The sequence below is a fragment of the Rhodococcus sp. T2V genome (assembly GCF_029269925.1).
Lineage (GTDB): Bacteria > Actinomycetota > Actinomycetes > Mycobacteriales > Mycobacteriaceae > Rhodococcus_F > Rhodococcus_F koreensis.
Window position 1 is genome coordinate 56649 of the sequence record NZ_JARJBD010000027.1, and the last position, 56454, is coordinate 113102.

Sequence of the window (56454 nt, forward strand, 5' to 3'; positions counted from 1 at the left end):
GTGAGGGTCCGGTACAAGCTCGCACCTCCCCGAGGGCGGGCTATTCGTGCTGGCCTGACGCGATGCGGGGATGCGGTTCGTGGGAAATTTCCGGGGTGGGGTTCAAGCTTCTGCCGCCGCCAGGCGTCCGTTTGGAAATCTGTAGACCTTCACATCACACAACAGGAGATGGCATGTTCGTCGGCACCACCGTTCACAACCTGATCGAGGTCACTACCAGCATGATCGAGGACGTGCCGCTGGTCACCGTGTCGTTCGGGGCAGGTGTAGCCGAGCTGTTCGACCTGACGCCCGACGCGGCGCGGAGCCTGGCGTCGGCATTGCTGGAGGCATCGGCACCGGGTTAGAGACGCAGCAGACAGGGAGAAGCCCCCTCCGCCCAGTATCGGACGGAGGGGGCTTTGCGTGTCACTACTTCGAGCGCACGACACGAACGGTGCGCGTAACACGCACGGTCCGGGTAACGCGAACAGGAACCGAAACCGTCTTGCGCGTAACGCGAACGACTCGAGTTGCCATGTTGCACCCCTCCCTGTGACAGGAGAACGTGGCCGATCTGCTCGCGGGAGGTTCACTTACCCGGCTGAGCGTGTTACCTTTCCCGTGCATCGCCCAATGCATAGGAATGGCCCCGGTGACCGACCCCCGGTCCTTCCGGGGCTTTTCCGTTTCTCGATGTTGATCTTGTCATGCCGAACCGACAGAAATCACTTGGCGTTGTAGCCGGAATTCGGGGAACCCAGCCCAAATTCGGACATATCGGGCGAAATTGGGGGCATTCGACGGTTAGGCTCCACCGGAGCGAGCGTAGGTGGAGCCTAACGGCAAGCAAGCAGAAAAGCCCGCAACGACACGTGATGATACTCACATTTTTCGTTCGGGGTTTCGGCGGAAATGTCGGTGCCTAGCGGGATTTCGCCTTGTCGCTCCAGTCGATCCGTCCAAAGTCGGCGTGATCCTCCCAATGCTTTGCGATGAGGTGCAGCACGCGACCGCGATCGGCCCCGCCTTCGTCGTTGTTCGCGATGTGGCGGTACGAACCGAACTGGCTGTGTCGACCAAACGCATCGCTTCGAGCCGCTACCAACTCGTCATCGAGGCGCGCGTTGATGAAGACCTCAGGCGTGATTGTCATGCGGGTCACACTATTCGAGGTCACGGCCAGTAAGGCATCCGGCCGGGGATCATGCGTCGAGCCTCGAACGGTGACAATCCCACATCATCCGCCCAGCGGACTATTGCGCGCGCCCAGTTTTGACGCGCCGACAGCATCACGTCCCCCATCAGCTCCGCGCGGCCGGGGTGGGTACTGCCCATTCCATCGATGCGAATCAGCAGCTCGGGGTCCGCCCAGACGCGGATGTTTGGACCCTGCGCCAGCTCATCGGGCACGTCATCGCTGGCAGTCGGGGCTTTTGTCGCTTGCTTGGGGGATTTCGGGATCACTGGGCATCACGCACCACAGCGAGAGCGGCCGGATTTGTGGCGTAGGTGCCGCGAGCACCACCCCGACGCTGCGGGCGACTCACCGGCTGTTCCGGTGCCACATCAGGAATACGCAGGGAGGCGATCAGTTTGGTGAGTAGCTGGGCCTGGAGCCGAAACTCGACCATCAGCGGGTTGGCGACCGGCTGCACCTTGCCCTGGACCACGAGAGCCTGCCCGTTCATCTCTGCCTGAATCTCGTCCAAGCGGTCAGCGGCTCGACAAGCTTGCTTCAAAACGAGCTTTTCGGGCACATTCAGGGAGAATTTTGAGTCGATTTCCCCCCACAACTCGCGCCCCGATGAGCCGAATCGTTCAGGATACTTGCTGGTAGAAGCCATATCGACCTTCTTTCGGGTTGGCTCTATGGGGACATTCAGGGTCACGCACCGCGATCCAGTGAGTGCTGCGCAACGGACGTGACAAGGGGAGGGAGGTCCCCGCCCCACCCCCTCGGCAATGCGCTGACCAGCATCGTTGCGTCCGGTTGGCCGCAAATCGCTCGTGTTGATGGACGTTCGCGGGGGTTCGCGACCTGGGACGATGCGCCATCAGAATGCTACCCACAGGAAACTTATGAGATATGTTGCGGCTCAGTGGTTCACGGCTCTACGTTGTGGTTGTCGGTCGAGGGCACCGGCATTCACGCTCGGACCACGGAGGCTGCAATGGGGTTCTTTGAGGACATGTCGGCTGGTGCTCGTCGTCGGGAGAACGCGCGCCAGGAGAAGCGGATGCGCAGGTCCGGTGAGCGGGTCATCGCGGAGAACAGGGCGAAGGCGGAGGAATGCTTGGCAATCGCCGAGGACGCGCTCAGCAACAACGACAGCCGGACAGCCCAAAAGTTCGCCCAGGAGGGCAGTACGGCGGCGTACGTGGCCGCGCACTTCCAGATGGACATGCTGATGGGCAAATGGTGATCTGATGGGATTCCTGGGAGACCTGGCGCGGGGGCATGACAGACGCGAGGACAAGCGGTTCAGAAAGATGCGGGAGCGGTCGGCTCACGAGGAGATCGACCGCGCGGAACGGAAAGCCGCCGAGTACAAGGAGCTGATGGAGGACGCCAAGCGGAACGGCGCGCAGGAGCTGTACGAGAAGTTCAAGCGGGAGATGGAGGACGCGCAGATCCTGGCCGACGACATCTGGATCATGCAGCTGGAAGGCCGCTTCTAGTCGCTGCACCGATGACGATGCCCCGAGCCGGGGAGAGGTAAGTACCCGGCTCGGGGCATCGTCTTGCCGTGGTCCATCCAACCACTAACACAGAACCACCATCCGATGTGGTGTGCGAAGTTGCCAGGGCGCTGCTCTTCACGCATCCCGCCCTGGCATCGGACAGCGGTCCAAGTTTCTATTTCGTTGTACGCGCCCGCCGTCGCGGCTTCTCGCTGGTCGCGTCAGGCTGCGTCACCGCGTCAGGCTGCGTCACCGCGTCAGGCTGCGTCACCCAACCGTTGCGCATCCACCTGTCGACACTCCCGGGATGAATCCTCACGACCTCACCACCACCGACCTGGCGCTGACGTTCCTGGTCGAAGATCAGAAATCCCGCTGAGACGGTCACAGCTACAGCCTCATCGGCTGGCACTGCCCTTGCCCTGCTGATCACGGTGTGACCTGGATCTTGACGACAGCTTCCGCGTGGGGGAATCCGATCCCGACCCGCATCACGCTGCGGATTGCGGTGGAATCCTTCGAGAAGTAGGCGGACGCGTCCGAGACGACTTCCACGTTCTTCCGGAGTCCGATCACAGTGCGCTGGAACGGAATTGCCCAGATTGTGTTTGCAGCGACAGCCGAGCTGACGAGCAGGGGCACGCCCGCGATGACCCACTTCAGCGGAGAATGCGGATCAGGCTGCAACAGGTTCTCGTTTGAATAGTCGGTCGGCGTAGAACTGCGCTTGACGAGTGCCAACTCGAGCGCGGTCGCCGGATTGGTCACGAACGCGGCGACAGTTGCGCCGACATCTTGAGCCTTCGAAATGGCAGTGTGGAAGGCGTCCAAATCGAGCAGCACGTCGCCCGCGTCCACCGACTGCACACCGGAGAGCGCACCGAGACCGCTCGGACCGTTAGTGACCGTGGTCCCAAAGAACGCTGCGTCTAGCTTCTTCGCCGCGTCCCGTGCGAGACCTTCGCCGACGAGCTGCGACGCTTCGGGGCTGGAATCGGCGATGAGTTCGTTCGATACGACCGTGAGACCCTTCAGCGCGTAGAACGGCACCGCGACCTCATCAAGGTCCTGGTCGCTGACCGCAATCTCCGCACCTTCGGCGGTCCAGGCGGCAGACGGGTCTGCGGCGACGATGGGAAGCCGGAGGGACGACGCCGAGGTGTGAATCACCTTCGCTACCTGGGCGGCGACGGACTGGGCCAGCGTCGGAATTACGAGCAGTTCATCGACGGCTTCGGGCTTGAGAATGGCACCTGAATTGGTGGTGGAAAGAGCCATGGGAATACTCCGAATTTGCTGTTGCGTGATTGACGACGCAACGGCTCCTGGCTCTTTGCGTTTCCCACCTGGGGATTGTGTCGGTGAAGGTTGGGGCCACCCGGGCGCGCGCAATACCTTCTAAGAACATTCTCCCGCACTCTGCGGAAAGTTCCAGATGATTAACCCATCCCGGGGTGGCTCCCGCAAATGTTGTGTTAAATCCAGCGTCCCAAGTGCTCTGGATCACCTTTTAGTGTGGTAATTATCGAGCACAGCCAAGCCCATATTCTTCTATCAGCCGATAGGTTTCCGCTGGTTGCGGCCAAGAACATTGAAACCTGCCGCTCACCTGGAGGTTACCAAGCCTGTGATGGCGTCAGTTGAATGATCTTGCACTCCTTGAAAAAGCGCCCATGCTTGAAGCAAGACAGATCGGACACCGCACGGGAGATGCATTGAACCTCGCACGAATGGCCACCATTCAAGACCTGGCCGAGAGACAGAACGTCACGGAGCGCACCTGCTACTACTGGGTGACTCACGGAAAAGTCACGGCTTACAAAATTGGTGGTCGAATCTACGTCGACCTCGATTCCGTCGACAAGTTCCTTGAGCCGAAGCTGATTACTGGCGGCGACCGTGACTGACGGCCACTATGGGCCGACCGATAATTATGGATCGGCACGCGTCATTGCTGAGCACACCGGAATTCGACGCACGGAGCTGATTCGCCTCTTCATTGCGGGGAAAATCAAGGGCTACCAGGGCGGCTGTGACTACTGGCTCGACGTGCTCAGCCTGCGCGAATACCAGCTCTCGCAGCGGGAGACCACGAACCGATCGTGACGACGCCGAAAAAACAAGACTTCTCAGAGGCAATCGCGCGAGAGTTGGCTAAGGCACCACCACTCAGCGATGAGCAACGGAACCACATCACGGCACTGCTGAGGGCCGGGAAGCGAAGCGTTCCGGAGCTTGCTGCCGCGTGACCCTGCACGACCAGATCATCCAGCTTGCTATGCGAAGACCCCGCGTCCTCGAGAACTACGTCGCAACCCAGTTCGGGGTGGGACACCACTTGGCCCGCCGCACACTTCGGGAGCTGGAGCAGACGGGCCACCTCATCGGGACACGGCGGCGCGGATACAGCTTTGGCTACTTATCCGCCATTCTCGACCGAATCGAGCAGGTCGGGTCCGCCTCGGGGCGTGACCTGGCTGAGCACTTCGGAATCCTTCCCCACGTCATCGCCCCGGCCCTGACTGCGCTGGTCGATGCTGGTCAGATCAGCGAAGGCCCGGACGGGTATCGGATCAGCCCGAAACTGTGAGGCTGCACAAACCGCGGCTTTGGCCGGCGGTCTAGCGACCTGCGGAAACGCGGATGATTCGACATCTTCGTTGTGCGGTCCCACAAACGGCTGTAGCTCCACCTCATACTACTGACGCACCTGACTAGGACACCAAAGAAATGACTTCCACTCCACGCCAACGTGATTCGAGGGATATCGCCGACAGGCCTCTGGGCTTGGGTTCCATCCCGAAATGCCCGGTTTGTGGCGGGCGCGCCCCGGTGCTGAGCAACTTCACCCTGGGCCAGCACAGCCCACTCCCCGACGATGGGTCGGCATACGCGGATGAGGCCGTGGACATCGGAGGACGACTGGGGGCGTATTGCCCCGGCGTGAATCCCGAGTTCGTGTTCACGCGCGTTCTTGGCGGGTCGGGGCTTGATGTGAGGCGGACCGACCGACTGGGCCGATACCGGGACTCCTGGAACACCGACCCCGCCAACGTCCGCCGTCGCCGCCACTACGCGCTACTTCAGCAGCGGGCCGGAGTCTTCACATGCCCTAACCTGCCGAAGCCAGCGAAACGGAACATCAGAGGCCAGGAGATCTGGTTGATGCGAGTCCTCGGCACCGGAGTCTTCTTGACCGCTCGTGAGCTGGGCGAACTGTCCGGGCTTACGGCTTCCACGATGCGCCTGCGGCTCCGGACGCTGCGAACTCGCGGCTTCATCGAATCTGACTGGCGCGGACATGCCGCGCTCGTCATTAGCTGACCACAAAGAAATGCCCGCCGAGTCGCAATCTCAGCGGGCATCCAACTACGAAAGTGTTCCCTACGAACATGTCTCATACTACCGGAGATACCGGCACCCGAAAAGATGGTGCAGAATACAAGTTCTCGATGATCCCGCACAGTGTTACCGATCACGGCCTGTCTCCGACCGCCCTGGCGCTGTACGTCGTTCTGATGCGCTACGCCGACAACGACACGAAAAAGTCATTCCCGTCCCGCCAGACTCTCGCCGCGAAGCTCGGGATGAAGAAGGCGGACAGCATCGACAGGTACGTAGTCGAACTGTGCAAAAACGGACTGCTGTCCGTCCAGGCCAGATGGCGTAACGCCGAATCGAGCCGGTTCTCATTCGAGAAGAACGCACTGTGCAAGTTTCAGACGAGCAGCGAGTACACGATCAGGACCGAGCCGAAAAGCCCCGGTCGTCCCGCTACCCGTTCTGGCGGGGGCCACGGGCCTTCAGAAACGGGCACTAACTATAACCACATTAACGAGACTAGAGATCAAACATGCGGTGCATCGGCTTCGCCGAAGACCACGACCGCGACCTCCGAATCGACTCCTTCCCGTCAAACCTCCGCCTACCTGCCCGGTGACTGGTGCCCGAAGCCGAGACATCATCGAAGGGCAGAAGAGCTGGGTGTCGACATTGACATCGCCGAACAGAAGTTCCGGGATCAGATGCACGAGGACAAGCGGAGCAACTGGGATAGCACGTTCATGCGATACCTCGAGGTAGGAGCCGATGGCCGGGAGAACGAAGAGTTCCCGTCAGGAATCTGCGAAGACGACAGCTATCCGAACGGAATCCACCCGACCGCGATCACGGACTACTTCGACTGCGACGAATACGACTTTCCCGACGAGTCTGACGACGACCACCAGCACGACGCCGAACCGCTAGACGCCGAGACTGTCGAACCGGTATCCGACGACCTGTTCGCTGGTGTCGCTCCGATCCCCTGCCTCTCTCCCGCCTCCGTAGCCCTTCCTTTTCCCGTCTGACGAGAGGGAAGAGCACCGGGCTGCGCCCGGCAAAGAACCCCAAACCCCCTCATTCCGCGCGTCCCCCTTTCCCCATTGCGGGATTCCGGGGGTCCGTGCGGGGGCTAACACGACCGAACACGCAATCCATGTCCTGACTGTCCCGGCGCGGGATTCCAGGCCTCAGAATCTAGTTACAGGAGTTTTCCAGAATGACTGAACCCATCGAACCGAGCGAATCCCTGGCGGCACGCGCCGAAGAGCTGGCCCGGGAGTCCACCCTGACCGCCCGACTCGAGGTGCTCGCGTTGCTCGAGGCGCATGTCGAGGGCCGCAACAGCGACTTCGACTCCCTCATCCTCGCGCCGAACGTCTCCGATGCCGAGCTGTTCTGTGAAGCGCTGGCTTTGCTCGCTGCCGTTCTTCTGAATACGGGCACGTACGGGGCTGTTCTCGACAACACGCGTTCACAGACGCTCGCCGAACTTGGGAGGGCGTGACATGGCCGACACGACCACGATCCCCGGCGTGAGTGGATGGGCTGGACCGCTCGACCAACGCGGCTGGCTCACCTTCAAACGGTTACCAAAGGGGCTTCAAGACGCTTGGGACAGCCGAATCTACGCAGACTTCGTAGCCAGAGACCAGGTGCGGGATGCAACGGAAACCGAGATTGCCCTTCTGCGGCATCTCCGCGTCATTGTCCCGATGGACTATCCGGAATCCGATCCGCGCTACAGCCCGACGCTGCTGACGAAAGTCACTTACGTCACTGCGACTCTCCGCAACCTGAGCTGGCCCGCACTCGCAGGCCAGACTCCGACCGATCCCAAAGCATAGAAACTGCGAGCAGACATGACTACATCGACCACGACCGCCGATTCCAACCCCGCCAGCACGGGCCAGGACGGCTCAGAACCGAACGCCGACACTCCGGCAACCCCCAACGCCTCCGAAGCCTCAGAATCCCCCGCCGAGCGCTCTGACGATTTGGCCGGCAAGAACGGCAACGCCGAAGCTGCCCGCTACCGTCGCCAGCTCCGCGACACCGAAGCCGAACGGGATGCACTCACGGCCAAGGTCGAGGCGTACCAGCGCGCGGAAGTGGAGCGGCTGGCTGGGGAGCTGGCGATGCCGGGAGATCTGTTCACCCTGGGAGGCCTCACGGTTTCCGATCTGCTGGACGAGAACGGTGAAGTCGACCCGGAAACAGTAGCGGCCGAGGTTGCCGAACTCCTCGAGTCTCGGCCTGGCCTGTCGGCTAATGCGCGCATCCCAGCAGGACCCATGTACCGGAACTTCGGACAGGGTGCCACCACGAACAACGGCAGAGGCGGCGGTGCGAGCCATTCATGGCACGACGCGCTACGCAGATAGCCTGCAGAACAGGACAACCCCCGACGTGCGATTCGTCGGGGGTTGTGTCGCATTTGGGGCGCGTCACATCTTCCAGTCGATCTGAACGAACTCAGGATCGAAGTAGGCCCCTCCAGGCCTTCGGCCACGTGGCGCAGGGAGAAGCGTCACGGTCATTAGGGCGTCAACAATCTTCGCGCGCACATCGATCGATGACTCCTCCCACACGGTTCGCAGGTCGTCACCCGCCAGCACCATATTCGCCAGCACGGAGGACTTGCGAGCTTCAATCAGCTCGCGCTCCACCTCTTCCAGTTGCCCGCGCAGGGACGCGTTACCACGATCAAACTGCGAGCGGATGATCGTTCCGTCTGCAAACATCCCCGCCAACTCGGCGAGCCGAGCATCTAGGCCGTTGCGCTTCACCTGCAATTCGGTGGCATCGATGACATCGCCACCGGCCAAGATTGCGGCATCGGGTTGGCTGAGCCGAGCGAGTACAAGCTCAGAAATATAGCCGTCGAGCGGTTCGGCGACACGGCCCATATGTGCCCCTCCTGAACACCTGTAGGTCTTCCGTCGCGCGCCCTTGCCCCCGGTCTGTGTCGCGGTCTGCATTCTCTGCCCGCACCTTCCGCACACGTAGATGTTAGTGCCGAGAAATCGCCGCTCATTCGTGATCCACAGGCTACGAGCCGAGTCAGAAACATAAGCGACCAGTGCGTTGAAGTCGTCTGGATCAACGATCGGCTCCCAGTTCCCTGATCCGATCACCTTGCCTTCATGCAGAACCAACGCAGCGTTCCGATGCCGCGTCAGTACCCGCCGAACGGATCGGGAATCCCAACGCTTGCCCTCGGTCGGCGTTTCATCGGCCGCACGCTTCTTCACTGTCGCTGTGCGCAGCCCCGCTTCATTCCATTCCCGCGCGATCTGACGAATAGACACCCCCGCCAGGACGCGACGGGTTGCGTCCCGAATCGCCGCAGCTTCGGCAGGCCGATGCGTGACGCCGTCAGGCTCGAAGCCGAAAGAGCGCCGACCGCCGCGATACTTGCCGTCAAGAGCAGCCTGATACTTTGCCCGCTTCTGTCGCTCGATCGAGTGCTCGACCTCATGTCGTGCGGCAGCCCCAAGCATGCGCGCAACCATCTTTCCCGATGCGGTCGACAGGTTCATATCGCCAGCGGTAACCGTGCGAATCTCGATGCTGTGCTTGTCGCACACATCGATGAATGACTCCAGCTCAACGGGTGAACGGTGCAGTCTGTCCGCGTGCCAGGCCACGAGCCCTTGCGCCTTTCCCGACTTCAGCGCGTTCATCATCGCCTCATAGCCTGGTCGATTTCGGCCCGAGTACGCCGAGATATCGTTGTCGCTGAAAACTTCGATTATCTGCCAACCGAGTCGATCCGCTAGCGCGCGGCAATCGTCAAGTTGGCGATCTACGCCAAGGCCAGCGCCCTCCCTATCGCGAGAGATTCGGCAGTAGATCACGCAGTAGATCACGGCTTCCAGCATGTTTAGAAGTGTATCGCTTGACAGATCGCCAGATCGTAGACCGACCCGACCTTCGGCAGGGTCGCCGGCGACAACGCGAGAATCACCTTCGAATCCGGCCACTCCTCACCCGAATTCGCGACCGCGGCCCTGATCCGGTCGCGCGCCTCCGACAGCGCGGTGTCGGGCAGCCCGACCAGATGCACTGCGGGAAGCCCACGGCCGATGTCGGCCTCGATCTCGACGAGCTGACCGTCCACCCCGGTCACCGCCACCGAATGCGCGCGCCCCAGTGCCATCAGAATGCGTCCCGGACGTGCTCGATCCGGGGTTGCGGACCGTGCCCGATCATTATCGCGACGACGTCGAACCGCACCCGCGACCAGTGCCGGTTCGACTCCCGCAACCATTCCACCGCCAGCAGACGGATGCGTGTCTGCTTGGAGAACGTCACCGCCTCGGCGGGAGTGCCGTATCCCAGACCGCGCCGTGTCTTCACCTCGACGAAGACGAGCCAGTCCCCCTCCGCCGCAATGAGATCGACCTCACCGTACCGGGATCGCCAATTGCGCTCGACGATCTCCATGCCCGCCTCGGTGAGGTACCGGGCGGCCAGATCCTCCCCATGTGCACCCAGCGCGAGATTGTGCGCCACAGCAGCCTCCACCCCGTCCCGCGGCGGCCCACCGATGCGAACCGCGCCTCTCGCACCACCGTGGCCGACCCGGATTCCGGAAGAAGTGCTCGAACTGGGCGAATACTTTGGGCTGTGGATGGATCACACGTTGTGGACAACTCGGCATCCGCGACGGCCGTGCGCGAGGAAACACCAGGCCAGGGCTGTCAAGGCGGCAACCGAACGGTCAGCCGACGGCCGGCATCCAGCGGCGTGCGAGACCGGCCACCCACTCGGCGGCCTCACCCGGATCCTCGGGTGGTGATTCGACCAGGACGAGTTCGTCGACTCCCGCACCGGCCAGGGCGCCGACGTCGGACGGGTCCACTTCGCGCAGGGCAACGGCCAGGCGCACGCCGGCGGGATCGCGCCCCGCGCCGCGGCACAGTGCGTGGATCGTGCGGATCCGTTCGGCGACGGCGTCGACGCCGTCCAGGTTGAAGCCGTACCAGCCGTCGCCCCACGCCGCGACCCGACGGAGAGCGGCATCGGTGTTGCCGCCGAGCACGACCGGAATCCGGCGCTCCCGGACGGGTTTCGGGTTGACCCGAATCGAGTCGAACTGGACGAACTCGCCGTCGAACGTCGCGACGTCGTCACTCCACAGGGTGCGCATCGCCGCGACGTATTCGGCGGCGCGCTCGCCGCGGCGTTCGAACGGAACGCCGAGTGCAGCGAATTCTTCCCTGGACCAGCCAATGCCGACGCCGAGCGTCAGCCTGCCACCGCTCATCAGATCCAGCGTCGCCGCCTGCTTGGCCATGAGCACGGGATTGTGTTCGGGCAGCAGCACTATCCCGGTGGCGACGCCGATCGTCCGGGTGGCTGCCGCGGCGAAGCTCAGCCCGATCATCGGGTCGAGCCAGTCCGCGACAGCGGGGACGGCGATCTTTCCGTCGTCCGCGTACGGGTACCGCGACGCCGACCGGTCCACCATCACGACGTGTTCGCCGGCCCACAGCGTGGCGAATCCGCTGTTCTCGGCGGCTACCGCGACCGCGTCGATCACGGCGCGGCGAGCGCCGGTGCCGATTCCGAGGGCGTGCAACCCGAGGCGCATCGGCCGATCGTCTCACAGTTGCCCGGCCGACGTGCCCGGTTCCGGGACGCACCTATCCGCGCACGTCGAGACTCCTGGCGTAGTGCTCCTTGAACACCTCGAGGTGCGTCCAGGTCTCCAGCGCCACCACCCCGTCGATCGTCCGGATGTGCTCGGCGAGGGAGTAGAGATCGCCCGACGAATCGGCGGCGACGGTGCCGATCAGGTCGAATCTGCCGAGCGATCGCGCCAGGAATTCGATCCCCGGCAGGGCCTCGATCTGCGCGCACGCTTCCCGGTCCCGCGATCCGAGGTTCACACCGATGCCCATGGCGAGGGTCCGCCCGCCGCCGCGGCGCTTCACGACGGCACCGACGCGCAGTGCGGTGCTGTCGATCAGATGGTTGACCCGATTCCGCGCCGCGCTGGGTGAGAGACCGGTCCGCTCGGCCAGTTCCAGAAACGGCATCCGGCCGTTCCGCTCCAGCAACTCGATGAGCGCGACGTCCTTCGAGTCCAGTCGCACGTCGGCCCGTAATGCGCTCTTGGGCATGAAAATTCCCTTGATGACATCGGCGTAGAACAGCGTGTTGACGGTGCGGACACCGGGCACCGCACGGATCGCGGCGATGGCGTCGTAGAGGTCCTGCCGACCGGCGACTCGCAATTCGGTGATGATGTTGTGCTGCCCGCTGACAGCGGAAATGTAGACGGCGGCCTCCGCCGCGCAGAGCGTCTCCGCCACCGGACCCACCGGACCCGAGACGGCAACGGACACGTGTGCCATCGCCCGCAGGCCCAGCAACTCGGGATGGGCGACGGCGACGACGCTGACCGTGCCCGAGTCGAGCAACGCCTGGACGCGCGTGGACACGGCGGCACGCGGCGCGCCGACGGTCGCGGCGAGTTCCCGGTAGGTCGCTCGACCGTTCGCCTGTAACGCCGCGATCAGCTTGGAATCCAGTTCGACACTCATGATGCCCCGAAGTTTCTCGATTTCTTTCTGCACCGATGACAGATGAGAAGAATCGCATGGATCGTCGAATTCCGCGAATCGGTGCGAATCTGCTCAGATTCTCGAACACATTCGCCGTAGACCGCACGCTCTGAAACTTTCATGCATTGCGCGTCCTCTGGTCAGGGCGTAATTTCCCTCGCAATCGGAACGTGACCCGCACCACCATCTCGAAGGATCCCCATGCGCAAGCTGTTTCACCACGAGGCATCTCCCCTCGACGCCACCGCCACCGTCTTCACCGGTGGCACGCTCCGCACCGTGGACGCAGACACCGAGGGCGCCGAGGCCTTCCTCGTCTTCGGCAATCGGTTCGCCGCCGTCGGAACCGTGGCGGAATGTCGTGAGGAGGCGCGGCGGATCGGTACCCGGACGACGGATGTCATCGACCTCGCCGGGGCGACCGTCGTGCCCGGGTTCGTCGACCCGCATGCGCACCCCCTGATGTACGGCCAGATGCTCAGCTGGGTGGACTGCGGCCCCGAGAAGGCGCGCAGCATTCCGGAGATCATCGCGCTGCTGCAGGAGGCCGCCCGGAACCAGCCTGCCGGGATCCCCGTGCGCGGGTACGGCTACGAGCATCGCAACCTCGTCGAGGGCCGGCACCCCACGAAGGAGGAACTCGACCTGGTCGGCACCGACCGCGAGGTGTACCTGATGAACGCCAGCGGCCACGGCGGCGTCGTCAACACGTTCACCCTGAAACTCCACGACGTCACGCGCGAGACCCCCAATCCGCCCGGCGGCGAGTTCTTCCGCGACGCGGACGGCGAACTGACCGGCGAACTGTCCGACGCCGCGTGCAACATCCTCACCGGCGTGAACGGGGTCAAGGTCGGTCACCACGGCCCGAACTTCCACCTCGAGGACGAACCCGAGGAACATCTGCGGCAACTCTCCGTGGCGCAGGAGAAATTCCTCGAGGGCGGCGTCACCACGATCGGCGACTGCCAGGTGACCCGGCGCGAATTCGACATGTACCTGCGCCTGGCGGAGCAGGGACGGCTCGAGACCCGCGTGAGCATGTACCTGCTCAGCCACCTGCTCGATCACGCGCTCGACACCGGATTGCACGGCGCGTTCGGCAACTCGCGACTCGCGTTCGGCGGGATCAAGTTCTACGCCGACGGCACTCTCGGCGGCTGGACCGCGTACTTCCCCGACGGGTACGTGGGCGACCCGTGCCGGACCGGACAGCTCTATCACGAGCCCGCCGACTATGCGGCCCTGATCGCCAAGGCGCACGCGGCCGGCCTGCAGACCGCGACGCACGCGCAGTCGCCGACCGCGATCGACATGGTCCTCGACGCCATCGAGTCCGCGCAGAACGCGCGTCCCGACGCCGACGCCCGCCATCGCATCGAGCACTGCGGGTTGCCGACCCCCGAGCAGATCACGCGAATGCACGCGCTCGGCGTGTACCCCGTCAACCAGCCGCAGCACTACTACAACTGGGGCGAGGGGGTGACCGCCGCCATCGGAACCCCGGGTGAGCGGTTCAATCCGCTGGGCGAATTCGTCGAAGCCGATGTGCCGGTCACGATCAGTTCCGATGCGCCGGTGGCAGAGCCCCGGCCGCTCGAGGCAATCCAGGCCGCCGTCACCCGCGTCACCCGGCAGGCACATCGACTCGGCTCAAACGCATTGCGGCTGACGGCCGCCCAGGCTCTCACCGCGCACACGCTGAACGGTGCCCGCGCACTCGGACGGGAATCCGAACTGGGCAGCATCTCCCCCGGCAAACGCGCCGATTTCGCGGTCCTCGGCGCCGACCCCCTCACCGTCGATCCGCACACCATCGCCGACATCGAGGTCCGGGAAACCTGGATCGACGGCGAATTGGCGCATTCCACCCGCAGCGACCTATTCTCGACCACTGCAACCATCGAGGATCAGTCATGAGTCACGACACCCAGATCGCCAAGGCCCGCAAGGCGGGGTTCGCGGCCTTCGTCGGCACCACCATCGAGTGGTACGACTTCTACGTGTATGCCACGGCGGCGGCACTGGTGTTCGGTGAGATCTTCTTCCCCTCCGACACCGACCGGCTGACCGGCATCGCCGCCGCGTTCGCCACCTACGCGGTGGGCTTCTTCGCCCGCCCACTCGGAGGCATCGTCTTCGGCCACGTCGGCGACCGGCTCGGCCGGCGGACCGCACTGGTCGTGACCCTCACCCTGATGGGCGCGGGCACATTCCTGATCGGCGCGCTGCCGACGTACGCGCAGATCGGTTTCTGGGCACCCCTGCTGCTGGTGGTCCTGCGATTCGTGCAGGGCTTCGCGGTGGGCGGCGAATGGGGTGGCGCCGTCCTGATGGCCGTCGAACACGCACCCGAGGACAAGAAGACGTTCTACGGGGGATTCGCGCAGCTCGGAAACCCCGCGGGCGCGCTGCTCGCCACCGGCTTCTTCAGCGTCCTCTCGACCTTCGGGGACGACGCACTGCGCGACTGGGCGTGGCGGCTGCCGTTCCTGTGCTCGGCGCTGCTGATCGCAGTCGGACTGCTGGTGCGACTGAAGGTGGAGGAATCCCCCGTCTTCGAATCCGAGGTGCAGACGGCCACCGAATCCGGCGCGCTCCCACTGAAGTACGCCATCGTCACCAACTGGCGCCCGATCCTGCTCGGCATGGGCATCCTGCCCGTCGCGGTCGGTGGCTACTACCTGGTGACTACGTTCATCACGGCCTACGCCACCGACCCGGACGTCGGATTGTCCGAGACACTGATCCTCAACGCGCTCAGCGTCGCGGCGGTGGTGGAACTGATCGCCACACTCGGCGTCGCGTGGCTCGGTGACAAGGTCGGCCGGATCCGCGTGGTGATCTACGGACTGCTCGCCGTCGCGGTGCTCGCGGCACCGCAGTTCCTGGTGCTGAAGTCCGGCTCGATTGCCCTGATCTTCCTGACCTTCGCCGTCATGCGCCTCGTCCTGGCCGCTACCTACGGCCCGATCGCGGCGGTGTTGTCGCAGATGTTCCGGCCGCAGGCCCGGTACACCAGCATCTCCCTCGCCTACCAGGGTGCCGGCGCGCTCTTCGGTGGACTGTCGCCATTGGTCTCGACGCTCATGTACCAGGCCACCGGCAGCGTGTGGCCGGTGATCGGACTCCTGATCGGCATGTGCGCCGTCAGCATCCTCTGCCTGCTCGTGGCTCCGCAGCACGTCGATCACGTCGACGGCGAGTCCGTGGGTGACCTCGGCGCCGCGCGAGCGCGGGCCACCAGCTGACACCCTCGTGACGGGAAGGGTCGGTGCTGCGAAGCACCGGCCCTGTCGCCGTCAGCCGGGCTCGCCGTCCGAATCGGCCGGAGACGCGGCGACCGTCGTCGAGGTGAGTCCGGCGTCGTCGAGCGCGCGCCCGGTGAGCACCCGGCCCAGTTCGATCATCTCGGCGGCCCGATGGAAGTCGAGGCTGCGGCACGCGTTCCGGGGAACCCGGACCTGCACGTCCGGTGGGTACGCGGCGAGCTGGTACCGGGCCAACGTCGCCTGCATCACGTCGAGCGAGCGGTTCATCACCGCGAACCGGCTGAACTTCGGGACGGCCACCGCGTCGCCCTCGACCACGGGCTGATCACCGATCAGGGGGCCGTCCGGCTCCTCCGACGGATCCGGGTCTGTGTGCGCGGCGCCGAACCGTCCGACCACCGACCGCACGATGTCCAGGTCACGCAGCTGCGCGGCGCTGCGACGGAAGCGGGCCATCCACTCGTCCACCGGCCGCGAGTCCGCGCTGACGTTCTCCGGGGCCAGCGAACGACCGTCCCGATCCTCCGCGCCCAGGCTGATCCCGACGGTCAGGTCGGCGCTCACCGAGACCAGCGGCGCCATCGGCAGCGGGTCGAGCACCCCGCCGTCCGCGAGGACCCTGCCGTTGAGCACATACGGCGTGATGACGCCGGGGATGGCGATCGACGCGCGGATCGCCGCGTCGACGGGGCCGCGCTGGAACCACACCGACCGGCCCGCAGCGAGATCGGTGGCCACGGCGGTATACGGAATGGGAAGGTCTTCGATACGGATCTCGCCGAGGATCTCCCGAACCCGGTGCAGGATCTTCTCCGCGTGGATGGCGCCCGGTGCCGACACCGACAGGTCGAGAAGCCGCACGACGTCCAGCTGGGTCAGACCGATCGCCCACCGGGTGAAGTCGTCGAGCTTCCCCGCGGCGTGGAGGCCACCCACGAGGGCGCCCATCGACGATCCTGCGACTCCGACGATCTCGAATCCGCGCTCCTCGAGTACCTGAATCGCGCCGATGTGGGCGTATCCCCTGGCGCCGCCACTCCCCAGAGCCAGCGCGACGCGCCTCGGTCCGGTCATCGGATGATCGTACGCGGCCAGGAACTTCGGATCGTCAGGACAGACCGTTGTCCGGGAGCCGCAGGTCCGGCTTGTCGAGTTCCTCGATGTTCACGTCCTTGAACGTGATGACGCGGACGTACTTCACGAACCGCGCGGGACGGTACATGTCCCACACCCAGGCATCGGACATGCGCAGCTCGAAGTAGATCTCGCCGTCTGCGTTGTGCGGCAGCAACTCCACCGAGTTGGCCAGATAGAACCGGCGCTCGGTCTCCACGACATAGGAGAACTGACCGACGATGTCCCGATACTCGCGGTAGAGCGACAGCTCCATCTCGGTTTCGTACTTCTCGAGATCCTCGGCACTCATCGGTCTCGGAGTCCTCCTGCTCTGGTGTGAATTGTCATCATCTCGCACTTCCGGAACTGTTATCCACTCGGTGTAGCAGCGCCGCGACATTCGACCACGAGCGGCGGTGCTCCGGGCACGGGCCCAGCTCCTCGAGTGCCGCCAGATGGGCGGGCGTGTTGTACCCCTTGTGGATCGCGAAACCGTAGCCCGGGTGCGTCTCGTCCATCGCGACCATCACCCGGTCCCGCGACACCTTGGCCAGGACGCTCGCCGCCGCGATGCATGCCGCCGCGGCGTCGCCGCCGATCACCGGCAGCGACGGGGCCGGGAGCCCCGGAACGCGGAAACCGTCGGTGAGAACGTAACCGGGGGTCGTCGAGAGCCCGGCGACGGCACGCCGCATGCCCTCGATGTTGGCGACGTGGACCCCCATGCGGTCGACTTCCTCCGCCGGGAAGGACACGACGCTCCACGCCACTGCCAGGCGGGTGATGGCCGGGAACAGCTCCTCGCGCGTGCGTTCGGTGAGCTTCTTCGAATCGTCGAGCCGCGCCAGCGCCGGATACGGCTTCGGTGCGAGCACACACGCCGCTACGACGAGCGGGCCCGCGCACGCACCCCGCCCGGCCTCGTCGACGCCGGCCACCGGCCCGAGTCCGCTGCGGACCAGAGCCGACTCCATCGTTCGCAGACCGGACGACCTGCGAATGACGATGCGTGGAGGCCAGGAAGTCACTTGCCCTGGATATCGGGTGAACTGATCGTGCCCATCCGCGACGGCGGCAACGCGATGAAGACCGCTTTTCCGATCACGTTGTCGAGCGGGATGGTGCCTTGCATGTCGTCGCCCACGTGGTACCGCGAGTCCGCGGAGTTGCTGCGGTTGTCGCCCATCATCCACAGGTGCCCCTCGGGGACGGTGACGGGACCGAAGCAGCGCGCCGACTTCAGCGCGGTGTCGCAGGTCTGGGAGCCGGGGACGAACGGGAAGTCCATGACGACGTAGGGCTCGTCGAGTGGTTGACCGTCCACCAGGATGCGGCCCTGGTCGTCGCAGCATTCGACGGTCTGACCGCCGGTGGCGATCACACGCTTGACGAGGTCGTTCTCGTCCGGCGGGACGAGTCCGACGAGGGAACCGACTTCCTGCACACCGCGGATCACCACGTTGGAGGAGCGGGTGGAGACGAAATCCTGTGACCACGAATCGGGGCCGCGGAACACGATCACGTCACCCGGTTTCGGATCACCGAAGCGGTAACCGATCTTCTCGACCACGATGCGGTCGCCGGTGCAGCCTGCGCACCCGTGCAGCGTCGGTTCCATCGATTCCGACGGAATGAGATACACCCGCGCGACGAACGTCTGCAGCAGGAAACTCAGGACGAGCGCGACCAGGATCAGGATCGGCAGCTCGCGGAGGAAGGAACGGGGCTTCTTCTCGGGCTCCGCCGCACCGCCGTTCGCTGCGGAGGTGGCGGCCGAATCGCCGGTGGTCTCGGATTCCGACGACAATGCCCGCTCCTTCGAAGAATCTGTCACGAAATCAGATTAGCCCGGCACCGCGCGTACGCAGTGCCGGGCTCATCGGAAAGGTCAGCGCTTTTCCTTGATCTTGGCGGCCTTGCCACGCAGATCGCGGAGGTAGTACAGCTTGGCGCGACGGACGTCACCGCGGGTGGCGACCTCGATCTGCGCCAGGTTCGGGCTGTGAACCGGGAAGGTGCGCTCGACGCCGACACCGAAGGAGACCTTGCGGACGGTGAAGGTCTCGCGAACGCCGCCGCCCTGACGGCGGATCACGACGCCCTTGAAGACCTGCACGCGCTCCTTGGAGCCTTCGATGACCTTGACGTGCACGTTGAGGGTGTCGCCGGGACGGAACTCGGGAATGTCGTCGCGGAGGGACTTCTTGTCCAGGAAATCGAGAGTGTTCATCGGTGTTCCATCCTTGCGTTTTCGCAGGAGCAGAGGAACCGAGCGGCACCCGGACGTTCGGAGAACACCGGTGCTCGTCTGGTTCGTGCCCAGATCAAGTACTGCTGCCTGGTCCAGGCAACCCGTCCATTGTGCCAGACGCCACGGGGTGAAGCGAAATCGGCGGTGGCGCCGCATGCACCACGTGGTCGAGTTCCACCTCGGCCGCCACCTTGGCATGCTCCGCGGCTTCCTTCACGTGCACCGCGCTGGGAGTGCCGGCGATGAAGTCCTGCACGAAGATCTTGGCCCTGATGACCGGACGCCGCCATTTGCGCTCCCGTTCGAGCGCCCGCAGCATCCGCTTCGGCTTGGACGTGTAGCGCCACCGTGCCCACGGCGCGCTCGGCCTGCTCAGCCGGAGCGCCCCGATCAGCAGGATCGGGAAGACGAACAATCCGAGCAGTCCGGTCCAGATCTTCCCCTTGAGCAGCACCACCGCCGCGATGAGCAGGTTGATCACCGAAGACAGCGCGATCGCGACCCGCACCCAGGGATCCGGGGAGTCCCGGAAGTCGGTGACGTTGATCAGTTCGAGCGGACGGAGCCCGAGGAGCAGCAGACCGGTGACCGCGATCGCGACGAACACGGCATCTACGGACGTCCGGCCCTCGTCCGCCCAGTACACGTCCTGCAGGTAGAAGATCAGCGCGAACTCGTCCAGCACCAGAGCGGCGCCGATCCCGAAGAACGTGGCGAGGACTGCGCCGGTGGTCTGGGTGCCGTCCTCGTACACGGCGATGAGGGCGACACCGGACATGAGCATCGTCACGACGCCGAACACCACGTGGTGGACGTGGTGCCCGCCGGGTTTCACGTTGCCCGGCCACCAGGAGACCTCGGCGCGGATCATCCGCACGCTCAGCCGGATGAAGAGGAATGCCGCGAGAAACCCGAGCAGGAAAAAGAGCAGAGGCAGGCGCCCGTGCCCGACGATTTCCCTATCCAGCCATTCGTACATCGGCATCCACTATCCCAGTAAAGAACTGGTCACTCCACGGGAAAGTGGTCGCTCGTGTCGGGATGGTGACCTCACTACTTGCCGAACCCCGCCTTTCGCAGCGCGTCGGCCATCGACCCGCCGGGCGCCGGGCGATTGTCCCGCCCGCGGTCGCGTCCACCCTGCTGCTGCGGCTTGCCTCCGCCGCGGCGGTCCTGCGGCTGCCCGCCTCCCCGCCGGTCTTGCCGCTGCCCGCCGCCGCGCGGCCCGTCGTTCTTGCGGCCGCCCGCCCCGACCTCGTCGTCGAGTCGCAGCGTCAACCCGATGCGCTGACGCGCCTCGTCGACCTCGAGGACCTTCACCGTCACCACGTCACCGGACTTCACGACGTCCCGCGGGTCCTTGACGAAGTTGTGGGACATCGCCGACACGTGGACGAGGCCGTCCTGGTGGACACCGATGTCGACGAACGCGCCGAACGCCGCCACGTTGGTGACGACACCTTCGAGGGTCATTCCGGGCTTCAGGTGCGACACCTTCTCGATGCCTGCCGCGAACGTGGCCGTCTTGAATTCCGGGCGGGGGTCACGGCCGGGCTTCTCGAGCTCACCGATGATGTCGGTGACGGTCGGAAGTCCGAACCGGTCGTCGACGAAGTCGGCAGGGTTCAGGCTGCGCAGCGCGGACGTGTTGCCGATGATCTCGCGCACGCCGGTGCCGCTGGATTCGACGATCTTGCGCACCACCGGGTAGGCCTCGGGGTGGACGCTGGACGCGTCGAGTGGGTCGTCGCCGTTGGGGATGCGCAGGAAGCCGGCACACTGCTCGAACGCCTTCGGCCCGAGTCGCGCGACGTCCTTGAGACCCTTGCGGCTGCGGAACGGGCCGTTCTGGTCGCGGTGCGCGACGATGCTCTCGGCCAGGGACCCGGCGATACCGGACACACGGGACAGCAGCGGCACGGACGCGGTGTTGACGTCGACGCCGACGGCGTTCACCGCGTCCTCGACGACGGCGCCGAGCGAACGTGCGAGCAGTGTCTCCGACACGTCGTGCTGGTACTGGCCGACGCCGATCGACTTCGGGTCGATCTTCACCAGTTCGGCGAGGGGATCCTGCAGACGCCGGGCGATGGAGACGGCGCCGCGGATCGACACGTCGAGGTCCGGCAGTTCCGCCGAGGCGTACGCGGACGCCGAATACACGGATGCGCCGGCCTCGGACACGACGATCTTCGTCAGGTTGGTGGCGCCGGACTTGGCGATCAGCTCGCTCGCGAGCGCGTCCGTCTCACGGGAGGCGGTGCCGTTCCCGATGGCGATCAGCTCCACGCCGTGCTCGGCGACGAGGCCGGCGAGTGTGGCCAGGGAGGCGTCCCACTTGTTCTGCGGCTGGTGCGGGTAGATCGTCTGGTGGGCCACCACCTTGCCGGTGGCGTCCACGACCGCGACCTTGGTGCCGGTTCGGAAACCGGGGTCCAGGCCCATCGTGGCGCGGGTGCCTGCCGGCGCCGCCAGAAGCAGGTCGCGCAGGTTGGTGGCGAACACGTCGACGGCGTCCTTCTCCGCCGACTGCCGCAGCCGCATCCGGGTGTCGATGCCCAGGGTGACGATCATCTTGGTGCGCCACGCCCACCGCACGGTGTCCAGGAGCCACCGGTCCGCCGGTCGGCCGCGGTCGGCGATGCCGAACCGTCCGGCGATCCGGCCCTCGTAGACCGTGGGCTCGCCCGGGACGGCTTCTTCCGTGTCGGGTGCCAGGGTGAGCGAGAGCACCTCTTCCTTCTCGCCGCGCAGAACCGCCAGGATCCGGTGTGAGGGGAGTTTGCCGAACGGTTCGGAGAACTCGAAGTGGTCGGCGAACTTCGCGCCCTCGGTTTCCTTGCCCTTACGGACTGCGGACACCAGTTGCCCGCGGTTCCACATCAGCTCACGGAGCTCGCCCACCAGGTCGGCGTCCTCGGCGAAGCGTTCGACGAGGATCGCGCGCGCACCCTCGAGCTGTTCCGCCGTGTAGGACGCCGGATCGGCCCTGGGATCGGTGATCAGCGCGTCGGCGACGGGCTCGTGACCGGCTTCGCGTGCAATCTGCGCCTTGGTGCGCCGCTTCGGCTTGAACGGCAGGTAGATGTCCTCGAGGCGCGCCTTCGTGTCGGCGGTCATGATCTGCCCGCGGAGCTGATCGTCGAGCTTGCCCTGCGAGTCGATCGACTCGAGCACGGCGTCCCGGCGCTCGTCCAGTTCCCGCAGGTACCGCAGTCGTTCCTCGAGCTGGCGGAGCTGGGCGTCGTCGAGCGTTCCGGTGACTTCCTTGCGGTACCGGGCGATGAAGGGCACGGTCGCTCCGCCGTCGAGGAGGTCCACGGCGGCCGCGACCTGTCCCTCCCGGACGTCGAGCTCCTCGGCAATGCGCTGGTTCACGGTCTTGAGAGTCACGGAAATGGACCCTACCGCTACTCTGGGACAATATCGTCGGCGGTGAGGCCGTCACGGAAATCTCGGGAGAATTTCATGTCCAGGCTGATCCGCTGCCTGACGGTCATGGTCCTCCTGCTGGGTGCGACGCAGGCCTGCACCATCCCGACCGAGACGAACTCCGTGGTCGACATCCCGGTGACCTCACCGGCGGTCGCCACCCCCGACGTTCTCCCCGCCGAGGAACCCGCTGAGGAACCTGCCGGGGACGGCGTGACCGTGAGCCCCGAGCCGTTCCCCTCCGCGCGGGTTCCCGTCTCCGCACCCCTCGCCGAACGCATCTCGGCGGCAGTCGCGACGGCGGCCGCCGAGCGCGGCGCCGACGTGTCGATCGCCGTCCTGGACCGTGCCACCGGCAGCTATCTGGAGGACGCCGCCACCGAACCGGTCGAAACGGCGTCGCTGGCCAAGCTCTTCGTCGCCGCCCAGATGTACCACCTCGACGCGCTCGGTGAGCGGCCGTTGTCCGACTTCGACCGTCTCCTCCTGAAGCGGATGCTCGAATCCTCCGACGACGACGCGGCCAATACTCTCTGGGACGATCTCGGCGGCTCGGACCTGGTGGTCGACATCGCGCGGCGATACGGACTCGCCGCCACCGCACCGCCCTGGGACGGGTTGTGGTGGAACACCGAGACGACGGCCGCCGACGTCGTGACGTTCTACACCGGGCTCCTCGACGACCGTGACGGCCTCGGCCCCGGGCGCATCGCCGAGTTCGTGGGCTACCTGCGCGCGTCGACACCCGAGGGCATCGACGGCTACGACCAGCGGTTCGGCATCCCCGACGGGCTGCCGGGCGAGAACGTCGTCGGGGTGAAGCAGGGCTGGATGTGCTGTGTGGGCGACCGGTGGATCCACGTGTCGACCGGGGTGATCGGTGAGGACAACCGCTACATCGTGGTGGTCGCGTCGCGGGAGGACATCCGGTACGAGGACGACGAGGAGTCGTATCCCGACACCGCGATCACGGATGTCACCGAGGATTCGAGTGCGCAGCACGCACGGGACACCATGACCGGGATCGTGAAGTCCCTGTTCCCTACCGGGGTCGTCGACGACTGGGCGCAGCCCCAGGGTTAGCGCCCGGGCCCGGAAATCGTTTCAGGGCAACAGGTCCGGACGACGTTCGGTGGTGCGGTGCAGCGACTGCTCGCGCCGCCACGCCGCCACTTTCGCATGATCGCCCGACAGGAGGACGGGCGGGACGTCGAGTCCGCGCCACGTGGCGGGCCGGGTGTAGCTGGGACCTTCGAGGAGGCCGTCGGAGAACGAATCCTCTTGGTGCGATTGCTGATTGCCGAGGACTCCGGGAATCAGGCGCACGAACGCCTCCGTCATCACCAGAACAGCCGCCTCCCCGCCGATGAGGACGTAGTCGCCGATGCTCACTTCTTCGACGCGCACCCGGCGGGCGGCGTCGTCGAACACCCGCTGATCGATGCCTTCGTAACGCCCGCAGGCGAAGACGATGTGCTTCTCCCCCGCCCAGCGCTCGGCGGTGGCCTGCGTGAAGGGGACACCGGCGGGTGTGGGGACGACGAGCAGCGTGTCGGTGTTCTCGCCACCGGCGGTGAGGACATCGTCCAGCGCGGGCCCCCACACGGTGGGTTTCATGACCATCCCCGGCCCGCCGCCGTACGGCGAATCGTCGACCGCCTTGTGGACGTCGTGCGTCCAATCCCGCAGATCGTGCACCTCGACGGAGATGAGACCCTTGTCGATGGCCTTGCCGAGCAACGCCGCGCGAAGCGGTTCGAGGTATTCGGGAAAGATGGTGACCACGTCGAGGCGCACGGCTACCGACTCACTTCCCGTCGGCGGATTCACCGAAGTCGGGATCGAGCAGCCCTTCCGGCGGATCGATCAGGACGACGCCGTCGGCCACGGACACCGACGTGACGATCGCGGCCACGAACGGGACCAGAAGTTCGCCGGACTTTTCACCGGCTCGACGGATCGAGAGCAATTCGCCTGCCGCGGAATGCAATACCTCGATGACGGTACCCACCTCGGTGCCGTCCGCGAGGCGCACCGACAGTCCCTCGAGTTCGTGATCGTAGAACTCGTCGGGGTCGTCGGAGGGCACGAGTTCGGCGCTGTCGATGACGAACAACGTTCCCCGCAGGGCATCCGCGGCGGTGCGATCCGGGACGCCCTCGAGGCGCAGCAGAAGCCGCCCGGAATGCTCCCGGGCGGCTTCCACCGTGTACGTGTTCACAGTCTGCTCGCGCGGCTTGTGTCCCCGCAGCACGGCACCCACGGCGAATCGATCCTCGGGTTCGTCGGTGCGAACCTCGACCACGATCTCACCCTTGATGCCGTGCGACTTGGCGACACGGCCGATCACGAGCTCCACTGTTGTAAGGCCTCTACTGGTCGGTGTCGACGACGTCGACACGGATCCCGCGGCCACCGATACCGGAGACCAGCGTGCGCAGAGCGGTCGCGGTGCGACCACCGCGGCCGATGACCTTGCCGAGATCGTCAGGGTTGACGTGCACCTCGACAGTGCGCCCCCGACGCCCGGTGATCAGCTCGACACGAACGTCGTCGGGGTTGGCGACGATGCCACGAACGAGGTGCTCCACGGCATCGGCGACGACGGCACTCACTTGTCAGCAGCCTCGGACTCTGCAGCTGCCTCGGCGGGAGCGTCGGCGTCCTCGGCCTTCGCCTTCTTCTTCTTGGGCGTGATGGCCTCGCCGACGGGCTCGTTCTCGGCCTGCGCGAGCGCAGCCTGGAACAGCTCCAGCTTGGTGGGCTTCGGCTCCGCCTTCTTCAGGGTGCCCTCGGCGCCCGGCAGGCCCTTGAACTTCTGCCAGTCACCGGTGATCTTGAGGATGGCCTCGACGGGCTCGGTGGGCTGGGCGCCGACGCCGAGCCAGTACTGCGCGCGCTCGGAATCGACCTCGATCAGCGAGGGCTCTTCCTTGGGGTGGTACTTGCCGATGGTCTCGATCGCACGGCCGTTGCGGCGGGTGCGGGAGTCGGCGACGACGATGCGGTACTGCGGGTTCCGGATCTTGCCGAGCCGGGTGAGCTTGATCTTGACAGCCACTGCTGTACTTCTCCTTCAGTGCGCACACGAATGTGCCCACGTGTCACGTGCAATTCGGCGACGCGCAGGAATAGCGCGCCCGGTTTTGCCTCTAATCTGTGACCGCCGCGCGGTGCGTAACCGGATGCGACGAACAGCGGTTCATTCTGCCAGACGAACCCCGTCGGGGGGAAACCAGGTCACCGGGTCTTGACGACGACGCCCCGCAACACCACGACGTCGGGCGCGGCGAGGGTGTCGCTGCTCGCGCGCGGATCGTTCCGGAAAACCAGCAGATCCGCGGGCGCACCCGCTTCGACGCCCGGATGTCCCAGCCACGCGCGCGCATCCCAGCACGCGGCGCCGAGCGCTTCGGACGGGGTCAGCCCGACCGCCTTCAGTTCCTCGACCTCGTCGGCGATGCGTCCGTGGACGATGGATCCGCCGGCGTCGGTGCCTGCGTAGATCGGGATCCCCGCGTCGTGCGCGGCGCCGATCGTGTCCTTCACCCGTGAGTGCAGGTCGCGCATGTGCGCGGCGTAGACCGGGAACCGCGAGGCGGACTCGGCGATCTCCGGGAACGTCGCGATGTTGATCAGCGTCGGGACGAGCGCGGTCCCGTGCGAGACCATCAGCTCGATCGTCTCGTCGGTGAGCCCGGTGCCGTGCTCGATGCAGTCGATCCCGGCGTTGATCAGGCCCGGGAGGGCATCCTCCGCGAAGACGTGCGCGGTGACACGAGCCCCTTCGCGGTGCGCCGCCGCAATCGCCTCGACCAGGATGTCGTCGCTCCACAACGGCGCCAGGTCGCCCGCGGAGCGGTCGATCCAGTCGCCGACGAGCTTGACCCACCCGTCGCCGGCCCGGGCCTGGCGCACCACCTCGTCCGGTAACTGCGACTCGTCCTCGAGATCGACCGGCAGTCCGCGGATGTATCGCTTGGGGGCCGCGATGTGCTGCCCGGCGCGGACGATCCTCGGCAGGTCGGGGCGGTCGTCGACGAAGCGGGTGTCGACCGGCGAACCGGCGTCGCGAATCAGCAGGACCCCGCAGTCGCGCTCGGTCTCCGCCTGCGCGATCAACCCCTCGACGCTCTCACCACCACCGCCGCCGAACCGGATGCCGACGTGGCAGTGGGCGTCGACGAGACCGGGAACGATCCACCCCGACTCGCAGACGGTCTCGGCGCCGGGAATCGGCTCCGTCGAGATCACACCGCCGTCGACCCAGAACTCGACCGGCTGTTCGTCGGGCAGACCGGTGCCCCGGAAATGCAGTGCAGCCATCGGCTACTTCTTCGGCAGCTTCAGCTGGGACAGGTCGATGCCCTCGAGTCCGGGCGGCAACTCGTCGAGGCCCTTCGGCATGTTCGACAGGTCGGGCATCCCCGCGGGGAGACCTCCGGGCGGCATACCCGGGAACCCGCCGGGCAGGCCACCGGGGAATCCTCCGCGCACCTTCGGTGGCGTCGGCCCCCTGCCTCCCTTCTTGCCCTTCTTGCCCTTCTTGCTGCGCTGCGGCTTGCGGGCACCCGGCATGCCCATGCGCCCGGCCATCGCGGCCATCATCTTGCGGGCCTCGAAGAAGCGGTCCACGAGCTGATTGACGTCGGAGACCTTCACGCCGGAACCGTTGGCGATCCGCAGGCGGCGGGACGCGTTGATGATCTTCGGGTCGTCGCGCTCGGCGGGGGTCATACCGCGGATGATCGCCTGCACCCGGTCGAGCTGCTTCTCGTCGACGTTCGCGAGAGCGTCCTTCATCTGCCCCGCACCCGGGAGCATGCCCAGGAGGTTGCCGATGGGACCCATCTTGCGGACGGCCATCATCTGCTCGAGGAAGTCTTCGAGGGTCAGCTGGCCGGAGCCGATCTTCTGCGCGGTGGCCTCGGCCTGCTTCTGGTCGAAGACCTGCTCCGCCTGCTCGATGAGGCTGAGCACGTCACCCATGCCGAGGATGCGGCTGGCCATGCGGTCGGGGTGGAAGACGTCGAAGTCTTCGAGCTTCTCACCCGTGGACGCGAACAGGATGGGCTGCCCGGTGACCTCGCGGACGCTGAGCGCGGCGCCACCGCGGGCGTCGCCGTCGAGCTTCGTGAGCACGACACCGGTGAATCCGACACCTTCGCGGAACGCCTCGGCGGTGCTGACCGCGTCCTGACCGATCATTGCGTCAAGAACGAAGATCGTCTCGTCGGGGTTCACGGCGTCGCGGATCCCCGCGGCCTGCGCCATCAGGTCGGCGTCGATACCCAGGCGACCCGCGGTGTCGACGATGACCACGTCGAACTGCTTGGTGCGGGCTTCCTCGACACCGGCGCGGGCCACCTCGACCGGGTCGGCCGCAGTGATGCCCAGCTCGTTGTCGCCGCCGCCGATGGACGTGCCGGGGTGCGGCGCGAACACCGTGGCGCCCGCGCGCTCACCGACGATCTGGAGCTGGGTGACGGCGCCGGGACGCTGCAGGTCGCAGGCGACGAGCAGCGGGGTGTGCCCCTGGTCGCGCAGCCACTTCGCGAGCTTGCCCGCAAGGGTGGTCTTACCGGAACCCTGCAGACCGGCGAGCATGATGACCGTCGGCGGCGTCTTGGCGAACGCCAGCCGGCGGGTCTCGCCACCGAGGATCCCGACGAGTTCCTCGTTGACGATCTTGACGACCTGCTGCGCCGGGTTCAGCGCCGCCGAGACCTCGACGCCCTTGGCGCGTTCCTTGATCTTGGCGATGAACGAGCGGACGACGGGCAGCGCGACGTCTGCCTCGAGCAGGGCCAACCGGATCTCACGGCAGGTGGCATCGATGTCGGCTCCGGAAAGGCGACCCTTGCCACGCAGATCCTTGAGGGCTCCGGTCAACCTGTCGGAAAGGGATTCGAACACCGAGTGCGCTCCTGAAGTCATACGAGTGTGCGGTGGATATTCTCGGGCACCAGCCTAGCCGCTCACGTCCGGTCGTTCATTCTCCCCCGCTGCCCGCCTGTTTCTTCGGCTTGGTGAGCGGGACGACGCCGAGGATCGCGCTCTCGACCTGTTCCCGGCTCGCCCGGGTGTCCCCGCCGCCGACATCGAGGCAGAACGAGTCGATCACCGACGAACCCAGAGTGGTCACCCGCGCCCACCGGACGTCCGCGCCGCACGTGTCGAACGCGTCGGCCAGCCTGCACAGCAGTCCCAGCCGGTCCTCGGCCCTGAGCTCGAGGATGACCTCGCCGGGCGACGCCGTGTCGAACCAGATGACCCGCGGCGGCGCCTGCGCGTACTGCACCGGAACCGCGGCCTCGCCCCGTTCCTCGACGGCGGCCACGCGCTGGCTCTCGCGAGCCTCTTCCTCCTTGGCGGTCAGCATCTCCAGGAGGTTCAGCTCCCCCGCCAGTGCGCGGATCAGCTCCTGCCGCAGCAGTCCCGCCTGCGGCGGCGCCCCGAAGCGCGGGGACACGACGAACGAGTTGACCGCCGAACCCTCGGCACCGCCCAGCGAGGCGGAATAGACCCGCAGGGAATGCAGCGCGAGCACGCCCGCCGCCTTCGACAGCAGACCGCGCTGGTCGGGCGCGATGACCGTGACCACAAACGTGTGCGGACTGTCGGCGGGGACCAGTGCGACGTGCACGCCCCCCGTCGCCGCCAGAGCGACGTGCTCCGGGTCGAGCGGATCGGGTGCGGGAAGCACCTCCCCCGCCATGACCAGACGGCAGCGGCGCACGAGCTCCCCGATGAGCGAGGACTTCCAGTCGCCCCACACCCCGGGACCGGTCGCCAGTGAATCCGCCTCCGCCAGCGCGTGCAGCAATTCCAGCAGAACGCCGTCACCGCCGAGCGCCTCCACCACCCTCTCGACCGTCTCGGGATCGTCGAGGTCCCGCCGCGTCGCGGTGTGCGGCAGAAGAAGATGGTGGCGCACGATCGCCGTCAGCAGCGCGACGTCGGACGGCCACAAACCGAGCCGCTTGCCGATCTGGGTGGCCAGTTCCGCGCCGACCACACTGTGGTCGCCGCCGCGGCCCTTGCCGATGTCGTGCAGCAGCGCGCCGAGCATCAGCAGATCCGGGCGGGCGACGCGGGTGGTGAACCCACTGGCGTAGGCCGCGGTCTCGACGAGGTGGCGATCCACCGTCCACGTGTGCACCGCGTCCCGCGGCGGCAGGTCCCGGACGGCACCCCACTCGGGAAGCAGCCTGCCCCACAGACCCGTGCGATCGAGGGCCTCGATCGCGGCGACGGCACGGCTACCGGAACCGAGCATCACCAGCAGGTCGTTCAGGGCCTCCTTCGGCCACGGCTCACGCAGCTCGGGGGCGTTGTCGGCCAGGCGATTCAGAGTGGACGCCGACATCGGCATCCCCGTCGTCGCCGACGCGGACGCGACCCGCAGCACGAGGCCGGGATCCTTCGCGGGCCGGGCGTCTCGGGCCAGCACCACTTCGCCGGCGTGCTCGACGACTCCCTCGTCGAGGGGCCGCCGCACCGGTGGGCGGCGCAACCGCGCCAGTCCGCGCCGCGGCAGTGCATGGCCTGCCGTCCGCACCCCGACGTCGACGGAGTAGCTGATGGTGCGCGCGGCGTCGCTGAGCATGCGCGCGAGGTCGAACCGATCGCCGATCCGGAGTGCGGCGCCGATCTCGTCGGCGTCCTGCGCCCGCAGCTGATCGCGCGAACGTCCCGCCACCCGGTGCAGTTCGGTGCGGACGTCGAGGAGCCGCCGATGCGCGAGCGCCAGTCCCCCGCCGGGCGACTCCGGACCGAGTCCGGGCATGCCGTCGGTGAGCTGCGCGATGGACAGCGCGTTGAGCAGCTGCACGTCCCGCAGTCCACCGCGACCGCTCTTGAGGTCGGGCTCGGCGCGGTGGGCGATCTGGCCGCTGCGTTCCCAGCGGGCCTGCGTCTGTTCGATGAGGCCGTCGAAGCGGTTGCGGATGTCGGTGCGCCACTGCCTGCGCACCCCGCTGATGAGCAGATTGGTCAGCTCGACGTCGCCGACGATGTGGCGCGCCTCGAGCATTCCCAGGGCCGCGGTGATGTCCGTGTCCGCCACCTGCAGTGCCTGAGGGATGGTGCGGACGCTGTGGTCGAGCTTGATGTGCGCGTCCCACAACGGATACCAGAGCTGGTCGGCCACCTGCGAGACCACCGCAGGATCCATGTCGTCGTGGAGCAGGAGGAGGTCGAGGTCCGAGTACGGCAGCATCTCCCGCCTGCCGAGCCCTCCGACCGCGACGAGCGCGAACCCGCTGTCCGGTTTGATGCCGAGTTCGGCACCCTTTGTGGTCAACCAGAACTCGTGCAGGTCGACGAGCGCGTGACGCAGCGCCGCCGCGTCGAGCCGACGTCCGTGGCCTGCCGGATTCCTTGTCCCGGGGCCGGTCTCGGGGCCGCCGGTGAGCAGTTGCCTGCGTGCGCGGGCCAGGTCCGCCGCTTCGTCCGATCCGCCTGACGCAACCGGCCCTGGTTCCGTCGCCTTGGCGACGGGACCAGGGCCGGTCTTACCGGACCCGTTGGGGTCAGAGCGCATCCGCGCCGCGTTCCCCGGTGCGTACCCGGATGACCGAATCGACCGGGGAGACCCACACCTTGCCGTCACCGATCTTGCCGGTGCGTGCCGCCTCGACGATCACCTCGACGACCTTGTCCACAGCAGCGTCGTCCACGACGACCTCGACCCGGACCTTCGGTACGAAATCGACCGAGTACTCGGCGCCTCGGTAGACCTCGGTGTGGCCCTTCTGCCGGCCGTACCCCTGAACCTCACTGACAGTCATGCCCAGGACGCCCGCCTGCTCGAGTCCCGTCTTGACGTCCTCCAGAGTGAACGGCTTGACAATTGCTGTGATCAGCTTCATTTCCTCATCCCTCCTTGCCGGATACACGAGCGGCTGCCGAGTTTCCGCCGAGAGCGGCGAAATCGTAGGCGGTTTCTGCGTGTTCCGACTCGTCCACTCCAAGTGATTCACCCTCGTCGCTGAGCCGCAGCCCGATCGTGAACTTCACGATCAACGCGACGACGGCCGTACCGACGAGCGAGTAAAGCAGTACTGCTCCGGCGCCCACTGCCTGACGCCAGAGTTGGTCGAGGCCTCCACCATAGAACAGTCCGACAACACCCGCGGGCGCCTCAGACGTTGCGACCAGGCCGACCATCAGCGTTCCGACGATGCCACCGACCAGGTGAACACCGACGACATCGAGCGAGTCGTCGAACCCGAAGCGGAACTTGAGTCCCACGGCGAGCGCGCAGAGTGCGCCGGCCACGACGCCGATCGCGAGTGCACCGAGAACGTTCACCGAGGAGCAGGAAGGCGTGATGGCGACCAGGCCGGCCACGATTCCGGAAGCCGCGCCGAGCGTGGTGGCGTGGCCGTCCCGAATCCGCTCGACCAGGAGCCAGGCGAGCATGGCCGCGCACGTTGCGATGACCGTCGTGATGAAGGTTGCGCCGGCGATTCCGTTGGAACCGACGGCCGAACCGGCGTTGAAGCCGAACCAGCCGAACCAGAGCAGGCCTGCGCCGAGCATCACGAACGGCAGGTTGTGCGGACGGAACGGGGTCACCGGCCATCCCTTGCGCTTGCCGAGGATGATCGCGAGGACGAGGCCGGCGGCACCGGCGTTGATGTGGACCGCGGTACCACCCGCGAAGTCGACCGCGGCAAGTTTGTTGGCGATCCAGCCGCCGGTCTCGGCGGTGACGCCGTCGAAGGCGAACACCCAGTGCGCCACGGGGAAGTACACGACCGTCGCCCAGAGCCCGGCGAACAGCAGCCAGGAACCGAAGCGCAGGCGATCGGCGACGGCACCCGAGATGAGGGCGACCGTGATGATCGCGAACATGGCCTGGAACGCGACGAAGACCGTCGCGGGGATGGTGCCGACGAGCGGGATCGCGGAATCGGCGATCACCGAACCGGCGTCGTCGGTCTCGGCGAGGTAGGACCCGCCGATCAGTCCTTTGAGGCCGAAGTACTGGAACGGATCACCGACAAGGTTCCCCTTGTCCTCCCCGAACGCCATGGAGTAGCCGTAGAGAACCCACAGGATGCCGACGACACCCATCGCGCTGATGCTCATCATGAGCATGTTCAGCACGCTCTTGGCCCGCACCATGCCGCCGTAGAAGAACGCAAGACCCGGAGTCATGAGCAACACGAGCGCGGCGCTGGTCAGCATCCACGCTGTGTCCCCGGTGTCCGGTGCACCGATAGTGGGGAAATCCACCTTGAGCCTCCTCCTTCTCTGCCCAGCCGGTTGCGGCTGACGACCTGAGAAGAAGGGTGCTCAGTTGGTGTTTCGGCTGTGCCACTGCACTGTTTCGCGCGCGTGAACGCATTGGCCTATTTTGTTGCGTACACGTTTCGCCAGGCGATTTGCAGTCGGTTTCAGGTCCCCGGAGCCGTCCGGAACCCCGAGAAGACCGCGGGATCCCCGCTAACCGAGCAACGCGTCGACGAAGGCGCCCGGCTCGAACGGCGCCAGATCGTCGGCACCCTCACCGAGTCCGACGAGCTTCACCGGGACCCCGAGTTCGTGCTGAACCTGGAACACGATGCCGCCCTTGGCGGTGCCGTCGAGCTTGGTGAGCACGACACCGGTGATGTCGACGACCTCGGCGAACACCCGCGCCTGCGCCAGGCCGTTCTGGCCGATGGTCGCGTCGAGGACCAGGAGGACGTCGTCGACCGACGCCTTCTTCTCGATGACCCGCTTGACCTTGCCGAGCTCGTCCATCAGGCCCGTCTTGGTGTGCAGCCTGCCCGCGGTGTCGATCAGCACGACGTCGACGCCGTTGTCGACCCCCTTGGCCACCGCGTCGAACGCGACGGCCGCCGGATCCGCGGCTTCCTTCCCGCGCACCACTTCGGCGCCGACCCGTTCGGCCCACGTCTGCAACTGGTCCGCGGCGGCCGCACGGAACGTGTCGGCGGCGCCCAGCAGGACGCGCCTGCCGTCGGCCACCAGAACACGTGCGAGCTTGCCCGTGGTGGTGGTCTTGCCGGTGCCGTTCACGCCGACGACCAACAGGACCGCCGGATGGTCGTCGTGCGGAAGGGCGCGGATGGAGCGGTCGAGTTCCGGACGGAGTTCGGAGACCAGGACTTCACGCAGCAGTGCGCGGGCGTCGGCCTCGGTGCGAACGCTGCGCGACGCCATCTGCTCACGCAGCGACGTGACGATCTTCGTGGTGGTCGCCGAACCGAGGTCGGCGATGAGGAGCGTGTCCTCCACCTCTTCCCAGGAGTCCTCGTCGAGGTCGCCGCCGCCGAGCAGTCCCAGGAGGCTCTTGCCCACCGCGGACTGCGAACGGGACAGACGCCCACGCAGACGGTCGAGGCGGCCTTCGGTGGGAGCGATGACGTCGAGCGCGGGTGCCGCGGGAGCCGGTTCGGGCTCGGGAGTGGGCGCGACCTCGGGTTCCGGTTCGACCTCCGGGGAGACCACCGGTTCGTAGGTGACCGGCTCCGGCGGGGCAGTCGGCTTCTGGGGCGCCTTTTCGGGTGCCTTCTCCGGTGCGGGGGCCTTCTCCGGCTCCGGGGGCGCCACGACCTCCGGTTCGGGGGTGATCGTGGGTTCCGGCACCGGTTCGGGCAGCACCGGCTCCGGCACCACCTCGCGGGGCGGCGCCGTCGCCGTCGACCCCTGGCTGAAGTTGAAGCCGCCGTCGGCGCGGTAACTGCCCGAACGGTCCTTCTCCGCCGTGGTGACCTGCGGGGTGTCCGGCGCCTTGAGGGAGATCCGGCGACGCCGATACAGCAGGGACCCGACGACGAGAACGACGAGAAGTACGGCCAGTGCGGCCGCGATGGCAATCCAAGCTCCGGTAGTCACGCCGCCCATTGTTTCAGGCTCCGGATTCCGTCGCGCACTGCCTCGCCGGGCGCACGGTCCCCGTCGGTGCCGGCATCAGGCGTCTGCGGCCACCATGTCCTGGCCACGGAGCCGTTGGGAGATGACGGTGGTGATGCCGTCGCCGCGCATGCTGACGCCGTACAGCGCGTCGGCCACCTCCATCGTCGGCTTCTGGTGGGTGATGACGATCAGCTGGGACTTCTCCCGCAGCTGCTCGAACAATCCGATGAGGCGACGCAGGTTGGTGTCGTCCAGCGCGGCTTCCACCTCGTCCATCACATAGAAGGGAGACGGCCTGGCGCGGAAGATCGCCACGAGCATCGCCACGGCCGTGAGCGATTTCTCACCGCCGGAGAGCAACGACAGCCGCTTGACCTTCTTGCCGGGCGGCCGGGCCTCCACCTCGATGCCGGTCGTCAGCATGTCGGACGGGTCGGTGAGCACCAGCCTGCCCTCGCCGCCGGGGAACAGTTTCGCGAAGACCTGGACGAATTCGCGTTCGACGTCCGCATAGGCCTCGGTGAACACCTGCAGAATGCGGGCATCGACGTCGGCGACGACACCGAGGAGGTCCTTGCGGGCGGTCTTCACGTCCTCGAGCTGTGTCGAGAGGAAGTTGTAGCGCTCCTCGAGCGCGGCGAACTCCTCGAGCGCCAGCGGGTTGACCTTCCCGAGCGTCGCCAGGTCCTTCTCGGCACGTTTCGCGCGACGTTCCTGCGTGGTTCGGTCGTACGGAACCGGTGCGGGCATCGTGACCTGTTCGCCGCGCTCCTTCGCCTGCTCGTACTCCTCCATCTCGAGTGCGGACGGCGGCAGCGCGACATCGGGACCGTATTCGGCGATGAGATCGTCCAGGCCGATCCCGTGCTGGTCGAGGATCGCCTCCTCGAGTTGTTCGATGCGCAGTGCGGCCTGGGCGCGGGCCACCTCGTCGCGGTGCACGGCGTCGGTGAGCGACGCCAGCTGTCCGGTCAGCTGACGCACCCTCTCCTTCACCTGTTCGAGTTGGGTCGTCCGCTCGGTGCGGGCCCGGGCGAGTTCGTCCCGGTGTGCCATCGCTGAGTCGACGACCTCTCCGAGGTGCTCGGCCACCCGTTGTCCTGACTCGGCGACCGCCGCTGCGACGGCGGCGGCGTTCTGCCGGGCCTTCATCGCGCGTTCCGCGCGGGCACGCGCGTCGCGTTCCACCTGGGCGGCGCGGCGCAGCGAATCGGCCTTGCCGCGCACGGACTCGGCCCGTTCCTCGGCCGTGCGCACGGACAGCCGGGCTTCGACCTCCACGGCCCGCACTTCCGCCAGGGCCGCGGCCGCCATCTCGCGATCGATGCTCGTCGAATCGGAAGCACCCGTGTCGGCGCCGGCGGGCGAGGCGTCCTGTTCCGCCATCCGCAGCCGTTCCTCGAGTTCGGCCAGCGCGGTGAGCGTGTCCTCGCGACCGCTCTCGGCCTTGTCCCGCTGCGCCATGAGCCGATCGGATTCGGCGTGCGCGGCGCGGGCGGCCTGGCCGAGGCGGCCGAGGCGTTCGTAGATGGCCGACATCGCGGCGTCGGACTCGTTCAGCGCGGCCAGTGCCTGCTCGGCGTTCTCCTTGCGGTCGGCCTGTTCCGCGACGGCGCCGGACAGTGCCGCGGACAATTCCTCGGCGCGACGTTCGGCGCGGGCGAGGTCCTGCACCGAGTTGTCGATGGCGGCCTGGACCTCGAGGGTGCTCGGCTGGCGGTCCGAGCCGCCGCTCATCCAGCCCGCCCCGAGGAGATCACCGTCGCGGGTGACGGCGCGCACGTCGGGTCTGCGCCGGACGTGTTCGACGGCGTCGTCGAGGGAGTCGACCACGACCACTCCGCCCAGAAGAGCCGCGAGCCCGGTCCGCAGTTCGGCGGGGCAGTCGATGACGTCGACGGCCCACCGGGCGCCGGAATCCAGGTGCCCGCCGTTCGGCACGGCCTGATCGGTGCCGATGACCAGGGACGCCCGACCGCTGTCCGTCTCCTTCAGCGCACCGACCGCGCCGCGGGCGGCGTCGAGGGATTCGGCGACGACGGCGTCCGCGGCGGGGCCCATCGCTGCCGCGACGGCACCCTCGTACCCCTTCTCGACGGTGATGAGGCCACCGATCGGTCCCCGGATTCCGTGCCCGCCCCGGTTCTCGACGAGCCAGCCGGCGCCGTCCTTGCGTTCGAGGCCCATCGACAGCGCGTCGATCCGGGCGCGCAGCGACGCCACTTCCTGCCCGGCGGCGCGTTCCTCGGACTGAAGTTCGGTGACGCGTTCGGTGACCAGGCGAAGCGCCTCGACGGCACGCTCGTGGTGGGAGTCGAGCCCGAGTTCACCGGCGTCGAGGTCGCCGATCTCGTCCTGGACGACCTCGAACTCGGATTGTGCGGCGTCGCCGCGTTGCCGGGCCTCGTCGATCGCGACGGTCAGCCGGGACACTTCGGCGTCGACGGAGTCGGCGCGGGTGCGCAGCGTGTCGACCTGCCCGGACAGCCGGGCCAGGCCTTCCCGGCGGTCGGCGATCGCCCGCACCGCCGCCATGTGGGCCCGTTCCGCGTCGGCAGCGGTCTCCTCCCCCAGCGCCAGTTGCTCCTTGGCCGCGTCCAGCGCCGCGCGGGCCATTTCAACGGCTTCGACGAGTTCCATTTCCTCCGCGGCGATCCGGTCGGCGCGGGCCTCCATCTCGTCCGGATCCTGACCGCGGTTCGCGGACGGCTCGGAGTCGAGGTGGCGCGCCCGCTCGCGGGCGATGCGGATGGTCGCGTTGACTCGCTCCGCGAGCGCCGACAGCTGGAACCACGTCTGCGCGGCCGCTTCGGCACCCGGTGTGAGCCTCGACAGTTCCTGCTCGTGCCGTCCCAGCTCGAGATTGGCCTCGTCGAGCGCCTCGGTGACCTGGTCGTGCTGTTCGCGGGCGACCTTCTCGTCCTGCGCCTGGTCGGCCAGCTCCTCACGCCGCGTCACCAGGTCGTCGGCCGCGAGCCGCAGCTTCGCATCACGCAGGTCGGCCTGCACGGTCTGCGCGCGGCGCGCCACCTCGGCCTGCCGCCCGAGTGGTTTGAGCTGGCGCCGCAGTTCCGCCGTGAGGTCGTTCAGGCGCGCCAGGTTGGCCTGCATCGCGTCGAGTTTGCGGACCGCTTTTTCCTTGCGTTTGCGGTGCTTGAGCACCCCGGCCGCCTCTTCGATGAACGCGCGCCGGTCTTCCGGGCGCGATTCGAGGATGGCGGCGAGGCGGCCCTGCCCGACGATCACGTGCATCTCCCGGCCGATACCGGAGTCGCTGAGCAGTTCCTGCACGTCCATCAGCCGGCACGAGCTGCCGTTGATCTCGTATTCGCCGGCGCCGTCACGGAACATGCGCCGGGTGATCGATACCTCGGAGTAGTCGATCGGCAGGGCGCCGTCGGAGTTGTCGATGGTCAGCGTCACCTCGGCGCGCCCGAGGGGCGCCCGCCCGGCGGTGCCGGCGAAGATGACGTCGTCCATCTTGCCGCCGCGCAGCGCCTTCGCCCCCTGCTCACCCATCACCCAGGTGAGGGCGTCGACGACGTTGGACTTACCCGACCCGTTCGGTCCTACGACACAGGTGATTCCCGGCTCGAATCGCAGAGTCGTTGCGGACGCAAAGGATTTGAATCCCTTCAGCGTCAGACTCTTCAGATGCATGACGGAGAACTTTACCTTCGGTTCACCGTTCGACGAACCCGGTGAGGTCGCCGCGGGGGGAATCCCATTGCTCCACGACGAGATCCACCGCGCCCGGCGTGTCTCCCGACCGCAACAGCGTCAGCAGGGTGTCCAGCTTGTCCCGGGGCCCCTCGGCGATGACGAGTACCCGGCCGTCCTTCTGGTTGGCGGCGTATCCGACGAGGCCGAGCTCGAGTGCGCGGGCGCGGGTCCACCACCGGAATCCGACGCCCTGCACGTACCCGTGCACCCATGCGGTCATTCTCTCCATGTCCGTCACGACCGTTCGAGCTTGTAGATCTTCCCGGTGAAGCTGGTGGCGTAGAGCGCGTCCGGGTCCCAGCCCGGTCCGGCGCCGAAGCGCACCGAGGACACGAGGGGCAGTCCGGACGCCAACGCGCAGCTCTCCCCCGTCGCCGGATCGACGCGGACCACCTTGCCGCCGCCGTTGTAGGCGACGTACACGATCCCGTCCGGTCCGACGGTGAGGTCGTCGGCCGCGTTGAGTGGCCCGGAGCCGGGCAACTCGACGGACACGACGGGACCGCGCAGGTCGTCCTCGCGGAGGATGCGCAGCGTGGTCGTGGTGTCGAACGTCGTGACCGTGTACACGTTGCCATCGTGCACGGCGAGTCCGTCGACCGTTCCCAGATCGGTGCGCACGACCTCCGGTGTGTGAGGATCCTCGGCCGGGACGCGGGTCAGTCCGGCGCCGGAGCCGAGATTCCGCGCGGTGAGGATGTCGCCGTTGCTCAGCCGGACGAGCCCGTTCGGCATGACCAGCCCCTCGGCCACGGTGCTCGTGTCACCGGTGTCGATGTTCACGACGTCGACGGTGCCACTCGCCGAACCCGTCACCCCGGAGGCGAAGGAATTCCCCGTGGCGAAGTACGCGTCGGCGCCGTCCACGGCGATCCCGCCCGGCGACTCGACCTCGGGCACGATCGGGGTGACGGTGCCGTCGGGGCTGACGCCGTCCAGGGCTCCGCCGCCCACCAGGCCCGTCCGCGACACCAGCATGGTGCCCGCGCCGTCGAAGGCCAGGTTCTCGAGCACGCCCGCGCCGGACGTCACCTCCGACACCGACCACGGGGTGCAGGCGCCGCCGGGGGGCGAGAACGCGGGCCCGGCCGCGGCCGGCGCGACCACGAGCAGACCGGCGCAGAGCGCCGACCCGCCCGCGAGTGCGGCGAGCTCACGCCGCATCATTGTTCCTTCTCGACGGTCAACGTCACTTTCGTCCCGGCCTTCAGTGTCCGCCCGACCGTGCACACCTTGTCGACCGACCGTTCGACGAGCGTGACCAGACGCTCCTGCGCGTCGGCGTCGAGTTCGCTGAGATCGAGTTCGAGCACCTCGTCGAGCTGCGGGTACACCTCGTTCTCCCGGTCGGCGGCGCCGGACACCCGGATGGTGGCCTCGTAGTTGTCGCCCAGGCGCCGCGACAGCGGGAAGTCCGAGCTCATTCCGCTGCACGCGGCGAGTGCGATCTTCAGAAGTTCACCGGGAGTGAACACGCCCTCCACGCCCTCGGAGCCGATCAGGACCTCGGCGCCGCGGGAGCTGCGGCCGGTGTACAGCCGGGTGCCCGTTCGCTCGACCCACAGTGAGGTGGGCGCCGTCGTGTCGGAAGTCTGTTCTGCCATGCGCTCAATCCTGCCACCGATGGGCACAACGCCAGGTAGGCGGGTGGGCGGCACCGGTTTCCACTGATTTGTGAACGCCGATTCTCAGCAGTGGGAACCGGTGGGCCGTAGGGTGAACCGACCAATGACGCCGAGACGTAGCGGGGAATGCAGATGGGCCAGATCGGTAGTGCGGGAGAACGCCGACTCCAATCCGAGTACGGCACCGAAGATCGTGCCGCCAAGTTCTACTCGGATCAGATGCTGGACCATCTCAATCCGACGATGATCGAGTTCGTCGGGCGCCAGGAAATCGCGTTCATCGCCACCGCCGACGCGTCCGGCGAGTGCGACAACAGCCTGCGTGCCGGGACACCGGGATTCGTGCACGTCATCGACTCGAAGACCCTCGCGTACCCGGAGTACCGCGGCAACGGCGTCATGGCGAGCCTCGGCAACATCCTGGAAAACCCGCACGTCGGAATCATTCTCGTGGACTTCGTGCAGGACCTCATCGGATTGCACGTGAACGGTTCGGCCCGGATCGTCGACGACGAGGTCCTTCGCTCCGAGATCGCGGATCTGCCGGTGGACCACTCCGGCGGGCGGATCCCGGAACGCTGGGTGGTGGTGGACGTGGAGGAGGCATACATCCACTGCCGCAAGCACATTCCGAGGATGGCACCGGTTCCCCGGCACCGCGAATGGGGAACCGACGACGTGAAACGCAAGGGCGGCGACTACTTCGACGCCAAGGCGACGCCGCGCCACGACTCCGACGGACAGGTTGTCGAGGAACCCGCGCCCGCCGAACTCACCCGGGTCATCGCGCCGGGCTTCTCCGTGGCGCCGGCTGGCACTTCGGGCAACTGAACGACGAGCGGTTCATGAACTTCTCCCGCCGGATCGCGGTGCCGCAGCGAGGGCACGGGCGATCCTCCTGACCGTAGGCGGACAGGGAGCGGTCGAAGTAGCCCGACTCGCCGTTGACGTTCACGTACAACGCGTCGAAGGACGTGCCGCCCTGGGTGAGCGCCTCGCGCATGACTTGCTGGGCGGCGGTGAGCACAGCACGAATCCGAGGACCGGTCAGCCTGTCGGTGAGCCGATTTCCGTGGATCTGCGCGCGCCACAACGCCTCGTCCGCGTAGATGTTGCCGATGCCGGAGACGACGGTCTGGTCCAGCAGCACACGTTTGATCTCGGTGTGCTTGCCGCGCACCACCTTCACGGTGGCCGCGAGGTCGAAACGCGGATCCAGTGGGTCGCGGGCGATGTGCGCCACCGAGTCCGGCACGAGTGAGCCGTCGACCTCGACGAGGGGCGCGAGCGCCCAGCCCCCGAACGTCCGCTGGTCCACGAACCTGAGGTCGAGACCGGAATCGAGCCGGGCCCGGATACGCAGATGCTTCTCGGTCGGCAATTCCGGTGGCTGCACGAGCATTTGACCACTCATACCGAGATGGACCACGAGTGCGACCGTGCTGGGGTCGAGGACCAGCCACAGATACTTTCCGCGGCGGTCGGCGCCCGCGATACGTTCGCCGGTGAGCTGTCCGGCGAGGTCGGCCGCGCCGGGCAGGTGACGCCGGATCGCCCGCGGGTGCAGGATGTCCACGGAATCGATCGACGCCCCCACGATGTGGCGTTCGAGTCCGCGCCGGACTACCTCGACTTCGGGTAGTTCAGGCACTGACGTCGTCGGTCGCTACGTCGGGCCCCGCGTCGGACAACGCGTTCCACGCCGTGCTCGCGGCCTTCTGCTCGGCCTCTTTCTTGGAGCGGCCGATACCGACGCCGAGGGGCTTGCCGCCGACGATCACGGTGGCGGTGAACTCCTTGTCGTGATCCGGACCTGTCGCGGTGATCTCGTACGCCGGAACTCCGACGCCACGCTCCGCGGTCAGCTCCTGCAGGCTCGTCTTCCAGTCCAGGCCCGCGCCGAGGCGGGGGGCTCGCTGGAGGAGGTCGCTGAAGAGATCGAGTACGACGCGTCGCGCCGTCTCGATTCCGTGCTCGAGGTGGATGGCACCGAGAATCGACTCCATGCCGTCGGCCAGGATGCTCGGCTTGTCGCGGCCGCCGGTCATCTCCTCGCCCTTCCCGAGCAGGAGATGGGCACCGAGACCGCCCTCACCGAGGCTGCGCGCCACTTCCGCGAGCGCGTGCATGTTCACGATGCTCGCCCGGATCTTCGCGAGGTCGCCCTCGGATTTGTCGGGGTGCGCGAGGTAGAGCTTCTCCGTGACGGTGACTCCGAGTACGGAGTCACCGAGAAACTCGAGACGCTCGTTGGTGGGCAGACCACCGTTCTCGTACGCATACGAGCGGTGCGTCAGCGCCAGGGTGAGCAGTGAAGGCTCGATTTCTACGCCGAGGGCGGCGAGGAGGGATGCATGATCCTCCTCGCCGCCGGCGGGTGTATTACTGATGTCGCTCGTCACAACGCCTCTCCGTGGAGAATTAGACGGCGGCAGTGACCTGGCGGCCCTTGTATGTGCCACACGACGGGCACGCGACGTGGGGCAGCGTCTTCTCGCCGCAGCCACGGTTGGGGCAGGTGACGAGGGTAGGCACAGTGGTCTTCCACTGGCTGCGACGCGACCTCGTGTTGGATCGCGACATTCTGCGCTTGGGGACAGCCACTTCTACTTCTCCTCGGCTTCGTTGTTCACAAGATTCTTGCTGGGTTCCGAATCCACGCCAAATTTGGCTGCAAGACCAGCCCAGCGAGGATCAAGTATGTCATGCCCGTGGCCAGATTCGGCAATCGCCAGGCGAACGCCACATTCTGGGCACAATCCTTGGCAGTCGTCACTGCAGAGCGGCTGCAATGGCAGTGCAAGGCCGACGGCGTCGATCACGACGGGTTCGAGGTCGATCTCGTCGTCGACGACGTGATAGACCTCCCCCTCCTCCGTAGTCTCTTCCGTGGTGCTGTCCGGGTACGCGAACAGTTCCGTGAGCGTCAGGTCCACCGTGCCGGAGAACGGCTCGAGACATCTCGAGCACTCCCCGACGGTGTCGGCTCGCAAGGAACCGGTGACCAGGACCCCCTCGGATACGGCCTCCAACCGGAGATCCAGATCGATCTCCGATCCTTCCTCGATGGCGATCAGGTCGAGACCGATGCGCTGTGGCGCCGTCACCACCCGTTCCACGGTGCGCATCGAACCGGGACGACGGCCGAGTTTGACCGTGTCCAGCACGAAGTCCGCGTCCCGACGGGGACGCGATGAGCTGTGGCGATGGGATGACAACAGGCTTCACTTTCGAGAAGAGGAAAACGACAAAGGGCAACCACTCCACGATACGCAATGAGCGCGGTGGAGCCAAATTGATCGAGGGTCCCGCCGCTCAGCGGCGACGCTCGGCGCGGCGGTCGTCGACGTCGTAGTCGGAGGCGTAGTCGGGAACACCCGAACCCGTCCGCAACTGCTGACGCCCCCGCCCCACGGACCGGACCGTGCCGTTGAGGAAGTCCTCGAACTCCGCGAGCTTCGTGTCGACGTACAGGTCGCAGTCCGAGCGGAGACGATCCGATTCGGCGTGCGCGGAGTCGATCACCCGGGCCGACTCGGCGTGGGCGGCCTGGACGACCTCCGTCTGCGAGACGAGCCGCGCCTGCTCGGCCGTGCCCTCCGCGACGGACCTCTCGTAGGACGCCTTGCCCGACTCGATCATGCGATCGGCCTCGGACCGCGCCCGACCCGTGAGTGTGTCGTACTCGCGCTGACCTTCGGCGACGGAGGACTCGGCCTCGGCACGCGCGTCGGCGACCAACTGCTCGGCGTGCGCGCGGGCCTCGGCGACCATCCGGTCGGCCTGCGCCTTCGCGTCCGCCAGAATGCGGTCGGCGTCGTCGCGGGCGTTCTCGATGGTGGAGTTCGCTTCGGCGTTCGCGCTGGAGACGGTCTTCTCCGCGTTGGCGCGGGCGTCCCCCACCAGTTTGTCCTTGTGGTCCAGGACGTCCTGGGCGTCGTCGAGTTCACCGGGAATCGCATCGCGCACGTCGTCCAGCAGTTCGAGGACGTCGCCGCGGGGAACCACGCAGCCGGCGGTCATCGGTACGCCGCGTGCCTCTTCGACAATCGCGACAAGTTCGTCGAGCGCCTCGAAAACCCGGTACACAAGCAACCCCAATCGTCCGTGACCCTCAGCAGGTCGGCGCAGCCTTCCTCGTGCAAGTCTGCACGACCGGACGCCGCGGGCGGGTCCTGGCAGCCGGTGTGTCGGGTATCAGCTGCTCTCGGCGGCGCGCTCGGCGATCCTCGTGAGCAGGCGGGCGTGCACCTTCTCCGGGAGCATGTCGGAGACGTCGCCACCGAAGGTGGCCACTTCCTTCACGAGCGAACTCGACAGGTAGCTGTATGTGGGGTTGGTCGGGATGAAGAGGGTGTCGACACCACTGAGCTTCTGGTTCATCTGCGCCATCTGCAGCTCGTAGTCGAAGTCGTTGGCACCGCGCAGGCCCTTGACGATCGCCGTGATCCCTTGCTGCTTGGCGTAATCCACCAGCAGGCCGTGCCAGGAGGAGACCCGTACGTTGGGCAGATCGGCGGTCGAGTCTTCGAGCATCTCGATGCGTTCCTCGACCGTGAAGAGGCCACGCTTGTTCTTGTTGACCATGACCGTCACGATGACCTCGTCGAACTGCGCGGCAGCTCTGCCGATCACGTCAAGGTGGCCATTGGTCACGGGGTCGAAGGATCCGGGGCAGACAGCGCCAGTCATGAGTCCAGACCGTAGCAGGTCGCCAATTCGATTCTCGTCTCACCGTACTTCTTCGCCTTGACGGGCGCGAAGCCGTCGGGCCAGGCCGTCTCCGGTGACCTCGACGACCGCTCGAGCACCACGATCGAGCCGTCGCCGACCCAGCCGTTGACCCGCAGGTGACCGAGGACCGTCTGCACCGCCGCATCGTCGACGGCGTACGGCGGATCCGCCATCACCAGGTCGTACGGCCGGTCGGCGGTGCCCGCGAGCACCGCGGCAACCGGGGCGCCGCGGACTTCCGCGCCGGGCAGGCCGACCGTCGTCACGTTGTGTTTGATGATGCCTGTCGCCTTCGAGTCGGACTCGACGAGGACGACGCGATCCGCACCCCGGGACAGCGCCTCGAGGCCGAGCGCCCCCGATCCCGCGTAGAGATCGAGGACGGACGCGCCCTCGAGGTCCATCCTGCTGTGCAGGGCGCTGAACAATGCCTCGCGGACCCGGTCCGAGGTGGGCCGGGTCCCGCTCGGCGGGACTCGCAGGCGTCGACCGCCTGCGAGTCCCGCGATGATCCGAGTCACTCGCTCGCGGACTCCCCCGTCGCCACGACGGCGAGGAGGTCGCCGCCCTCCACCTGCTGGACCGAACCGATGGCCAGCCGGGAGACGGTGCCACCGCGGGGTGCGGTGATGGCGGCTTCCATCTTCATGGCCTCGATGGTGGCGATCGTGTCGCCGGCGGCGACATGCTGGCCCTCGGTGACGGCGAGGGTCACCACCCCGGCGAACGGCGCCGGCACGTGGCCGGGGTTGTTCTTGTCGGCCTTCTCCGCGGCGGGGATCTCACTGGAGATCGACCGGTCACGCACCGACACCGGACGCAACTGCCCGTTGAGGATGGCCATGACGGTGCGGTATCCACGCTCGTCCGGTTCGGAGATGGCCTCCAGCCCGATGAGCAGCTCGACACCCTGTGCGAGGCGGACCCGGTGCTCGTCGCCGCGGCGCAGTCCGTAGAAGAACTGGTTCGCCGACAGCTGCGAGGTGTCGCCGTACTTTTCCCGGTGCTCGAGGAATTCCTTCGTCGGGCCGGGGAACAGCAGCCGGTTCAGCGTCGCGCGGCGCTCCTCGGACGTGCCCGCGAGAGCCTTCTCGTCCTCCTCCGACAGCGGCACCTCGGGCTTGGCATCGCCACGGCCCTCGAGTGCCCGGGTGCGGAACGGTTCCGGCCAGCCACCGGGCGGGGTGCCCAGTTCGCCGCGCAGGAATCCGACCACCGAGTCGGGGAGGTCGAACTTCGCGGGGTTCTCCTTGAACTCCTCGGTGGAGGCGCCGGAGCCGACGAGGTGCAGGGCGAGGTCGCCGACCACCTTCGACGACGGGGTGACCTTCACGAGGCGTCCGAGCATCCGGTCGGCGGCCGCGTACTTGGCCTCGACCTCCTCGAACTTGTCGCCGAGCCCGAGTGCCACGGCCTGCGTCCGCAGGTTCGACAGCTGACCACCCGGGATCTCGTGCGTGTAGACGCGCCCGGTGGGGGCGGGCAGCCCGGACTCGAACGGGGCGTAGACCTTGCGGAGCGCCTCCCAGTACGGCTCGAGGTCGCACACGGCCTGCAGGTCCAGGCCGGTGTCGTGCTCCGAGTGCGCCGCCGCGGCCACGATCGCCGACAACGCCGGCTGGCTGGTGGTGCCCGCCATCGCGGCCGACGCGCCGTCGACGGCGTCCGCGCCGGCCTGCCACGCGGCCAGGTACGTCGCGAGCTGTCCGCCCGGGGTGTCGTGGGTGTGCACGTGCACGGGCAGGTCGAAGTTCTTCCGCAGCGCGGTCACCAGGGTGGTGGCGGCCGGGGCGCGGAGCAGTCCGGCCATGTCCTTGATCGCGATGATGTGCGCACCGGCCTCGACGATCTCCTCCGCCAGGCGCAGGTAGTAGTCGAGGGTGTACAGCTTCTCGTTCGGGTTCGACAGGTCGCCGGTGTAGGACAGGGCGACCTCGGCGAGCGAGGTGCCGGTCTCGCGGACAGCGTCGATGGCCGGCCGCATCTGGTCGACGTTGTTGAGAGCGTCGAAGATGCGGAAGATGTCGATGCCGCTGTTCGTGGCCTCCTCGACGAATGCCCGCGTCACCTTCTCCGGGTACGGGGTGTACCCGACGGTGTTCCGGCCGCGCAGCAGCATCTGCAGGCAGATGTTGGGCACGGCCTCACGCAGCGCCGACAGCCGGTACCAGGGGTCCTCGTGCAGGAAGCGCAGCGCCACGTCGTAGGTGGCACCGCCCCACGCCTCGATCGAGAGCAGTTCCGGGGTCATCCTGGCGACGTGCCCGGCGACGTCGAGCAGACCGCTGGTGCGCACACGGGTCGCGAGCAGCGACTGGTGAGCGTCGCGGAACGTGGTCTCGGTGACCGCGAGTGCCTTCTGCTCCCGCAGTGCCTTGGCGAATCCCTCCGGCCCGAGGGCGAGGAGCTTCTGGCGGCTGCCGTCCTGCGGCGGGGCGGACAGGTCGATCTGGGGCAGCTTGTCGCGCGGGTACACCGCCGACGGCCGCTCGCCGTGCGGCTTGTTGACCGTCACGTCGGCGAGGTAGGACAGGATCTTGGTGCCGCGGTCGGCGGAGCTGCGCAGCGTGAGCAGCTCGGGGCGTTCCTCGATGAACGAGGTGGTGACCCGGCCCGCCTTGAAATCGGGGTCGTCGAGCACGGCCTGCAGGAACGGGATGTTCGTCGACACGCCGCGGATGCGGAACTCGGTGACCGCGCGGCGGGCCCTGGCGACCGCGGTTTCGAGATTACGGCCGCGGCAGGTGAGCTTGACGAGCATCGAGTCGAAGTAGGCGCCCACCTCGGCGCCGAGGGTGGCACCGCCGTCGAGACGGATGCCGGCGCCGCCCGGTGTGCGGTACGCGGTGATCCGGCCGGTGTCCGGACGGAATCCGTTGGCCGGGTCCTCGGTGGTGATGCGGCACTGCAACGCCGCACCGCGCAGCGTGATCTTGTCCTGACTCAGGCCCAGATCGGCGAGGGTCTCCCCCGACGCGATCCGCAGCTGGGACTGCACGAGGTCGACGTCGGTGACCTCTTCGGTGACGGTGTGCTCAACCTGGATCCGCGGGTTCATTTCGATGAACACGTGGTTGCCGCGGGTGTCGAGGAGGAACTCGACGGTGCCCGCACAGGAGTAGTTGATCTCCTTCGCGAACGCGACGGCGTCGGCGCAGATCTTCGCCCGCAGCTCTTCCGGAAGGTTCGGGGCCGGCGCGAGTTCGATGACCTTCTGGTGCCGGCGCTGCAGCGAGCAGTCCCGCTCGAACAGGTGGATGACGTTGCCCTGACCGTCGGCCAGGATCTGGACCTCGATGTGCCGCGGGTCGACGACGGCCTGCTCGAGGAACACCGTCGGGTCACCGAACGCCGACTCGGCCTCGCGGGCGGCCGCCTCGATGGACTCCTTGAGCTGTGCCCGCTCGGCGACCCGGCGCATGCCGCGGCCACCGCCGCCTGCGACGGCCTTCACGAACAGCGGGAACTGCATGGTCTCGGCCGCGGCCAGCAACTCGTCCACATCGGCGGACGGCTCCGACGACGCCAGCACCGGCAGACCGGCCGCCTTTGCCGCGGCGATCGCGCGCGCCTTGTTTCCGGTGAGCTCGAGCACCTCGGCGGAGGGACCGACGAACGTGATGCCCGCCTCGGCGCACGCGGCAGCGAGATCCGGGTTCTCGGAGAGGAAGCCGTAGCCGGGGTAGATGGCGTCGGCGCCTGCCTGCTTGGCCGCGGAGACGATCTCGTCGACGGAGAGGTACGCCCGAACCGGGTGTCCCTCCTCGCCGATCTGATAACTCTCGTCGGCCTTCAGACGGTGGATCGAGTTCCGATCCTCGTACGGGAACACCGCAACCGTTCCAGCACCTAGTTCGTAGGCGGCACGGAAAGCGCGGATCGCAATTTCGCCACGGTTGGCGACCAGGACTTTGGAGAACATTGGAGCAAACTACCCCGTCGAAGACGGCCGTGGAGAACAGGCATCCCACATTGCAAGATTCTCCACAAAATTCACAAAGACCCCCCTGACGTGTGCGAATTCTGCAACAGACCCGAAACAGACGTGCGAAGTTCTCACGTTTTCTCCAAATATTCGATGCGGTCGGCGTCGAGCGCCGACGTCACCATCGCCGACAGCCCCGGGTGATTCTCGAGCCGCGGATCGTCCGCGATCACCGACCGCGCGAACTCGGACGCCGCCGCGATGACGTCCTCGTGGCCGAGCAGTGACAACAGCCGCAGCGTGGACGTCGTGCCCGACTGCGCCGCACCGAGGATGTCGCCCTCGCGGCGGGTGGCGAGGTCGAGTTGTGCGAGTTCGAAGCCGTCGTTGGTCGACGCCACGTTCGACAGTCGCTCATAGGCGGGGCTGCCCGGGTTCATGTCCGTGACGAGAATGCACAGCCCCTGGTGTTTGCCGCGGCCGACGCGTCCGCGCAGCTGGTGCAGCTGGCTGACGCCGAAACGGTCCGCGTCGACGATCACCATGATCGTCGCGTTCGGGACGTCGACTCCGACCTCGACCACCGTGGTGCACACGAGGACGTCGATGTCGCCGGCCGTGAAGTCGCGCATCACCGCGTCCTTCTCGTCCGCGGGCAGCCTGCCGTGCAGCAGTCCCACCCGCAGGTCGGGCATGATGTCGCCGCCCAGTTCCTCGAACACGTCGACGGCGGACTTCGTCTCGGGCGCCTTCTCGTCGAATGCGTCCTCGCCGTCGCCCTTCTCGCCGTCGCCGATGCGTGAGCACACGACGTACGCCTGCCGCCCGTCGGCCACGTCCTCGCGGATCCGTTCCCACGCCCGCGCGACCCACTGCGGCTTCTGGGACGCAGGTACCACACTGCTCTTGATCGGGGAACGCCCCTTCGGCAGCTGGCGCAGCGTCGACACCTCCAGATCGCCGAGCACGGTCATCGCGATGGTGCGGGGAATCGGCGTCGCCGTCATCACCAGCAGGTGCGGGCTCAGGCCCTCCCGCGCCCGCGACCGCAGCCGGTCGCGCTGCTCGACACCGAACCGGTGCTGCTCGTCGACGACCACCATCCCGAGGTTGAAGAATTCGACGTTGTCCTGGATCAGGGCGTGCGTACCGATGACGATTCCGGCGTCGCCGGTGATCGCCTCGTTCATGGCCGTCCGTTTGGCGGCGACACCCATCGACCCCGTCAGCAGCGCCACCCGTGTCGCCTTCTCGTGCGCCCCGAGTTCCCCGGCGGTCGCGAGGGAGCCGAGCATCGCCCGCAGCGACCGGGCGTGCTGCGTGGCGAGCACCTCGGTGGGCGCGAGCAGCGCGCACTGGTAGCCGGCGTCGACCACCTGGAGCATCGCGCGCAGCGCCACGATCGTCTTGCCCGAACCGACCTCGCCCTGCAGCAGCCTGCTCATCGGGTGCGGTTGCGCCAGATCGGCGGAGATCTCGTCGGCGACCGAATGCTGACCGTCGGTGAGCTGGAACGGGAGCATGCTCTCGAACACGTCCGCGATCCCGCCGGGCACGGGCGGGCACGCCGGGGCGACCCGCTCGGCGTTGTCGTGGCGGCGACGGGCGAGCACCAGTTGCAGCGCGGTCGCCTCGTCGAACCGCAGCCGGTCGTGGGCGTTCTCGACGTCCTCGCGAGTGTCGGGCAGGTGGACCGACCGCAGGGCTTCGTCGAGTCCGATCAGGTCCCGTTCGGCCCGGACGTTCTCCGGCAGCGGGTCGTCGACGTGGTCGAGCTGGTCCAGGATCTGGCGGACGCATTTCATGATCGTCCAGCTCTCGACGTCCCGGGTGGCGGGGTAGAGCGGGATCAGCGCGCGGTCGAACACCGACATGTCGACCCCGGCTCCGGCTTCCTGCGACGCCCGGGCGATGCCCGCGAGGTCGCCGGCGCCGCGTATCCGGCCGACGTTCACGACGGGGTCCTCGCTGCCCGCGCGAGGTTCGGGAAGGACGAGGTAGCTCGGGTGGGTAAGGCTCCACTTGCTGCGGAAGTACTTCACCGTTCCCGAGAACATCGCGCGCACGCCGGGCTTGATCACGTGCTTGACCTTCTGCGGACTGAAGAAGGTGACGTCCACGTTCTGGGTGTCGGTCGACAGGACCACCTTGAGCATGCTGCCCGGCCGGTTCTTCATCTTCACGACGGCCGCGGACGTGACCCGGGCGATGATCGTGATGTGCTCGCCTTCCGGCGGATCCTTCTCGGCGAGCTCCCGGCCCTGCGAGGCGTACCGGTGCGGGTAGTGCCGCAGCAGGTCCTCGACCGTGCGGATGTCGAACGCCTCCTCGAGCGCGTCGGCGGTCTTCTTCCCCAGCAGATGATCGAGCCGGTCGGACAATGTGGCCATCGAATTCCTCATTCCACCCCGAGTTGCAACAGATCTCCAGGTTGTCCTCCGTGGTAGATCATCACCTCGACGCCGGGGTGCCGCTGCGAGATGTGATCGGCCAGTTCGGTGTCGAGCCCCTCCGGAGCTTCCGAGCCCATCAGGAGTGTCACCAGTTCTCCACCAGCGCCGAGGACGAGGTCGACGAGCCGGCGTCCGGCCGCGACCGCGTCCGGTTCGATGACGATCACCTCGTGACCCATCAGTCCGATGCCGTCTCCCGGCTCGCACGTGCCCACGTAGGTCAGGGCACGTTCGCGGGCGATCCGCAGCGACCCCCAGCGGGTGGCGGCGGCGGCCTCGGACATCGCGAACGCGTCGTCCACCGCCTCGCGCTCGGGATCGTGCACCGCCAGGGAGGCGAGTCCCTGCACCATCGCGGACGTCGCGAGCAACAGGACCTCGTGCCGGGCGTCGCGCGCCGCGGCGCTGACCGCGACGAGTTCCTGCGCTGTCAACGCGCCGTTGGGGAGGACGAGCACCTCCGTGCGTCCCATCTGCCGGATGACGCCGAGGAGCTGGGCGCGGGTGACGGGGGCGTCGTCGCAGCGCAGGATCGTCGCGCCCTCGCTCGCGAACAGTTCGGCAGCGCCGTCTCCGGCCACGACGGCGACGATTCCCCGCTCGCCCTGATCCGGCCGTGTCCGGACCGGCGGAACGAGCAGCCCCTGGTCCCGGGCGTCCACGAGGAAGCTGCTGACCCGGATTCCGTGGATGCGTCCCGCCGCGAGTCCGGCTTCCACGGCGGCGCCCGCGTCCGTGCAGTGCACGTGCACCGACCAGCCGCCGTCGCCGTCGCCGACGATCACGATCGAGTCCCCGAGGTCGTTCAGCGCGCCGCGCAGCCCGGCCATCCGGGCCTCGTCGGACTCCGCGACCAGGTACATCACCTCGAAGTCCTGGTCCGAGCCCTCGTCGCAGTCGGGTCCGGGTCCCGGATGCGCGTGCGCTGCCTGCACCTCGCCGACGGCGACGGGTTCGGCGCGGCGCGCGGACGGGGTGCGTCGCGGGACGTGGAGTGCGATCGGCGGGCGGTCCGGCGGCGCACCCGTGACGGCGGTGACGAGCGCGTCGAGGATGACCACGAGTCCGAGTCCGCCCGCATCGACGACACCTGCGGTGCCCAGCACCTCGAGCTGCGACGGCGTCCTGGTGAGCGCGGCCGCCGCCGCGTCGGCGGCCGCGCGGGCGGTGTCCGCGATCGGAGCCTCGTCCGGGAACTCCGCTGCCGCGTCTGCGGCACAGCGCAGCACGGTGACGATGGTGCCTTCCACCAGGTAGCTCACCGCGTCCGTCACCAGGTTGGTGGCCATCAGCAGTCCGGTCCGGACCGTCCGGGTGTCGACGGCGGACGCGACGGCAGCCTCCGCGACCCCCCGCAGCACCTGGGACAGGATCACCCCGGAGTTTCCGCGCGCGCCGGCGACCGCACCGCGCGCCAGGGCGATCGCCACCTGCCGGACGTCCTTGGTGCCGCCGTCGGCGCCCGCGTACTCGTCGATCGCGCCCAGCGCCGCGCGCATCGTGAACAGCAGGTTGGTGCCGGTGTCCGAGTCCGGAATCGGAAAGACGTTGAGGCTGTTGATCTCCTCGCACCGCCGTTCCAGTCCCGCGACGGCGGTCCGCGCCCACAACTCGAGGACTCGACCGTCCATCGGGAGCTCAGGGGCCACAGTCGTCCTCTCCGGCCGGGGAATGGTGAAGGTGCCGCCAGACTAGTCGGGGGACGGTGATCGAGCCTGCGGTCCGAGCCGTTCGGGACCGGGTTTGGCCATTCCCCACTCGAGCGGCTACTCTTGCACGGTTGCCTCGTTACGGGCGCACTTGCTGTGCCCTGTTTCCGCGAGGCCAGCAAATTTCACAGTTCACTATCTTGAAGGAGTTCGCGACTATGGCTGCCGTCTGCGACGTATGCGCCAAGGGGCCCGGCTTCGGTAAGTCGGTCTCGCACTCGCACCGGCGTACCAACCGTCGCTGGAACCCGAACATCCAGACTGTTCGTGCCGAGGTTGCCCCCGGAAACACCCGGAAGGTCAACGTCTGCACGTCCTGCCTGAAGGCTGGAAAGGTTGCTCGGGGCTGACCCGACGCTGCGTGCGATGTCACTGCGCCCCCGACACTTCGGCGTCGGGGGCGCAGTTCTTTTCTGTCGCGACTGCGGCCCGATTCGGCATCGTCGCAGCGCATCGGGGCACGACGGGCACCGGCAGGGGCCCACGTAGGGTGCAACGGTGACTTCTCTCGATGGATTCAGCAAAGTACAGCTCGAAGACGGCGTCCTGCGCGTCACGATCGCGACGGCGGAGAACGGCACCTCGCTGGACGGCGAGGGTTTGGTGCAGGGTGCCCGCGCACTCGAGGCGGTCGGTGACCGGATCGGCAGCGTCCTCCTCGTCGGTGAGGGCCCGAACTTCTGCGCGGGCGGCAACGTCCGCGCCTTCGCGTCCGCACCGGTGCGCAGCGAGTGCGTCGCCGAGGTGGCGGGTGTCTTCCACGACTTCGTTCGGGCGCTCGACGCCGTGACCGTTCCGGTGATCGCCGGTGTCCACGGCTGGGCGGCGGGCGCCGGCATGAGCCTCGTCTGCCTCACGGACGTCGCGATCGGCGGCCCCGGCACCAAGCTGCGCCCCGCCTATCCGTCGATCGGCTACACGCCGGACGGCGGCATGTCCTGGACGCTGCCGCGCATCGTCGGCGACGCCCGTGCGCGTGAGATCCTGATCACCGACGCCGTTCTCAGCGGTGACGAGGCCGTTCGCCTCGGCATCCTCAGCCGCCTCGTCGGCGACGACGTCGTCCAGGACGAGGCGCTCCGGCTCGCCCGCACCCTCGCGGCCGGCCCGACCTCGTCGTACTCGGGGATCAAGACACTCGTGCGCGATTCGCGGTCGCGCACGCTCGCAGAGCAACTCGACGCGGAGGCCGAGTCGATCGCCGCCGCGGCCGACAGCCCGGTGGGGCGCGAGGGCGTCGACGCCTTCCTGGAGAAGAGGCGTGCCGATTTCGCATCGGTGAAGTGAAGAGGCGTGCCGATTTCGCATCGGTGAAGTGAAGAGGCGTGCGGATTTCGCGCCGGTGAAGGAAACGCAGGACTGACGGTCTCGTCCGGCGGCCGCCTACGGCAGCTGCCAGTTCACCGGTTCCGCGCCCAGGCCGTCGAGGAGTTCGTTCGCGCGGCTGAACGGCCGCGAACCGAAGAATCCGCGCGACGCCGACAACGGTGAGGGGTGCGCCGACTCGATCGTCGGCACGTCGCCGAGCATCGGTTTCAGGGTGGACGCGTCCCGGCCCCACAGAATCGCGACGAGGGGTTCGGGGCGCGCCACGAGAGCGCGAATGGCCTGTTCGGTGACCGCCTCCCAGCCCTTCTTCCGGTGCGAGGCCGGGAGTCCGGGCTGCACGGTGAGAACCCTGTTCAGCAGGAGCACGCCCTGACGGGACCACGGGGTGAGGTCGCCGGTGGTCGGCGTCTGGTAGCCGAGGTCCTTGCTGTACTCGGTGAAGATGTTGCCGAGACTGCGCGGCACCGGTTTCACCTCCGGAGCCACCGAGAAGCTGAGACCGACCGCGTGACCGGGCGTGGGATACGGGTCCTGGCCCACGATCAGGACCTTGACCGCGGAGAACGGGTGGGTGAACGCCCTCAGGACGTTCTCCCCGGCGGGGAGGTACTCACGACCGTCGGCGATCTCCGCGCGCAGAAACGCGCCCATCTCCGTGATCCGTCCGGACACCGGTTCGAGCGCCTCGGCCCATCCGGCCTCGACGAGGTCCGACAGCGGCGCCGCCATCAGTCGAGCCTGCGCAGCGACTCGCGGTAGTAGGCCGCGTTCGCGGCATACATCTTCACGTTCCTGTCGAGGTGCCCCTCGGGGACCTCGTAGCCCTGCCGGATCTTCGCGGGGACACCGAGCGCCATGGTCCGCGGCGGAACCTCGAACTTGAACGGGACGACGGCGCCGGCCCCGACGATCGCCCCTGCGCCGATGACCGAACCGTTGAGCACGATCGAACCGGACGCGATCAGGCAGTGGTCGCCGATCGTCGACCCCTCGATGTGCGCCGCGTGGCCGACCACGCAACCCGAGCCGATGACGGTGGGATCGAACACCGTGCAGTGGATCACGGTGCCGTCCTGGATGTTGGTGTCGGCGCCGACGGTGATGGTGCCGTAGTCGGCGCGGAGCACGGCCTGCGGCCACACCGAGGTTCCCGCCGCCAGGGTCACGTTTCCGATCACCACGGCGTCGGGGTGGACGTAGGCGTCCGGATGGATGTCGGGTTCGCGGTCCCCGAGCGCGTAGATAGCCATGCGTGCAACCTATACCGCGAAACTCTGCCAGCCGCCGGCCCCCGGCCAGGTCTCGCCGTCGACCGAGATGCCGGACCCGTCGTGGACGACGCCGATCCGGGTCCACCCCGCCGGGAGCGGGACGTCGCCGGGGAAGGTGGCGGTGAAACCGTGGTCCTCTCCCCCGGTGAGCACCCATTCCCAGTGGTCGGCGCCGAGGGCCTTCGCCGCCGACACCAGTTCGGGCGGCACGGTCACGTCGGATCGGCTGAGCGACATCCCGACTCCGGACTGTTCGCAGATGTGGCCGAGATCGGCGAGGAGCCCGTCGGAGACGTCGGTCATCGCGTGAACACCGCCGTCCGCGGCGGCCCACGCCGCGGCATACGGCGGGGTGGGGACGCGGTGCGCGGCGAGAAGATCCGGGAAATCCGTGGATCCGCCGAGCAGCAACGCGAGACCGGCCGCCGATCGGCCGAGTTCCCCGGCCACCGCGACCACGTCACCCGGCCGCGCGCCCGACCGCCGGATCGGGCTCCTGCCGCCGAGATCGCCGAGGACGGTGACGGAAATCACGACCTGGGCGGCCTGCACGAGATCCCCGCCCACCACGCCGGCTCCGAGTTCCTCGGCGCTCTCCCCGATCGCCGCGGAGATGCCGTCCGCCACGTCGATCGGCGTGTCCGGCGGCAGGCCGAGGGACACCAGGAAAGCTGTCGGTCGCGCACCCATCGCCGCGACGTCGGCGGCGTTCTGGGCCACCGCCTTGCGACCGATGTCTCGCGGCGAAGACCAGTCGAGGCGAAAATGCCTGTCCTGCACCAGCATGTCGGCGGACACCGCCACCCGACCGTCGGCCGCCCGGACGAGAGCGGCGTCGTCTCCCGGGCCGATCAGGGTGGTCGGGGGCTGCACCCGGCCCTGCACCGCGCGACCGATGACGGCGAATTCGCCGACGTCGGCGACGGTACGGGGCGGAGTCGGGTCCGGGGAATCCGTCGGTGTGATGGTGTGCCTCCAGGCGCGCCGTAGTGTCGGGTGACCCGCGCGACGGCCGTGGGTCCGGTCGACGGAATGTGCGACTGCGGTACCTTCAAGCTGTTGCCGGGACTACTCGGCACGTGACCGATCAGCGCGCCGAAGCACCCGCGACTCTACCGAGATACCTGCGGGGCGGAGCAGGGAAGGGCCGGAGCGAGAGTGCAAGCGTTCATCCTGATCC

At 67.3% G+C, this 56454-nt stretch carries 60 protein-coding genes and 1 pseudogene (1 of these 61 cut by a window edge); 18 read left to right on the plus strand and 43 right to left on the minus strand.

What is annotated here, in order from left to right; translation table 11 throughout:
* Positions 1 to 173 precede the first annotated feature (173 nt).
* Positions 174 to 347 (plus strand): hypothetical protein, encoded by a 174-nt coding sequence (locus tag P3H15_RS22810; RefSeq protein WP_276139311.1) that lies wholly within the window; start codon positions 174 to 176, stop codon positions 345 to 347.
* A gap of 557 nt (positions 348 to 904) precedes the next feature.
* Here the strand turns inward: P3H15_RS22810 and P3H15_RS22815 are convergent.
* Genes P3H15_RS22815 through P3H15_RS22825 form a run of 3 tightly spaced genes read right to left on the minus strand, consistent with a single transcriptional unit; the run spans position 905 to position 1826 of the window.
* Positions 905 to 1135: a hypothetical protein gene (locus tag P3H15_RS22815; protein WP_276139312.1), complete on the minus strand. Its 231-nt coding sequence runs from the start codon at positions 1133 to 1135 to the stop codon at positions 905 to 907.
* Between the two features lie 20 nt (positions 1136 to 1155).
* Entirely contained in the window at positions 1156 to 1446 is a 291-nt protein-coding gene (locus tag P3H15_RS22820) for a hypothetical protein (protein ID WP_276139313.1), read from the minus strand.
* On the minus strand, positions 1443 to 1826 hold the full coding sequence (locus P3H15_RS22825) for a hypothetical protein (RefSeq protein WP_276139314.1): 384 nt from the start codon (positions 1824 to 1826) through the stop codon (positions 1443 to 1445). The genes P3H15_RS22820 and P3H15_RS22825 overlap by 4 nt, the downstream gene beginning before the upstream one ends.
* A gap of 327 nt (positions 1827 to 2153) precedes the next feature.
* Here P3H15_RS22825 and P3H15_RS22830 point away from each other — a divergent pair, with 327 nt between their 5' ends.
* Positions 2154 to 2405 (plus strand): hypothetical protein, encoded by a 252-nt coding sequence (locus P3H15_RS22830; protein ID WP_276139315.1) that lies wholly within the window; start codon positions 2154 to 2156, stop codon positions 2403 to 2405.
* 4 nt (positions 2406 to 2409) lie between these two features.
* The gene (locus P3H15_RS22835) at positions 2410 to 2661 is read left to right on the plus strand and encodes a hypothetical protein (RefSeq protein ID WP_276139316.1); all 252 of its coding nucleotides are present in this window, start codon (positions 2410 to 2412) and stop codon (positions 2659 to 2661) included.
* A 432-nt stretch (positions 2662 to 3093) separates the two neighbouring features.
* On the opposite strand, the gene P3H15_RS22840 is transcribed toward P3H15_RS22835, so the two are convergent.
* Positions 3094 to 4056: a phage major capsid protein gene (locus P3H15_RS22840; RefSeq protein WP_276139317.1), complete on the minus strand. Its 963-nt coding sequence runs from the start codon at positions 4054 to 4056 to the stop codon at positions 3094 to 3096.
* Between the two features lie 248 nt (positions 4057 to 4304).
* Between P3H15_RS22840 and P3H15_RS22845 the strand changes: the two genes are divergently transcribed.
* From P3H15_RS22845 to P3H15_RS22880, 8 genes are all read left to right on the plus strand, one after another.
* Entirely contained in the window at positions 4305 to 4571 is a 267-nt protein-coding gene (locus tag P3H15_RS22845) for a helix-turn-helix domain-containing protein (RefSeq protein ID WP_276139318.1), read from the plus strand.
* Positions 4564 to 4770 (plus strand): hypothetical protein, encoded by a 207-nt coding sequence (locus P3H15_RS22850; protein ID WP_276139319.1) that lies wholly within the window; start codon positions 4564 to 4566, stop codon positions 4768 to 4770. Before P3H15_RS22845 ends, P3H15_RS22850 begins: the two co-directional genes overlap by 8 nt.
* A gap of 139 nt (positions 4771 to 4909) precedes the next feature.
* A complete protein-coding gene (locus P3H15_RS22855) occupies positions 4910 to 5254 on the plus strand; it encodes a hypothetical protein (RefSeq protein ID WP_276139320.1) in 345 nt (114 codons plus the stop codon).
* A 242-nt stretch (positions 5255 to 5496) separates the two neighbouring features.
* Positions 5497 to 5988, plus strand: coding sequence for a hypothetical protein (locus P3H15_RS22860; RefSeq protein ID WP_276139321.1), 492 nt, complete (start codon positions 5497 to 5499; stop codon positions 5986 to 5988).
* Between the two features lie 128 nt (positions 5989 to 6116).
* Positions 6117 to 7013: a helix-turn-helix domain-containing protein gene (locus P3H15_RS22865; RefSeq protein ID WP_276139322.1), complete on the plus strand. Its 897-nt coding sequence runs from the start codon at positions 6117 to 6119 to the stop codon at positions 7011 to 7013.
* A 191-nt stretch (positions 7014 to 7204) separates the two neighbouring features.
* The gene (locus P3H15_RS22870) at positions 7205 to 7492 is read left to right on the plus strand and encodes a hypothetical protein (RefSeq protein ID WP_276139323.1); all 288 of its coding nucleotides are present in this window, start codon (positions 7205 to 7207) and stop codon (positions 7490 to 7492) included.
* A gap of 1 nt (position 7493) precedes the next feature.
* Positions 7494 to 7832: a hypothetical protein gene (locus P3H15_RS22875; protein ID WP_276139325.1), complete on the plus strand. Its 339-nt coding sequence runs from the start codon at positions 7494 to 7496 to the stop codon at positions 7830 to 7832.
* A 15-nt stretch (positions 7833 to 7847) separates the two neighbouring features.
* Positions 7848 to 8369: a hypothetical protein gene (locus tag P3H15_RS22880; protein WP_276139326.1), complete on the plus strand. Its 522-nt coding sequence runs from the start codon at positions 7848 to 7850 to the stop codon at positions 8367 to 8369.
* A gap of 63 nt (positions 8370 to 8432) precedes the next feature.
* Here the strand turns inward: P3H15_RS22880 and P3H15_RS22885 are convergent, their stop codons facing one another.
* The 5 genes and pseudogenes from P3H15_RS22885 to P3H15_RS22905 form a co-directional block, all read right to left on the minus strand.
* Positions 8433 to 9869, minus strand: coding sequence for a recombinase family protein (locus P3H15_RS22885; RefSeq protein WP_276139327.1), 1437 nt, complete (start codon positions 9867 to 9869; stop codon positions 8433 to 8435).
* Between the two features lie 23 nt (positions 9870 to 9892).
* A pseudogene (locus P3H15_RS22890) lies at positions 9893 to 10147 on the minus strand (magnesium chelatase domain-containing protein); the annotation flags it as partial.
* The gene (locus P3H15_RS22895) at positions 10147 to 10503 is read right to left on the minus strand and encodes a YraN family protein (RefSeq protein ID WP_276139328.1); all 357 of its coding nucleotides are present in this window, start codon (positions 10501 to 10503) and stop codon (positions 10147 to 10149) included. The pseudogene P3H15_RS22890 and the gene P3H15_RS22895, both read right to left, overlap by 1 nt.
* Before the next feature lie 208 nt (positions 10504 to 10711).
* Positions 10712 to 11584 (minus strand): LLM class F420-dependent oxidoreductase, encoded by an 873-nt coding sequence (locus tag P3H15_RS22900; RefSeq protein WP_276139329.1) that lies wholly within the window; start codon positions 11582 to 11584, stop codon positions 10712 to 10714.
* A 52-nt stretch (positions 11585 to 11636) separates the two neighbouring features.
* Positions 11637 to 12539, minus strand: coding sequence for an Lrp/AsnC family transcriptional regulator (locus tag P3H15_RS22905; protein ID WP_276139330.1), 903 nt, complete (start codon positions 12537 to 12539; stop codon positions 11637 to 11639).
* Between the two features lie 222 nt (positions 12540 to 12761).
* Between P3H15_RS22905 and P3H15_RS22910 the strand changes: the two genes are divergently transcribed.
* Positions 12762 to 14480, plus strand: coding sequence for an amidohydrolase (locus P3H15_RS22910; RefSeq protein ID WP_276139331.1), 1719 nt, complete (start codon positions 12762 to 12764; stop codon positions 14478 to 14480).
* Positions 14477 to 15811, plus strand: coding sequence for an MFS transporter (locus tag P3H15_RS22915; RefSeq protein WP_276139332.1), 1335 nt, complete (start codon positions 14477 to 14479; stop codon positions 15809 to 15811). Before P3H15_RS22910 ends, P3H15_RS22915 begins: the two co-directional genes overlap by 4 nt.
* A 51-nt stretch (positions 15812 to 15862) precedes the next feature.
* Here P3H15_RS22915 and P3H15_RS22920 read toward each other — a convergent pair whose 3' ends face one another.
* From P3H15_RS22920 to P3H15_RS22950, 7 genes are all read right to left on the minus strand, one after another.
* Positions 15863 to 16906, minus strand: a complete 1044-nt coding sequence (locus P3H15_RS22920) for a patatin-like phospholipase family protein (protein ID WP_072937812.1) — start codon at positions 16904 to 16906, stop codon at positions 15863 to 15865.
* A gap of 34 nt (positions 16907 to 16940) precedes the next feature.
* Entirely contained in the window at positions 16941 to 17258 is a 318-nt protein-coding gene (locus tag P3H15_RS22925) for a DUF2469 domain-containing protein (protein WP_005240496.1), read from the minus strand.
* Between the two features lie 37 nt (positions 17259 to 17295).
* Positions 17296 to 17976: a ribonuclease HII gene (locus tag P3H15_RS22930; RefSeq protein WP_112299374.1), complete on the minus strand. Its 681-nt coding sequence runs from the start codon at positions 17974 to 17976 to the stop codon at positions 17296 to 17298.
* A complete protein-coding gene (gene lepB, locus P3H15_RS22935; RefSeq protein ID WP_276139363.1) occupies positions 17973 to 18755 on the minus strand; it encodes a signal peptidase I in 783 nt (260 codons plus the stop codon). Before lepB ends, P3H15_RS22930 begins: the two co-directional genes overlap by 4 nt.
* Before the next feature lie 81 nt (positions 18756 to 18836).
* Positions 18837 to 19178 (minus strand): 50S ribosomal protein L19, encoded by a 342-nt coding sequence (rplS, locus tag P3H15_RS22940; protein ID WP_276139333.1) that lies wholly within the window; start codon positions 19176 to 19178, stop codon positions 18837 to 18839.
* A 94-nt stretch (positions 19179 to 19272) separates the two neighbouring features.
* Positions 19273 to 20178: a hypothetical protein gene (locus P3H15_RS22945; RefSeq protein WP_072937973.1), complete on the minus strand. Its 906-nt coding sequence runs from the start codon at positions 20176 to 20178 to the stop codon at positions 19273 to 19275.
* 74 nt (positions 20179 to 20252) lie between these two features.
* A complete protein-coding gene (locus P3H15_RS22950; RefSeq protein ID WP_276139334.1) occupies positions 20253 to 22592 on the minus strand; it encodes a Tex family protein in 2340 nt (779 codons plus the stop codon).
* A gap of 75 nt (positions 22593 to 22667) precedes the next feature.
* On the opposite strand from P3H15_RS22950, the gene P3H15_RS22955 reads away from it, so the two are divergent.
* On the plus strand, positions 22668 to 23714 hold the full coding sequence (locus tag P3H15_RS22955) for a serine hydrolase (protein ID WP_276139335.1): 1047 nt from the start codon (positions 22668 to 22670) through the stop codon (positions 23712 to 23714).
* 21 nt (positions 23715 to 23735) lie between these two features.
* On the opposite strand, the gene trmD is transcribed toward P3H15_RS22955, so the two are convergent.
* From trmD to P3H15_RS23025, 14 genes are all read right to left on the minus strand, one after another.
* The gene (gene trmD, locus P3H15_RS22960; RefSeq protein WP_276139364.1) at positions 23736 to 24428 is read right to left on the minus strand and encodes a tRNA (guanosine(37)-N1)-methyltransferase TrmD; all 693 of its coding nucleotides are present in this window, start codon (positions 24426 to 24428) and stop codon (positions 23736 to 23738) included.
* A 10-nt stretch (positions 24429 to 24438) separates the two neighbouring features.
* The gene (gene rimM / locus P3H15_RS22965; RefSeq protein WP_276139336.1) at positions 24439 to 24990 is read right to left on the minus strand and encodes a ribosome maturation factor RimM; all 552 of its coding nucleotides are present in this window, start codon (positions 24988 to 24990) and stop codon (positions 24439 to 24441) included.
* Positions 24991 to 25003: 13 nt separating this feature from the next.
* Entirely contained in the window at positions 25004 to 25246 is a 243-nt protein-coding gene (locus tag P3H15_RS22970) for an RNA-binding protein (protein WP_005240479.1), read from the minus strand.
* Positions 25243 to 25692 (minus strand): 30S ribosomal protein S16, encoded by a 450-nt coding sequence (rpsP, locus tag P3H15_RS22975; RefSeq protein WP_276139337.1) that lies wholly within the window; start codon positions 25690 to 25692, stop codon positions 25243 to 25245. Before rpsP ends, P3H15_RS22970 begins: the two co-directional genes overlap by 4 nt.
* Before the next feature lie 179 nt (positions 25693 to 25871).
* Positions 25872 to 26957 (minus strand): amidohydrolase family protein, encoded by a 1086-nt coding sequence (locus tag P3H15_RS22980; RefSeq protein WP_276139338.1) that lies wholly within the window; start codon positions 26955 to 26957, stop codon positions 25872 to 25874.
* A gap of 3 nt (positions 26958 to 26960) precedes the next feature.
* Positions 26961 to 28547, minus strand: coding sequence for a signal recognition particle protein (ffh, locus tag P3H15_RS22985; RefSeq protein ID WP_276139339.1), 1587 nt, complete (start codon positions 28545 to 28547; stop codon positions 26961 to 26963).
* 76 nt (positions 28548 to 28623) lie between these two features.
* Entirely contained in the window at positions 28624 to 31176 is a 2553-nt protein-coding gene (locus P3H15_RS22990; protein ID WP_276139340.1) for a [protein-PII] uridylyltransferase, read from the minus strand.
* Positions 31166 to 31504: a P-II family nitrogen regulator gene (locus P3H15_RS22995; protein WP_276139341.1), complete on the minus strand. Its 339-nt coding sequence runs from the start codon at positions 31502 to 31504 to the stop codon at positions 31166 to 31168. The genes P3H15_RS22990 and P3H15_RS22995 overlap by 11 nt, the downstream gene beginning before the upstream one ends.
* Positions 31505 to 31508: 4 nt before the next feature.
* Positions 31509 to 32876, minus strand: coding sequence for an ammonium transporter (locus P3H15_RS23000; protein ID WP_276139342.1), 1368 nt, complete (start codon positions 32874 to 32876; stop codon positions 31509 to 31511).
* Between the two features lie 210 nt (positions 32877 to 33086).
* Positions 33087 to 34493, minus strand: a complete 1407-nt coding sequence (ftsY, locus tag P3H15_RS23005) for a signal recognition particle-docking protein FtsY (protein WP_276139343.1) — start codon at positions 34491 to 34493, stop codon at positions 33087 to 33089.
* Between the two features lie 66 nt (positions 34494 to 34559).
* Positions 34560 to 38165, minus strand: coding sequence for a chromosome segregation protein SMC (gene smc, locus P3H15_RS23010; protein WP_276139344.1), 3606 nt, complete (start codon positions 38163 to 38165; stop codon positions 34560 to 34562).
* Between the two features lie 22 nt (positions 38166 to 38187).
* The gene (locus tag P3H15_RS23015; protein ID WP_255314957.1) at positions 38188 to 38457 is read right to left on the minus strand and encodes an acylphosphatase; all 270 of its coding nucleotides are present in this window, start codon (positions 38455 to 38457) and stop codon (positions 38188 to 38190) included.
* A gap of 5 nt (positions 38458 to 38462) precedes the next feature.
* Entirely contained in the window at positions 38463 to 39392 is a 930-nt protein-coding gene (locus P3H15_RS23020) for a hypothetical protein (RefSeq protein WP_346348796.1), read from the minus strand.
* Positions 39392 to 39832 (minus strand): OsmC family protein, encoded by a 441-nt coding sequence (locus P3H15_RS23025; RefSeq protein WP_072937781.1) that lies wholly within the window; start codon positions 39830 to 39832, stop codon positions 39392 to 39394. Before P3H15_RS23025 ends, P3H15_RS23020 begins: the two co-directional genes overlap by 1 nt.
* 147 nt (positions 39833 to 39979) lie before the next feature.
* Here P3H15_RS23025 and P3H15_RS23030 point away from each other — a divergent pair, with 147 nt between their 5' ends.
* Positions 39980 to 40684: a pyridoxamine 5'-phosphate oxidase family protein gene (locus P3H15_RS23030; RefSeq protein WP_276139346.1), complete on the plus strand. Its 705-nt coding sequence runs from the start codon at positions 39980 to 39982 to the stop codon at positions 40682 to 40684.
* Here P3H15_RS23030 and mutM read toward each other — a convergent pair.
* From mutM to P3H15_RS23080, 10 genes are all read right to left on the minus strand, one after another.
* The gene (gene mutM / locus P3H15_RS23035; protein ID WP_276139347.1) at positions 40635 to 41504 is read right to left on the minus strand and encodes a bifunctional DNA-formamidopyrimidine glycosylase/DNA-(apurinic or apyrimidinic site) lyase; all 870 of its coding nucleotides are present in this window, start codon (positions 41502 to 41504) and stop codon (positions 40635 to 40637) included. The genes P3H15_RS23030 and mutM overlap by 50 nt on opposite strands.
* Positions 41497 to 42255 carry a ribonuclease III gene (gene rnc / locus P3H15_RS23040; protein WP_072937778.1) on the minus strand — a complete coding sequence of 253 codons (759 nt, stop codon included), beginning with the start codon at positions 42253 to 42255 and terminating at the stop codon, positions 41497 to 41499. The genes mutM and rnc overlap by 8 nt, the downstream gene beginning before the upstream one ends.
* Positions 42256 to 42274: 19 nt before the next feature.
* A complete protein-coding gene (gene rpmF / locus P3H15_RS23045) occupies positions 42275 to 42457 on the minus strand; it encodes a 50S ribosomal protein L32 (protein WP_005240446.1) in 183 nt (60 codons plus the stop codon).
* A gap of 2 nt (positions 42458 to 42459) precedes the next feature.
* Positions 42460 to 43020: a DUF177 domain-containing protein gene (locus P3H15_RS23050; protein ID WP_276139348.1), complete on the minus strand. Its 561-nt coding sequence runs from the start codon at positions 43018 to 43020 to the stop codon at positions 42460 to 42462.
* Positions 43021 to 43168: 148 nt separating this feature from the next.
* Positions 43169 to 43942 (minus strand): DivIVA domain-containing protein, encoded by a 774-nt coding sequence (locus P3H15_RS23055; RefSeq protein ID WP_072937776.1) that lies wholly within the window; start codon positions 43940 to 43942, stop codon positions 43169 to 43171.
* Positions 43943 to 44050: 108 nt separating this feature from the next.
* Positions 44051 to 44545, minus strand: coding sequence for a pantetheine-phosphate adenylyltransferase (gene coaD, locus P3H15_RS23060; protein WP_015890262.1), 495 nt, complete (start codon positions 44543 to 44545; stop codon positions 44051 to 44053).
* A complete protein-coding gene (gene rsmD, locus P3H15_RS23065) occupies positions 44542 to 45108 on the minus strand; it encodes a 16S rRNA (guanine(966)-N(2))-methyltransferase RsmD (RefSeq protein ID WP_276139349.1) in 567 nt (188 codons plus the stop codon). The genes coaD and rsmD overlap by 4 nt, the downstream gene beginning before the upstream one ends.
* The gene (locus P3H15_RS23070) at positions 45105 to 48509 is read right to left on the minus strand and encodes a pyruvate carboxylase (RefSeq protein ID WP_276139350.1); all 3405 of its coding nucleotides are present in this window, start codon (positions 48507 to 48509) and stop codon (positions 45105 to 45107) included. The genes rsmD and P3H15_RS23070 overlap by 4 nt, the downstream gene beginning before the upstream one ends.
* A 134-nt stretch (positions 48510 to 48643) precedes the next feature.
* Positions 48644 to 50902 (minus strand): ATP-dependent DNA helicase RecG, encoded by a 2259-nt coding sequence (gene recG, locus P3H15_RS23075; protein WP_276139351.1) that lies wholly within the window; start codon positions 50900 to 50902, stop codon positions 48644 to 48646.
* 8 nt (positions 50903 to 50910) lie between these two features.
* On the minus strand, positions 50911 to 52596 hold the full coding sequence (locus tag P3H15_RS23080) for a DAK2 domain-containing protein (protein ID WP_276139365.1): 1686 nt from the start codon (positions 52594 to 52596) through the stop codon (positions 50911 to 50913).
* A gap of 236 nt (positions 52597 to 52832) precedes the next feature.
* On the opposite strand from P3H15_RS23080, the gene rpmB reads away from it, so the two are divergent.
* Positions 52833 to 53024 carry a 50S ribosomal protein L28 gene (gene rpmB / locus P3H15_RS23085; RefSeq protein WP_005240429.1) on the plus strand — a complete coding sequence of 64 codons (192 nt, stop codon included), beginning with the start codon at positions 52833 to 52835 and terminating at the stop codon, positions 53022 to 53024.
* A gap of 148 nt (positions 53025 to 53172) precedes the next feature.
* The gene (locus P3H15_RS23090) at positions 53173 to 53961 is read left to right on the plus strand and encodes an enoyl-CoA hydratase/isomerase family protein (protein WP_276139352.1); all 789 of its coding nucleotides are present in this window, start codon (positions 53173 to 53175) and stop codon (positions 53959 to 53961) included.
* 96 nt (positions 53962 to 54057) lie between these two features.
* On the opposite strand, the gene P3H15_RS23095 is transcribed toward P3H15_RS23090, so the two are convergent.
* From P3H15_RS23095 to P3H15_RS23105, 3 genes are read right to left on the minus strand one after another with little or no spacing between them, the layout of a single operon-like run.
* Positions 54058 to 54735 (minus strand): uracil-DNA glycosylase, encoded by a 678-nt coding sequence (locus P3H15_RS23095; protein ID WP_276139366.1) that lies wholly within the window; start codon positions 54733 to 54735, stop codon positions 54058 to 54060.
* A complete protein-coding gene (locus tag P3H15_RS23100; RefSeq protein WP_276139353.1) occupies positions 54732 to 55253 on the minus strand; it encodes a gamma carbonic anhydrase family protein in 522 nt (173 codons plus the stop codon). Before P3H15_RS23100 ends, P3H15_RS23095 begins: the two co-directional genes overlap by 4 nt.
* 9 nt (positions 55254 to 55262) lie before the next feature.
* Entirely contained in the window at positions 55263 to 56240 is a 978-nt protein-coding gene (locus P3H15_RS23105) for a thiamine-phosphate kinase (RefSeq protein WP_276139367.1), read from the minus strand.
* Between the two features lie 192 nt (positions 56241 to 56432).
* Between P3H15_RS23105 and P3H15_RS23110 the strand changes: the two genes are divergently transcribed.
* A protein-coding gene (locus P3H15_RS23110; protein ID WP_072937768.1) for an Lrp/AsnC ligand binding domain-containing protein crosses the window boundary here: on the plus strand, positions 56433 to 56454 show its start. Its footprint extends 212 nt past the window's final position; only the first 22 of its 234 coding nucleotides appear in the window; the start codon lies at positions 56433 to 56435; its stop codon lies beyond the right edge, outside the window.

What these genes read in the sequence shown, in the direction of transcription:
- P3H15_RS23100 (WP_276139353.1), bottom strand. Translation starts at nt 55,253, where the DNA reads ATGGCTATCTACGCGCTCGGGGACCGCGAACCCGACATCCATCCGGAC.
- P3H15_RS23025 (WP_072937781.1), bottom strand. Translation starts at nt 39,832, where the DNA reads ATGGCAGAACAGACTTCCGACACGACGGCGCCCACCTCACTGTGGGTC.
- recG (WP_276139351.1), bottom strand. Translation starts at nt 50,902, where the DNA reads ATGGCCACATTGTCCGACCGGCTCGATCATCTGCTGGGGAAGAAGACC.
- P3H15_RS23080 (WP_276139365.1), bottom strand. Translation starts at nt 52,596, where the DNA reads ATGGACGGTCGAGTCCTCGAGTTGTGGGCGCGGACCGCCGTCGCGGGA.
- P3H15_RS22830 (WP_276139315.1), top strand. Translation starts at nt 2,154, where the DNA reads ATGGGGTTCTTTGAGGACATGTCGGCTGGTGCTCGTCGTCGGGAGAAC.
- P3H15_RS22915 (WP_276139332.1), top strand. Translation starts at nt 14,477, where the DNA reads ATGAGTCACGACACCCAGATCGCCAAGGCCCGCAAGGCGGGGTTCGCG.
- P3H15_RS22810 (WP_276139311.1), top strand. Translation starts at nt 174, where the DNA reads ATGTTCGTCGGCACCACCGTTCACAACCTGATCGAGGTCACTACCAGC.
- smc (WP_276139344.1), bottom strand. Translation starts at nt 38,165, where the DNA reads ATGCATCTGAAGAGTCTGACGCTGAAGGGATTCAAATCCTTTGCGTCC.
- P3H15_RS22955 (WP_276139335.1), top strand. Translation starts at nt 22,668, where the DNA reads ATGTCCAGGCTGATCCGCTGCCTGACGGTCATGGTCCTCCTGCTGGGT.
- P3H15_RS22995 (WP_276139341.1), bottom strand. Translation starts at nt 31,504, where the DNA reads ATGAAGCTGATCACAGCAATTGTCAAGCCGTTCACTCTGGAGGACGTC.
- P3H15_RS23070 (WP_276139350.1), bottom strand. Translation starts at nt 48,509, where the DNA reads ATGTTCTCCAAAGTCCTGGTCGCCAACCGTGGCGAAATTGCGATCCGC.
- ftsY (WP_276139343.1), bottom strand. Translation starts at nt 34,493, where the DNA reads ATGGGCGGCGTGACTACCGGAGCTTGGATTGCCATCGCGGCCGCACTG.
- P3H15_RS22870 (WP_276139323.1), top strand. Translation starts at nt 7,205, where the DNA reads ATGACTGAACCCATCGAACCGAGCGAATCCCTGGCGGCACGCGCCGAA.
- P3H15_RS23020 (WP_346348796.1), bottom strand. Translation starts at nt 39,392, where the DNA reads ATGCGGCGTGAGCTCGCCGCACTCGCGGGCGGGTCGGCGCTCTGCGCC.
- P3H15_RS22835 (WP_276139316.1), top strand. Translation starts at nt 2,410, where the DNA reads ATGGGATTCCTGGGAGACCTGGCGCGGGGGCATGACAGACGCGAGGAC.
- P3H15_RS22990 (WP_276139340.1), bottom strand. Translation starts at nt 31,176, where the DNA reads ATGCGCTCTGACCCCAACGGGTCCGGTAAGACCGGCCCTGGTCCCGTC.
- P3H15_RS22920 (WP_072937812.1), bottom strand. Translation starts at nt 16,906, where the DNA reads ATGACCGGACCGAGGCGCGTCGCGCTGGCTCTGGGGAGTGGCGGCGCC.
- P3H15_RS22815 (WP_276139312.1), bottom strand. Translation starts at nt 1,135, where the DNA reads ATGACAATCACGCCTGAGGTCTTCATCAACGCGCGCCTCGATGACGAG.
- rpmB (WP_005240429.1), top strand. Translation starts at nt 52,833, where the DNA reads ATGGCTGCCGTCTGCGACGTATGCGCCAAGGGGCCCGGCTTCGGTAAG.
- P3H15_RS22875 (WP_276139325.1), top strand. Translation starts at nt 7,494, where the DNA reads ATGGCCGACACGACCACGATCCCCGGCGTGAGTGGATGGGCTGGACCG.
- P3H15_RS22925 (WP_005240496.1), bottom strand. Translation starts at nt 17,258, where the DNA reads ATGAGTGCCGAGGATCTCGAGAAGTACGAAACCGAGATGGAGCTGTCG.
- P3H15_RS22880 (WP_276139326.1), top strand. Translation starts at nt 7,848, where the DNA reads ATGACTACATCGACCACGACCGCCGATTCCAACCCCGCCAGCACGGGC.
- P3H15_RS22885 (WP_276139327.1), bottom strand. Translation starts at nt 9,869, where the DNA reads ATGCTGGAAGCCGTGATCTACTGCGTGATCTACTGCCGAATCTCTCGC.
- P3H15_RS22905 (WP_276139330.1), bottom strand. Translation starts at nt 12,539, where the DNA reads ATGAGTGTCGAACTGGATTCCAAGCTGATCGCGGCGTTACAGGCGAAC.
- P3H15_RS22865 (WP_276139322.1), top strand. Translation starts at nt 6,117, where the DNA reads ATGATCCCGCACAGTGTTACCGATCACGGCCTGTCTCCGACCGCCCTG.
- coaD (WP_015890262.1), bottom strand. Translation starts at nt 44,545, where the DNA reads ATGACTGGCGCTGTCTGCCCCGGATCCTTCGACCCCGTGACCAATGGC.
- rplS (WP_276139333.1), bottom strand. Translation starts at nt 19,178, where the DNA reads ATGAACACTCTCGATTTCCTGGACAAGAAGTCCCTCCGCGACGACATT.
- P3H15_RS22825 (WP_276139314.1), bottom strand. Translation starts at nt 1,826, where the DNA reads ATGGCTTCTACCAGCAAGTATCCTGAACGATTCGGCTCATCGGGGCGC.
- P3H15_RS23030 (WP_276139346.1), top strand. Translation starts at nt 39,980, where the DNA reads ATGCAGATGGGCCAGATCGGTAGTGCGGGAGAACGCCGACTCCAATCC.
- P3H15_RS22945 (WP_072937973.1), bottom strand. Translation starts at nt 20,178, where the DNA reads ATGTACGAATGGCTGGATAGGGAAATCGTCGGGCACGGGCGCCTGCCT.
- P3H15_RS22980 (WP_276139338.1), bottom strand. Translation starts at nt 26,957, where the DNA reads ATGGCTGCACTGCATTTCCGGGGCACCGGTCTGCCCGACGAACAGCCG.
- P3H15_RS22910 (WP_276139331.1), top strand. Translation starts at nt 12,762, where the DNA reads ATGCGCAAGCTGTTTCACCACGAGGCATCTCCCCTCGACGCCACCGCC.
- P3H15_RS22900 (WP_276139329.1), bottom strand. Translation starts at nt 11,584, where the DNA reads ATGCGCCTCGGGTTGCACGCCCTCGGAATCGGCACCGGCGCTCGCCGC.
- P3H15_RS23015 (WP_255314957.1), bottom strand. Translation starts at nt 38,457, where the DNA reads ATGGAGAGAATGACCGCATGGGTGCACGGGTACGTGCAGGGCGTCGGA.